Here is a 57,671-nt window from a genome sequence, read left to right as displayed (position 1 = left end):
ACTTCATTGAACGTCAGCCCATTTATCAACTCTACTATTTACTGAACAGATGCAACCTTTTCGGAGGTGATAACTTCATGATTGTGCAAAATATGGTAGATAAACTCTTATCTGAATAATGATGAGAAAATTTTATCGGCATCACATTTGAAAATAAAAATCATTATTGTTAGCTCTGGATGACATTTCTCTACAAAAATCAGGGTTAGCTTTTTGATTTTTAAGTTCAATCAAAATCAAGAGAAAAATTTATATATTAAAGATATATTTTCGCATTACCAACCCAATAATTTAAATAAGAAATAAGCTATCGCACCAATAATAATTGGAGATATATAAAGGGTAAAAATCTGGCTGAATAAAGAATGACGGGGAAATTTAATTTTAGCTTCCAACTCTTCCTTAGTTATTCCGCTTTCCTTAGCCTGTTCCAGAACCATTTGATCTTCAATATGTTCCTTGATGAATTTAAATTGACGATACATTCTCAAACCAGATGCACTCATCGCTAAGCCAACAAACATTAAAATATAAATAATGAGAAAACTAATATTTTCTCCTGTAATTCCAGCCATGCGCTCAGGAGTTGGAGAGTGCTTCCAAAAGAAATCCAAAAATGGTGTATTAAATTTAATCATTTCTGCCATCATCTTAAGAAAATCATTCAATACCGCACTAATACCATCACCTTTGGCACTATGCTGCCACGCCAGATTAATCACAGAAACTAAAGTTGATAAAAATGCGGGTACAAAAATAATCCAACCCAAGATCCGTTTAGCAATAGCAACATATCCAGCTTGTTGATAAGTCATTAACATTCCTCATTAACATAAATTATTTTATTTTTACTCAATGATAGCTGATAGCTCATAAGGAACCAACTTTAATCCTATTTGCAGATTAATACTCTTGTTTTTACCAGAAAAATTTTTTTCTTTGTTATCAATCTATAACAAGATTTAAACCACAGAGGTTGCTACAATCAAACCTTATCAATTATTATCATCACCGCGAGAAATATGAGATGTCATTTTGTTTATCTATAGATGCAGCTATTTTTGATATGGACGGCCTCCTCATTGATTCCGAGCCTTATTGGGAACAGGGGGAAAAAAGTGTATTCAGTGCATTGGGGCTGGATTTGACGTTAGCCGAAAAACTGCCTGATACGTTGGGATTACGAATTGATAAAGTTGTTGAATTATGGTATCAGGCATCCCCTTGGCAAGGCCCTTCCAAAAGGGAAGTTGAACAACGTATCATCAACGACGTAGTACAATCAGTTAAAGAAAACCGCCCTCTCCTACCCGGAGTAGAACATGCTTTAAGTCTCTGCCGCGAGCGTGGATTGAAAATTGGTCTGGCTTCGGCATCTCCCCATGAAATGCTTGAGCAAGTGCTCGAATTGTTCAACTTGCGACATTATTTTGATGTTGTTGTTTCTGCGGCTAACTTACCTCATAGCAAACCACACCCGGAAGTTTATTTGCAGGCTGCCAGCCAACTTGGCGTTGAACCAATTCATTGCGTCACATTAGAAGATTCATTTAACGGCATGATAGCAACCAAAGCCGCAAGAATGCGCTCTATTGTTGTTCCTGCTACTCATCATTTCGATGATCACCGATGGTCATTGGCAGATATCAAATTGAATTCACTAGCACAGTTAACAATAGAGAATATTACTTAATAGCTAAATAGCTGCTGCGCTGCTACTGTTCAATACTCACCTTTCTTACATCTGGCAGCGCAAATATCAAACACTTCTTATCCACTAAGATGCCTCAGATAAATAAAGATTTTTCTTATTTACCCCCTATCATCCTTATGCAAAACCCTCTATACTGCCAACTGTACGTATACACAGCAATCAGCATAAATAATTAGTATAAATCGTTATGACAGCAGAAGGGCACCTTCTTTTTTCCGTTGCCAGCCTTGTATTGGCTCACCAGCTAGAAATTACGCCAGAAATAGCACAGGGAGATTGGCTACATATGCTTCCTGGCGTACTTCTGGCTTCATTATTACCTGATATTGATCACCCAAGTTCAACTTTAGGTAGATTATTCCGTTTCATATCCATTCCAATTGCGCGCCTGTGCGGGCATCGTGGGTTTACACACAGTTTAGTCGCTCTCATTGCAGGTATTACTTTATTTCAGACTGAAATACCCTCTGACTGGCCTATTCCAACTGATTTTGTCCATGCCATGGTTGTGGGTTATATCAGCCATTTGATTGCTGATATGCTGACTCCTGCCGGTATTCCACTTTTATGGCCATTAAGAATACGTTTTTGTATTCCTATTGTTAGAGGTAAGGATAAGCAACGCAAGAAAACTGAACGCTTCATCGCTGTGTTGCTGGTAGTCATTGCCATTATTCTTCCACAGCATATTGAATCTTCGTTCACTGGCTATTTAGACAAATTTCAATTGGATAAATTACAGTTAGATAAGTTACAAATTGATAAATTACAGAATCTCTATAAGTAGCCACAATTAATTGTATTTTCACTAAATCAGCTCCCCATTTGAAAAAGTGGGGCGCCCTAAAACATAAAAATTTCTTTTGTATCCATTCTTATTCTTTTTTGAACAGCACTTATAACTCAAGAAAATATATCTTTTACCTGCCAAAATCGAAGAAAATAAAGCAACAATAGATTAGGGTATATAACCAATTAAGCTAGTTAGTGAAAAATAATTATATTAAATTCCATTTAATTATAAGAAACAAGATTCTTATGCTGATACCATTCTCTTATACACTTCATGGTATGTACCCGACAAATTTCAAGCAGCAAAAGCGACTGAAAAATAAAAAGTTATCTATTACCACATAACACGGTTACATATCATACATAAAAATCATATAAATATCGTTATACCCAATAGATTGCAAGTTACAACACAGCAACTTGGAAATAAAGGGTATAAAAGTTTTGGAGACTAGGGATGAATTTACCACTCATCATCAACATGCTCGTTTTTGTAGCACTACTTATTTTATTAGCAAAAGCGGGCTCAAATAACTGGAGTTTGTCCAAAAAGGTTCTTGTGGCTTTAGCCGTAGGTGTCTTTTTTGGACTGGCATTGAACATCATTTATGGCACAAACAATCCTACAGTGAAGGAATCAATTAAATGGTTCAATATTGTTGGTAATGGCTACGTGCAGTTATTACAAATGGTGATCATGCCATTGGTTTTCGCTTCTATCCTGAGCGCTGTTGCGCGTTTGCACAAAGCATCTTCTTTAGGAAAAATCAGTTTCCTGACTATTGGTACGTTGTTGTTCACTACCGCAATTTCCGCCTTAGTCGGCATCGTAATTGCCAATTTATTTGGACTAAGTGCAGCCGGTCTAATTCAAGGCACTCAAGAAACAGCTCGTTTATCAGCCATTGAAACCAACTATATCGGTAAAGTTGCTGATATGAGTGTGCCTCAGATCATTCTCTCTTTTATTCCTAAAAATCCCTTTGCTGACCTAACTGGAGCAAATCCTACTTCTATTATCAGTGTTGTGATTTTTGCAACATTTTTAGGCATCGCTGCATTACAAATGCTCAAAGATGATCGTGAGCGCGGTGAACGAGCTCTCATTGCCATTGATACAATGCAGTCATGGGCAATGAAACTGGTTAGATTAGTTATGCGCCTAACTCCATATGGTGTAATGGCTTTGATGACTAAAGTTGTAGCCAGCTCCAATATTCAAGATATTACACAATTAGGTAATTTTGTCGTTGCTTCCTATATTGCCCTCGGTTTGATGTTTGTCGTTCATGGCGGACTTCTGGCACTTATTGGTATTAATCCTCTGAAATTCTTTAAAAAAGCAGGACCTGTACTGACATTTGCATTTACCAGTCGTTCAAGCGCGGCGAGTATTCCTATGAATGTTGAAACACAAACTCGCCGTCTCGGTGTGCCTGAGTCTATTGCCAGTTTTTCCGCGTCTTTTGGTGCCACCATCGGCCAAAATGGTTGTGCGGGTATTTACCCGGCCATGCTTGCTGTCATGGTTGCTCCAACCGTAGGGATTGATCCGTTTGATCCTTTGTGGATTGCAACTCTTGTTGGCATTGTGACTATCAGCTCTGCTGGTGTTGCTGGCGTTGGTGGTGGGGCAACATTTGCAGCGCTCATTGTTTTACCTGCCATGGGCTTGCCTGTTACCTTGGTGGCACTGTTGATTTCTGTTGAGCCTCTTATTGATATGGGCCGTACAGCGTTAAATGTTAATGGTGCAATGGCCGCAGGTACAATTACCAGCCAATTAATGGGACAGACTGATAAAAAAATATTTGAACAAGATGAAAACGTGGTATTAAGCAAATCTTAAACCGCTTAAATAACACTTGGCCTCCTTTGGCTGTGAGTTCAAAGGAGGCATTTTTATAAGATCCCTGCCCTACTTCCTTCCTCTCAGATACATTCTAATGAAGATCCCCTCTCCCTGAGAATCAAATAAATTTTGCAATATATTCAAAAGCGCGATCAAAAAAGCCGGAGGTCACCATGACGCCCGGCCTTCTATCAGAAATAATTTAAGTGCTTACTCAAGCTTCTTACCAGAAGCCTATCGCATTATTTTATATACTCGCCACTACGCAGAGCTTCAATGCGCTTATCCAAAGGTGGATGCGATAAGAACAGTTCACTGAAACTCTTAGATTTACCATTAATACAGAATGCCATCATGCGACCTTCTTCTTGAGGTTCGTAGCTGGTCTTAAGACGTTGCAAAGCAGCAATCATCTTTTCACGACCAACCAATTTTGCTGATCCTGCATCCGCATGGAATTCACGGTAACGGGAGAACCACATGGTAATAATACTTGCCAAAATACCAAATACGATCTCCAACACCATGGAAATAACCATATAAACAATTGGGTTACCATTACTGTTACTTTCTTCACCTTCATCATCACTGCTTGAAAGGAAACTTGCAGCAGCCTGTGCAATGATGCGTGAGATGAAAATAACAAATGTATTTACAATACCCTGTAGTAACGTCATCGTTATCATATCACCATTTGCGATATGACTGATTTCATGCGCAATGACAGCTTCTGCTTCATCACGGCTCATATTGTTCAGCAGCCCGGTACTAACAGCAACCAGAGAAGCATTACGGCGTGCCCCTGTCGCAAATGCGTTAATATCAAGAGCATCATAGATAGCGACTTGTGGCATGGTAATTCCAACCTGATCCGATTGACGACGTACAGTTTCCATCAACCAGGCTTCAGTTTCGTTGGAAGGTTTTTCAATAACTTGACCACCAACAGAACGCAGAGCCATCCATTTCGACATGAATAAAGAAATGAAAGCACCACCAAAACCAAACAGACCAGCCATAATCATGAGGCCAGCAACACTACTCCGCTGAACTCCTGTAAGTGAAAGTATTATTCCAAACACTACCATGACAGCAAGGTTAGTGAGAAGAAACAAGGCTATTCTCATCATATAAATTTGCTTCCTTTAATTATCGAACAGTTCAACTAAAAGTTAGGCCATAAGATGGGGGCTGAGCCCATATTATTCAAGTTTTTTAAGATGTTAAGCGATATAATCAACATAACTTTACAATATGATAAAAAAAGGCCGACTTAATAGCCGGCCTTGCATCAATAACGAATTCTATAACTATTTCGTTATAGCCATTTCAGCAGGCTGATGCGCTAAATCTAACGCAATTTTTACCGATTCATCTAAGTATGGATCAGGCCCTTTATAATCTTTTGGTAAATCATCAAGTGACTTGAGCTGTTTTTTCCCTTCACGTTTAAAACGCTCATTAAGACGATTCAACTTGGTTGTTTCATATTGCTTATTCTCTTTCTCTCTTTGAATATAGTTTAGAGAGTAAACACCATTACGCTCCTTCATGGCCTTATAATAAGCAATATCCTCTTTGATATATTTAAACTCAGGGTCATTAGCAACGCGATTGTTATGCAATTTAGTCAATAGCGTCGCCAACTCTGAAATCACTTTCGAAGAAGTATAATCCGCAGGTTGGATACTGTCCCAAGGTAGCGCATTATCTTCCTGGCTTTCACCTATTTCATTAGGATCTTCACCTGTGAGCATAACTATATCAGGCGTTACACCTTTTAGCTGAGTGCTGCCGCCATTGACTCGGTAAAACTTCTGAATGGTATATTGCACAGAGCCGATTTTCGGCCAATCAGGCTCTAACATTTGATCATAAATCCGGTGCAGAAGACGGTGCATCTGAACTGTACCTTTACCAAAAGTAGGCTCACCCAAAATTAATCCACGCCCATAATCCTGCATAGCCGCAGCAAAAATTTCAGACGCCGAAGCGCTTCTATTATCAACTAAAACAACCAGAGGGCCTTTGTAATATATTGCTTCATCCGTATCCGATTCTTCTTTAACTTTACCAATATTGTCTCGGATCTGAACAATGGGACCAGTAGTAATAAACAAACCAGACAGAGAAACGGCTTCCGTTAATGCCCCACCACCATTACTACGCAAATCAATTACAATCGCGGAAACACCTTGTTTAGTCAGTTTTTGCAACTGAACTTTGACATCATTAGTCAAGCCAACATAGAAGCTCGGTATATCAAGAACCCCCACCTTTTCCTTGCCAACAGTCTTCACCGACATCTTGACAGCATTATCTTCAAGGCGGATATTTTCACGAGTTAAAGTGACAATATGATTTTTTGCCCCTTTCGTACTTGGAATAACTTCAAGACGGACTTTACTGCCTTTCGGCCCTTTGATCAGGGCAACAACGTCTTCTAAACGCCATCCGACAACATCCACAATAGGCTTGCCAACTTGCCCAACACCAATGATTTTATCCCCAACTTTCAGTAAATTACTTTTAGCTGCCGGGCCACCTGCAAGTAATGAACGGATAGAGATATATTCATCCTCATATTGTAAAACAGCACCAATACCTTCAAGAGAAAGGCTCATCTCTGAGTTAAATTGCTCTGTATCTTGAGGTGAGAGATAGCTGGTGTGAGGGTCTATTTCACGGGTAAAAGACATCATGATACTTTGAAAAACATCCTCACTTTTAGTCTGTGTGAGGCGCTTCATCAACATCCGATAACGTTTAATCAGTGTTTCTTTGATTTCTTTATCATTTTTGCCTGATAATTTGAGATTTATCCAATCAAATTTAATCTTGGCATCCCAAAACTTATCCAGTTCCTCAACACTCGTTGGCCAAGGCGCTTTAGTACGTTTTGTATCAATCGTATCATGCCCTTCTAAATCAACGGGCTGCTCCAAACGAGAGAGCACATATTGATAACGTTCAAAACGACGCTTTTGCATTAAATTAAACAGAGCATAAGGCAGCTTCAGATCGCCATTTTCAAGATCTTTTCCTAACATGCCCTTTTGAGCTGCAAACTGTGCAATATCCGATGCCAGAAAAACATTGTGCCCATAATCTAGCTGATTCAGGTAACGATCAAATATTTTCCCTGAAAAATCAGCATCTAAATAAAATTGGCGGTAATGAGAACGAAGCAAGCGTGAAACAATTCGCTTACTTACAGTAGAATGTTGTGGCTCCGGTTTTAAATCTGGCAACTGGCTCAGACTGATAACAGCGGCATTGTGATTATTAATAGTACTGTTGCTAGCAACATTGCCACTATTACCACCATTGGCGATATTGCCATTAGTGGTATCTGAATATCCTGTACTAGAAAATGATAGACCTAAAACGAAAGCCAAAGTAATGAGTTTGTTCATGCCCAAGTTGGCCTCCGTATCAGAACTTTAAGTGTTCTGCGCGTACAATCATTGCCAAACCAGTAGGTAACTGCACTCTTACACCATCTTTTGCGATTTCAAGCACAGAAGCATCCATTAAGCTTTTTCCTACGTTTACTTTGATCGTCTGACCGACTTTCAAAGAAGATACGTCTGTGACTGAGGTTAACTCAGATTGTACAGTTTTCTTTGTGGTTTTATCTGCAGGTTTACGCGGTTGTTGCAGACGGTTTTGCGAACGAGATGGACGTTTTTCACCATCACCTGATGTTTTTTGACGACGAGGAGCCGTCTTTTTACTTACAGGGCGTTCACTTTTCTTTTCAGATACGTTTTCAGTTTCACGTTTCTTGGCACGCTGTTCAGCTCGTTGAGCCTGTACACGCGCTTTTGCTTCTGCCAATTGCTGACGAGCATGTTCAATATGTTCGGCTTCCAACTCACCACATACATTCCCATCAAGGTCAACACGCTGGGCTCCCTCTTTAACGCCATAAAGATAACGCCAACTGGAAGTATACAAACGCAAAGCAGAACGGAGCTGTGTTTTACTTAAACACTCTTCACTCTGAATACGCTCAACGATATCCTGAAAGATCCCGATCTTCAAAGGACGTGCTTCACCTTCTGCTACGAAACAGAGCGGGAAACGCTCAGCCAAGAAAGCAATAACTTCTTTACTACTGTTCAACTTAGGTTGATTTTCCATGAAATTTCCTGATTACAACGGTTTTGCCAACCAGCGCAGGCATGAACAGGCGACATTATAATAGCGTTACTGATAAATGCCACGTCATACGTATGTTAAGTTACATTCTGTTGTAGATATTTTGACACAACACATTGTCCCAAGTGTTCACAAAGCCTGATCACCAGCGCTTCCAAGCCATTTTCATCATTCTCGTCAAACCGATCAAAAACCGTGCTATCGATATCCAAAACCCCAATAACTTGTCCATTGATTTCCAAAGGAAGAACAATTTCAGCATTACTAGCGGCATCACAGGCTATATGACCGGGGAAATCGTGCACGTCAGAAATACGCTGTATACATTTATTCGCAACAGCCGTTCCGCATACACCTTTTCCTACGGGGATGCGAACACAAGCGTTCTTACCCTGAAATGGCCCTAATACTAGGGTATCATCATCCACTAAATAAAAGCCAACCCAATTAACATTATCCAAACGTTCATATAACAATGCACTCGTGTTAGCAAGAGAAGCTATAAAGTCATATTCACCTGACAGCAGCGCGATCAGGCTGTCTGTTAGCTCTTTATAAAATTCGTTCTTATTCATAAGGCCCTATAAAACAGATAAAATTCTAACAAAATAAAAACAAAAATTTTACATGAAAATTTTTATCCTAGTTCAGCAGATATTTCTGAGAAAAATGTGCCATCAAAATATCAATTTCCCCAAAATATAAACTGTCTTTCTGAGTTTAAATTTTCTTTAATTCTTTTTACCAGTATTTACTGATAAAACTCAGGTAAATATCACAGCTTATATTAAAAATCACTCCAATTTGCAGCCAGGACCGTGTTCTTGTTCATATTCTTATCATAAAACACCAAACCAAGATCCCGAACGATTGTTTTCCTCTCACCTACTTATTATATATATAACAAAATGAGGTAATTTCTTGAAAAGAGAGTCAAAATACTCGCTCCTTATAATAGACAAAAAAAGGCCGAGTTCACTCCTATACTCGGCCCAGGGAAAATGGCTCTGTCAAAGAGCCTTGCGCAAAAGTTGCCATTGAGACGTAGAACAACTTACCACCTAAAGCGTAGTTGACATGGCATGATTTACCAAGTTTTACCCCTTATTAGGTATTCAAGGCACCATTAACATTAGAAATATTAACCAGTTTTTATTTTTTATCATTTGAATGATCACATAAAGCCGATGCCGCTTTCTGGAACGGCTCTACGCTCATTTTTTGATTGGGATTTTCTGGATTATCTAAGAGGATTGTATCTAATGATGTTGCAATAACTTTATTAGATTTCATCAATTTTGTTGCCAAGTCATTCAACGGATACTGCATTAGTGTACTAGGATTTATCACAAATAGCGCCCCATCTGAGCGACAATCAAGCATCACCTCTTCGCGGGTAAATGCCCATTGCTTACCAAACTGTAGCTTGCTGATGGTTTGTATTGGCGAACTTACTCCCTGAAAAGAGAGAAGCAAAAAAGGCAAAGCCCAATATATTCGTTTCATTATCATTCCTCTGAATACCCGTCGTCTTTCAAGTTGCCGCTTTGTTGGCTGCGTTCATTCACCCCAGTCACATAGTGAGCTATGCCCTTGGGGATTCATTCCCTTGCCGTTGCGCTGCATCTTGAAATCCATTAGGTTATAGATACATGGTCTGATTTTATCGTTAATTTTTCTGTTAATGTACCTGGAATTTTACCAATCACTCAAGAATCATGCCGGAGGCTGCGTTGCAAAAATTGCCACACATAATAATGCAGATGTTCCCAGGATAATCTCCAACCAGATATTGATGATCAACAGTTGATAACAACCTTTCTGCTTCAATTTGGGAACTAAAATATAACGGTTAATCAACGCCAAAAGCACCATGCCAGTGACCAAAACAATTTTTAGCCATAACATAGATTGGTATTCAGAAATAGCGCGATTAAAAACAGGCCAACCCGGAATTAAAATCACACTACTCACAATTCCCGTTACAATCACCAGAAAAACGGCAAAATGCCCATAGAGGGAAAACTTTCTCATTGCCGCCATACTTTCTGCATATAAACCAGCAGCAATATTTTTACTACTGTCTATACCCCCTGCATGTGTGCCATTAATTCCGTATGCACTATTAATTCCGTGTGTATTATTAATTAGGTATGTACTATCACGATATAAATTTGCTTCCGGTGCTTTCTTCAAACGCAAAAATTGCAGGCACAGCAAGAATGGCCATAATCCCCCAAACCAATAACCCACACTCAGCAAATGAACAACCTGATTGGCTTGCAGTAATAACCCTATGTTTCCTTCATACATAGCAGCGTGACCAATGAAAGCGTGACTGGATAATAAGATAACCGCACAACTGAGCAATAGAAGGTTTCTGACCTTGGTATTGGAAAGGAATAACCCACCAACAGCAAATATTGCAACCAATAACTGCCATTGCCACACTTGCCCAAAAGAGGTTCCTAATACAGCCAGCCAAATATCCGGGACATAGATATCTTGCCAGCCATCCCCCATTAACCCTGCCTGAGCAACAAACCAGACTAAGGAGGTTATTAAAGCCAGCACTGTGCTGATTAGAATTCCAACCCTTAACCGTTCTCCCATCAGCCTCGAAAAATGACCAGAAGTCAGCATCACTGTGAATAAACTCAAACCAAACATCAGCATGACGACGACAAAATGAGAAAAACGGCAGAATACGTATAGTGCCTCTAGAGAGATCATTATCTTACGGTAAAGCGATAAGCGCCTTTTGTTTTATGACCATCGACGGAAAGTACACTCCAGTCGACACTATATTCTCCCGCAGCGAGCTTCCCTTCAACTGGCAGGATAAGTTTGGTTTTAGTTTCTGGATCAAGTTCCAACTTACCGGTTTTGATCGCTGTTTTTTCCGGGCCAGTCAATTTTACTTTACTGAATCCAAGTTCAATACGCTCTGAAAAACTCAAAGTAATGGTCTGCGGAGCAGCTTCAACAGTCGTGTTTTCTGCCGGGATCTGATCTTTCAAATGCGCATGAGCTAAAGCCTGTTGGCAAGACATGCCGACAAAAAGAACAACAAGAGCAGATAATTTAGCCCAAGATGAACGGATGCTAAAAGTAGACATATAGATAACCCTTTAATATACAGGTGAATTTTTCATACTAAGACGGGAATTCTATATCAAAAGATCAGTTTAATCTGCGATATTCGAAGGGCAATGTCCTGACCTGTGAAGCACTACGCAAAAATGAGGGTAAAAACGAAAAAAACCGTAATTCCTGCCTCAAAAATAAACGAACAAGCGGGAACTACGGTGAAAAAAGCGGTTCAGGCGAATTTATTTGGGACTCTCTTAAGCGTGGTTTGGTGCCATAGACAGACCTTTCAGATCTTTATCCAGCAAGAACAGTGACTTACCACTTTCACCCACCATATCCAGTTTATCCAGAATGGATTTGAACAATTTTTCTTCTTCATGCTGTTCAGCAACATACCACTGCAAGAAGTTAAAAGTAGAATAATCCTGTGTCATCATCGCAACATGAGCAAGTTTGTTGATTTCTTCTGTAATTAATTTTTCATGCTCATAAGTCTGATTGAAGACATCAGAGATAGAATCAAACTCAACCGGAGGAGCCTGAATAGCACCTAGCACAGGCATTGAACCAGTGTCACCCAAATAATCAAACAAACGCTGCATATGCTGCATTTCTTCTTGTGAATGCGCTTTCAGAAATGCTGCTGCACCTTCATATCCTTTGTCACTGCACCATGCACTCATTTGCAGATATAAATTCGCAGAATAAAATTCCAGATTTAACTGCTCATTTAATTTCTTGATCATTTCTTGTTTTAACATCAGCCAATCCTCCTAATGATTTATTAAATTGGGCGTATTATGCCAATTAAAAACACATAAAACAAAAATAAAATAAAAATATATAACTCATTGATAATTAAAATTTTATACCATATAAATAATAAGAATAAATCTCATTAAATATAAGGAAACAAGAATCAATTTTATTTAATTTAATTATTTCCCTTAAAATAAAAACTTTAATAGAAATGAGAATTGGTATTATTTATATTTATTTGATGTTTTTTTAAGCCCTTTAAACCACTTGATAAACCCAAAAGAGTCGATTAATTTTCTTCCTAAGAGATAAATTTTCAGAGAGGCCATAATGGAGCGTAACTTAGCCAGATTATCTAAAGACGAGATGGATAAAGTCAATGTTGATTTAGCAGCATCCGGTGTTGCTTTTAAAGAGCGCTATAACATGCCTGTCATTCCCGATACTGTCGAGCAATCACAGCCATCCCATCTGCGAGAATATTTCCAGCAGCGTTTGCATCACTACCGCCAGCAATCAAGGTTTCTGTCGCGTTTGCCTTATGAACCCAAAAGCCGTTAAAGAGACGGCAAAAAAGGTAACCACCGCTGAATGGGTGGTTATCTCGGCTATTTTCCGACAAAACTATCAGTTGCCTTGATTAATTGGTGCAAAATGCCGGGTTCATCAAAAGAATGACCAGCACCTTCCACAATACACAATTCCGCTTCTGGCCATGCTTTAGCCAGATCCCATGCGTTCTGGATCTGACATGCCATATCATAGCGTCCATGTATAATGACGGCCGGAATATGTCTGATCGTATCAATATGATCCAATAACTGTTGGGTTTCATCCATAAAGCCGTTATTGATGAAGTAATGATTTTCAATGCGTGCAAATGCTAAAGCAAATTCATCTTCCGCAAATGAATCTGAATGCTCAGAAGGCAGCAACGTCACCGTTTCTCCTTCCCAAAGGCTCCATAAACGCGCCGCTTCCAACTGCACTTGCAGATCAGCGCTCGTCAACCGTTTGTGATAAGCTGCAATCACATCGTCACGCTCTTTTTCCGATAAGATAGATAACATACGTTCCCATTTTTCAGGGAAAAAACGAGAAGCACCTTCCTGATAATACCAACTCAATTCTTGGGGACGAAGCAGGAAAATTCCCCTTAATATCAATTCAGATACATGATTCGGGTGTTTTTCAGCATAGGCCAAAGACAACGTTGAACCCCACGAACCACCAAAAACCAACCACTTCTCAACGCCCATCAAATTACGCAACCGTTCAATATCATCAATCAAATGCCACGTTGTATTATTCTCCAGACTGGCATGAGGTTTGGAACGGCCACAACCACGCTGATCAAACAGCATAATATGATAACGCTCAGGATCGAATAACTGACGATGATAGCTTGCAATACCGCCTCCAGGGCCGCCATGAATAAATACCGCAGGCTTACCTTTCGGATTACCACACAATTCCCAATAAATTTGGTGCCCATCCCCGGTATCTAAATACCCTGTTTGATACGCATCATAAGCGGGATAGAATTTCCGTTGTTCCGTCATAAGGCCCTCTCTCTGTTCAAACAAAACGGGATACTTTCCCGGTATCCCGTCCATATTCAAAGATAGCATGACAAACTATTTAATTACTTTACTTCACTATAATTGATAGTTTCTTTTTGGCAATCAATTGTGACATTGTAACTTTTATCTTTTTTTGAACCACGGACAATAAGTGGAACCTGCAATGCGTTTTCATCACCAGTAATATCGTTGACATTTACCCATGCAATGGGTTTTGACGTTCCGAGTTGCTTTCTGTCCTCATTCCAGCGATTAATGCGGTTTTGTAAAAAATCTTGCTTAACCTGCGCTGCAACTTGATCTTTGGTTAAGTTTTTACAAGAAATAAACTTGGCTACGCGCTCATTCTCAGTGGCTGTCGCCGTAAATGACACAGAAAGCAGCACCCCTGCACTCAATAACCCAATTCGCTGAATAAACTGACTTGTCTTCATATTACCTCCTATTACCATCCAAATAATATGGATTAAAAGTTGCGATAAATTAACATGTAGCAGAAAGTAATTATGTGATTTTTGTTAAAAATACGTTGCGACTATTTTTCGTCGTCCTCAAACAGAACATGGATCTGTTCATTATTCTGATGTTTTTCACGCAATTCCTGAGCAACGATGGTAATAGCTTCTCCACTTCCCATTCCTTCTGAAATGAGCTGATGGATCCTTTCTACAGCAATTTGCTGCTCTTCATGGGATAATGCTGGCATACCTGAAAACATAGTTATAACCTCAAACCTGACATAACAATTAATGGCAACCGGAGATTATAATCTTTTTTATCTCAAGTCAGGAGTGAGATTCTGTGATAATCTCCGCGGGTTAATATGTTATTCATCGTGAATTGCCAACCGCCAACACTGATTCCATCATGAAAATTGCACTACAAAAACGACAACTACCTTATTCTCCCGATCTCGCTACCCACTATTTTGCACCTGTTTCTGCATCTCCCTGGGCAATGTTGCTACATTCAGGAGCCGCCGAACATCCACACAATCGATTTGATATTTTAGTCGCCGAGCCAGTGACAACATTTGTTACTCATGGAGAATCTACAGAAATAAATCATGATGGCGAAACGTCCTTTTCTCAGGAAGATCCTTTCTTTTTATTAAAAAAATCCCTTCAAGCCTGTCATATCACCCCTCAATTTGATCCTGACTTACCTTTTCAGGGAGGGGCATTAGGACTCTGGGGATACGATCTTGGACGACGGATTGAAAAATTGCCGACAATCGCTGCCAATGAGCTGGATTTTCCTGATATGGCTATTGGCATCTATGATTGGGCGTTAATTATCGACCACCAGCAACAAAAAGCGACTTTACTGAGTTATCGCGATATCGATAAGCGTTTGGCATGGTTAGAATCACAGAGGGAAAAAAAGAATAATCCTTTCTCCCTGACAAGTCATTGGCACGCCAATATGACAGAGCAGCAATACCACGAAAAAATCGCCCATATCCATCGTTATCTGCGGGATGGTGATTGCTATCAGGTCAATTTATCACAACGTTTCCATGCTGATTATCAGGGAGATGAATGGCAAGCATTCATCCAACTTAATGAAAGTAATCGGGCGCCTTTTTCTGCCTTTATCCGCTTACCTGAACACTGCATTATCAGCGTTTCACCTGAACGTTTTATTTTACTGGAAGATAAGCAAATCCAGACTCGCCCAATCAAAGGAACATTGCCACGATTGCAAGACCCCGCAGAAGATCAATTACAGGCTGAAAAATTAGCGAATTCACGAAAAGATCGCGCTGAAAACCTGATGATTGTAGATTTATTGAGAAATGACATTGGCCGGGTTGCCCGCCCCGGTTCGGTCAACGTTCCTGAATTATTTGTTGTCGAGCCTTTTCCGGCCGTACACCATCTGGTCAGTACCATTACAGCAAGGTTGCCTGATGAATATCATGCCACCGATTTACTTCGTGCCTGTTTTCCGGGGGGGTCTATTACCGGAGCGCCCAAAATACGCGCGATGGAAATCATTGAAGAATTGGAACCACACCGTAGGCATGGTTATTGCGGGGCTGTTGGCTATATTAGTTTCTGCGGTACAATGGACAGCAATATCACTATCCGAACCTTACTGACAGAAAAAGGAAAAATTTACTGTTGGGCTGGAGGTGGTATCGTCGCAGATAGCATTGCTGAAAAAGAATATCAGGAAACATTTGATAAACTCGGACGAATTTTACCTCAATTAGGAGCGCTTCACATACCATGACTTCGCTTTCTGACTTCATTCATCGGTTTCAATTGCAACTTCCTTCTCAATCTCTGCATTCAGCGGGGAATCAACGGAATGCTGCGGTATTACTTCCGATTATATGTAAGCCAGAACCAACGCTTTTATTGACTCAACGCTCCCAGAATCTTCGTTCTCATGCGGGCCAAATTGCTTTTCCAGGCGGAGCTGCTGACCCTGAGGATCATTCACTTATTGCCACCGCTTTGCGGGAAGCCGAAGAAGAAGTCAACCTCCCGCAAGATAAGGTACAGATCCTGGGGCAATTAGCCCCTTTAGATAGCAGCGGGGGTTATCGTGTTACTCCGGTCATTGGGCTAATCTCCACTCCGGTTTCTTTCCGAACCAATCCGGCAGAGGTGGCAAAAGTTTTTGAGGTTCCGCTGTTTGATGCACTTTCCCTATCTCACTACCGGTATCTGGACATAAAACGTCGCAATCAACACCACCGCGTCTACTTTTACTGGCACCAAGAGCAAATGATTTGGGGATTAACCGCAGCCATTATTTATCGGCTTGCACAACAAGTTCAAAAAACATTCTGAATAGAACATAAAATGCCATAAAACTGTGCATTACTTATCCATAATCATATCAATTGCTACTATAATTAAAAAAAAACTGTAAACTCCTTTATCAACACTACTAAATAACAGTAAAGTAGCGCGCTTTAATATAAATAACTATATCTCTTTCTTCTTAAAGGAGTCTGGCGTGATTAGCGTTTTCGACATGTTTAAGGTGGGTATTGGCCCATCCAGCTCTCATACTGTTGGTCCTATGAAAGCAGGAAAACAATTTGTCGATGATCTTGTAAACCAGGGGGTAATGTCCTCTATCACGCGTGTAGCTGTTGATGTATACGGCTCACTTTCATTAACCGGGAAAGGTCACCATACGGATATCGCTATCATCATGGGATTGGCAGGTAATATGCCAGCAACTGTTGATATTGATTCAATTCCGGGTTTTATACGTGATGTTGAGCAAACTCAACGTTTGCCACTGGCAAATGGTTTACATGAAGTCGATTTTCCTCGCGATGGCGGTATGAACTTCCGTAGCGATAATCTGTCACTGCACGAAAACGGTATGCAAATTCATGCCTTCGCTGGTGATGAAAAAGTCTACAGCAAAACCTACTACTCTATCGGTGGTGGTTTTATTGTTGATGAAGAGCATTTCGGCAAGCCACCTCAGGATACTAAACCTGTTTCTTACCCGTACAGTTCAGCAACAGAACTTCTGATGAACTGTAACAAAACAGGTTTGTCCGTTTCTGGCTTGATGATGAAAAACGAATTAGATTTGCACAGCAAAGAAGATATTGCTGAGTATTTCGCCGATGTATGGGCAACCATGCAAGCCTGTATTGATCGCGGCCTGAACACAGAAGGTGTATTACCTGGCCCATTGCGCGTCCCTCGTCGTGCAGCAGCATTGCACCGTATGCTGACATCATCTAACAAATTATCCAATGACCCAATGAATGTTGTTGATTTAATCAATATGTTTGCATTGGCCGTCAATGAAGAAAATGCCGCGGGGGGTCGTGTTGTTACCGCACCAACCAATGGTGCATGTGGTATCGTGCCAGCCGTTCTGGCCTATTACAACCACTGCATTGAACCAGTAACACCGGAACTGTACACCCGTTATTTCCTGGCTTCTGGTGCAATCGGCATTTTGTATAAAATGAATGCTTCTATTTCTGGCGCTGAAGTCGGCTGTCAGGGAGAAGTCGGTGTTGCCTGTTCAATGGCTGCTGCCGGTCTTGCTGAATTACTGGGTGCAAGCCCTGAGCAAGTGTGCATTGCAGCAGAAATTGGCATGGAGCATAACCTCGGCCTGACTTGTGACCCTGTTGCAGGACAAGTGCAGGTTCCATGTATTGAGCGTAACGCAATTGCTTCCGTCAAAGCGATTAACGCCGCTCGCATGGCACTTCGCCGTACCAGCGAACCCCGTGTTTCGCTCGATAAGGTTATCGAGACTATGTATGAAACAGGTAAAGATATGAACGCGAAATATCGTGAAACTTCACGTGGTGGTTTGGCGATAAAAGTTCAGTGTGATTAATATAAGACATCACTTATTCTTTTTGGGATAAGTGATATTGTTATCTATTTTTCACTATATTAACCTCAGCCCTGCCGAAATACTGAAACGGCGGGATGAGGTTATATAAAGTGGCCTGATTTTACGAGCTACTACTCAGCGACGGCGGCCTCGATATCAAAGTCTCCGGTAGGAAAACTTAATGATCTTTCGAGGTTTTCCCTGATTTTTGCCGTTGGTACAAACCGTAAGGACAGCTCCCTCTTCAAACAATGAAAGAAACGATCTTCCTGTTCAACTTCACTCAGCATTCTTGAAGCATTAACTAACATTTCCGCCCTTGGAAGACGCGTTTTTTCGTATTGACGCAGAGCAGAAATTGGATCTGACTGCTGCTTAAATACATACCCCAAAACCGCAGCATCTTCGATAGCCATCCCCGCTCCCTGCCCAAGGCTTGTCAGCATAGGATGCGCCGCATCTCCCAAAAGAGTGATTCGGCCTTTTCCCCAGAGAGGTGAAAAAGGTCTATCTTGTGCCGGAACGGCAATGATATCTTCGGGTGGCGTTTGCAGGATGATATCAGAAACAATAGCCGGCCATCCCTGATAATACGCCAGGATATCTTTATTATTTCCTTGCCAGTTATGGGCCTGTTCAGCACACATATTCGCAGTCCCCCACCAATAGACTTCACCACCCCCCACATCGATCAAACCGATTCGTTTCCCTGCCCCCCAATAATGGCCAACGTAACCCGGTGTGATCTGCGGATGTTGATAGCGAGTAATAGCTAACCAACAGATATAATCGGCTGAACGAACGGGTTTGTTCCCTTGAATATAGTCACGGACAAAAGAGTAGATCCCATCAGCACCAATGAGCAAATCTCCATCGGTTTCTCTGCCATCAGCAAAACGGACAGAAATGCCATCATCCCTTTCAGTGATCGCAGTGACCTTAGCGCCGACATGAATAATATTCTTATCAAGCTGCTGTAGCAGAGCTTCCTGCAATGCCTTACGAGATATACAAACACTATCAAATCCGTTAGAAGACGAGATTTCAGGTATTGGTAAGCTACGTATCAAACGATCTTTAACGTTCCTGATTTCAAAACGTTTAACCGGAGCACCAAAGTGCTCCAACTTCAGATTAATACCAATTGAGGATAAGGCAGCAACCGCATTGGACATCACAGATAAACCTGAGCCTACTGTACGTAAAGTGGGTGCTTGTTCATAAACTTCAACACAATAGCCAATCTTCCGTAACACGATAGCAGCAGTTAGCCCACCAATACCGGCTCCGACTATAATCACTTTTAATGGACGATTCATACTTTCTCCGAAACTAACAATACTTGTTCTTTAGAGAATTCACTCATTTCCCGAAGGATAACTTGTGCAACTTCTGCCACATACGGCTCTTCCATAATCTCTAAATGATCTCCGGGTACGTCAATGACATTGATATAACCCGCTGTTTTACCCTCCCAGCCATTTTTAGGATCACGATATTCACTTCTTATCGCATCATGCATAGAGCGTAGTACTTCGGGTAATGGGCGCGTTGCATGTAATAAAGTCATATTGATATCTGCCGTGTAAGCAGCATAATCCGCAGCGGCTTTCCAATTGGCCTTATACACATCAAATAATCTTTGTACGACAGCACGAGAACTGCCTTGTGGAATTGCGCCTGTGGCAATGGCATGTTCCGTAATATATTCAAATCGTTCCTGCAAAGAAGTCATCTGTTCCGGTACAATCTGCTCAGGAAGAGTCGCCCCTTCATTAACCCACAGTAATTCCCAGAAAAACCATCGTAATAGTGCATCCTCATTCACTTTTCCCTGAGAGCTCGTGTTAAGCGCAACCGTGTCTAAGACAAAAAGATCTGCCACTTCTTCCCCATGCTCTTTTAACTGACGTGCCATCTCAAATGCGACAAAGCCGCCATAAGACCAACCGCCGATTGAATACGGGCCATATGGCTGGATTTGACGTATGGCTTCCAAATAATTTGCCGCTTGTTCTTGCACACTAGCTAATGGCATAGATCCCGCATCCACTCCATGAGCCTGCAACGCATAGAAAGGTTGATCCTTGGGGAAATGCTTCACTAGCCGTAAATAGGACAAAACATTTCCCCCCATTGGATGGACAAAAAACAATGGCCGTTTATGACCGGTAGTACGCATGGGGACAAGAGGACTGAATTGGGGATGTCCGCCTTTTTCTCTGACATGTGTCGCTAACTGTGCGACAGTCGGGTTACTAACGAAAAGAGACAAAGGAATGCTGATACCGAAATATTTTTCTACCAGAACGACCATTCTCATGGCTGTCAATGAAGTACCACCGATATCAAACAAATTTTGATGAACAGATAAGCCGGGTATTTTCAGCAAGTCCGCAGCCAAATCACACAATACTTGTTCATAGTTGTCTCGCGGAGCAATATCCTCTACCGCATTATGTCCATGTATGATCCGCATACTGCGTAACGCCGCATCATCACGTTTCCCACTTGGGGTCTTAGGCAGTGAGCCCAACCACTCTATTTGAGAAGGGAGCATATGTTTAGGCAGCGTTTCAGCCAAATGTTGCTGTACACGCACAGTAAATACTTCGTTCTTTTCCCCGATCAGGAATGCGACCAAGAAACCATCACTTTCACCGTGCTGTTGAACGACGACTGCAACATCTTTCAATACTTCATCAGCACCGGGCGTACTCGATACGGCTAATTCTATTTCTGCCAATTCAATGCGATAACCACGGACTTTAACCTGCGTATCCTTGCGGCCTAAACAGAGAATATTGCCATCCTTAAGCTTCACGCCCAGATCACCCGTACGATACAGTGGCTCATCACTGTCTTTGAACATAATAAAGCGCTCTGCGGTTAATTCTGGTTGGCGGTAATAACCCAGTGCGACAGGTAAACCGCGAGCATAAATTTCACCTTGTTCACCAGAAGCCACTTCTTGTAATTGACTGTTCAGGAGCACGATATCTGAATTGTTGATACTTTTACCAATAGGTGGAAGCGCAGGGAAAGATGCCGGATCACCTTGCATTGTAAATGCGGTAATGACATGAGTTTCTGTGGGGCCATACTGATTCTCAAGGATACCGTTATTTATTTGTCCAATAAACAGACGAATATCTTCGGTAACCCGGAGTTGCTCACCGGATGAAATGACAACTTTCAGATTTTTCGGGTAAGTGCCTAATGCTACTGCTGTTTCGGCTAATTGCTGAAGTGCAACATAAGGCAGGTAGATCCTCTCTATTTGGTCTGTCTCGATAATACGCAGTAACTGCAAAGGATCACGCCGTTCATCTTCACTAATAAGGTGTAATTCTCCACCAGAAGTCAATGCAGAGAAAATTTCCTGAAATGAAACGTCAAAACTCAGAGGCGCATACTGCAAGGTAGAACGAATATTCTTACCAGTATGAGTTTCATTCTGCCAGGTAACCAAGTTTGACAGGCTACGATGCGGCATTGCCACGCCTTTGGGCTTGCCCGTTGAACCTGATGTAAACAGTAAATAAGCCAACTGCTCAGGGAGTATTTCTATATCGGGTACACGTTTATTTCCGTTTAGCAACGTGTCCGCTCTCATTGTCGGGATTGTCACTACGTTGAGTAACTTATCGGATGTACCATCAACAATAGCCAGTATCGGTTGAGCCTGTTCCACCATAGCTTCAATACGCTGAGCCGGATAACTCAGATCCAATGGTAAACAGGCTCCTCCCGCTCTCATCACACCAATCAGTGATGCAACAAGTGTCGGAGAACGCTCAAGAGCAATAGCGACAGGTGTATTCTGAACAACCCCCTCAGAAATCAGTGCGGAAGCAATTTTCCCAGACTCTGACCATAGTTTTTCATAACTCCATTGCAGGCCGTGATAACGAATCGCTATTGCATCAGGTTGCTCCTGTACATTTTTCGCAATCATAGCCAACGTTGATATGAATTCCTGAGATGGTATTTCCTTGCTTCTTGGTGTGAGCGGCTGGCTCAGAGTTGCCCTTTGATCACCACTACTGACCATTCTGTTCAATAGGGCCATATAGGTGTCTATGTAAGTATCCGCCTGCACTTGTGAGAAAACATTGCCATCAAAATCACATCGTAAATAATTTTGACCTGTGATGAAGTCAGTCATAACATTGAGTAATATCTCAAAGTTAGTTTCTTCCCACGGTTCAAATGCGATGAGAGACAAATCAGGGCCGCCAAATACTTCGGATAATACGTGGAAGTGAATGTAATTGAATGCGGAACTTATTCTTGCCCCTTCGCCTGCCACCTGCTGGATAGCATTAAGTGGATATTTACGGTATGGCGCATGACGCTGTTCAGCACTAAATACAGAATGAATACACTCTTTCCATGTTTTGTCAGCCAAAGAGAAACGCACAGGTAATGTATTAAGAAACAAGCCTAGCGTTTGCTCTGAATTCTGTGCATCGGGCCTGCCATGGGTAACCAATCCCGTCGCGATTTCATCCTGATTTGTAAACATAGCCACAGTTAAACAATGTGCAGCAAAGAAAACCGATTTAATTGACACATTTTCTTGCTGTACCAGAGTCTTCAGCTTGGTTTCAATTTCTTCTGGAATAATGGCCTTTTTTGTGAAAATCTGATTTTTCGGCAAACTTTCGTACAACCGGTATCCGGGGAATTGCGTTCGGGGAAGTCCATTAAATGTTTCTTTCCAGAACTCGCTGTATGCCTGATCTTGTAATGCGTGAAGCTCATCCTGTATGTATAACGCAGGTGATGGAAGTACATCCGTCTCAGAAAAATACATGCCATCATTCAGGTAACGAGAGAATAATTCACGCACCAAATTTGCCACACTACCGCCATCCAGAATGGCATGATGGAAACTAAATACCATCTCTATAGCCTCTGCGGTTCTGAACAAACAGATGTGATACAAAGGCGCACCATCAAAATGGTAGTCCTGACGACTTCTTTTTTTCATGCACTCTTTAATAAGTTGTTCAGACTCAATCAATGGCAATAAGCTAATATCTTGAATCACGACTGCATGGTTAAGATTGATACTGCGATTAATGACTTGCAAGGGTTCGCTGAAATCAGCCAGATTAAAGTGTGAACGAAGAGCAGGATGACGTTGGATAGTTGCTGCTGCACTTTTACGGAATATTTCAGGTTTCCACTCTCCTTTCAGCGTATAGCGGAAAACATCCTTATAAGTGCCTGAGCTTTTGCTCTGCTGGCTATGATATATCAGGCCAAGTTGGAGTTGGGTTGCAGGGAATGCGTCAGCATATTGAGAAAGTTTCGCACGCTCTTTTTCTTTGATCAGTGCAAGAGGCGGTAATTCTTTGGTTTTTTGAGCTTTATGGCCGATGTCAATTTGTTGGCTCAACTCAGCTATCGTCAAATGTTGTGACAACTCAGAAAGAGTCACATTCATGCCCGCCTTTTCAGCTTCAGAACGCACTTTCAACATTAAGATGGAATCACCTCCTAATGTGTAAAAATTATCCTGTACACTGAGTTGTTCAATCTTTAATATCCGTTTCCAAATTTCTGACAATTTATACTCAGTTTCAGTCTGAGCATCATCATGGCAACTCGAAGCTTCTGTTTTCACCAATGCACTAAGAGCGCCCCGGTCGACTTTACCGTTTGGGGTAAGAGGAATAGAGGGAACCTGAAAAAATTTCAGTGGAACCATGAAATCAGGTAAAAATTCCAGTAAAGTTTCACGTAATTTCTCAGATGTAAGGCTCTGGTTATTGGTGACACTTGGGTTATTGGTAACACCTGGGTTATTAATAACATAGTATGCACAAAGATAAGTATCACCATTATTATTCTTTTGTGGTAAAACTTCAGCTTGGGTAATTTCAGGAATGCGTTCGAGCGTGTTTTGCACTTCCCCCAATTCAATGCGGTTCCCTCTGATCTTCACCTGATTATCAATTCTTCCTAAATATTCGATACTACCGTCAGATAACCACCTTGCTAAATCTCCTGTGCGATACCAGCGCTGCTCTCCATCCCAAATGAATTTTTCGTCAGTTAATTCTGGCTTATTGTGATAACCACGGGCCAAACCAATACCGCTGATCTGCAACTCACCCGCAATGCCGATTGGCTGTCGGGTGTCATGCTGAGACATAATCCTCAGTGAAATATTGTTGATCGGAAAACCAATGGGGACGCGGTTGATAACATCGTTATGTTCAGGAAGAAACTCGAAATACGATACATCTACGGTGGCCTCTGTTGGGCCATACAGATTGATCAAAGCCGGTGCATTTAAACCAAAAGTGGAAAAGATTTTACGGAACTGATTAACCCGCGCAGGAGGAAGTGCTTCACCGCTGGTGAACACACGGCGCAGACTGGTTAATTTGACCACTAATTCAGGTTCAGCCTCCAAAATATCTAAGAAAGGCTGGAGCATAGAGGGAACAAAGTGCAATGTAGTCACATTATGCAGACTGATTGCTTTTATTATTTCCAATGGATCTTTGTGAGCACCGGGTGGCAATAAGTGGACAGCAGCCCCAGAAATAGACCACCAAAACAATTCCCAAACAGATACATCGAATGAAATCGGTGTTTTTTGTAGTATCACATCGGTACTATCCAGTGAATAACGTTCCTGCATCCACTCAATCCGATTTACCGCTGAATAATGATCGATCATAACTCCTTTAGGTTGCCCGGTGGAGCCGGATGTATAAATCATATATGCCAGAGAATCTGCTGTAGATAAATTGGGCTGTTTTACATTTTCTTGAGCGGAAATGTTATTACCATCAATGACAATATAAGATTTAGCGATTAAAGACTGATTAGTTTTGTCGGATATGATGACTCCGACACCACTATCATTCAGCATATAATCAATCCGCTCTTGCGGATAATTGGGATCGATAGGCAGATAAGCCGCGCCTGCTTTTAATACAGCAAAAATAGCTGTAAGCATATCCGTACTGCGATCCATTAAGATTGCAACGATATCTCCTTTCCGCACGTTCTCTTTCAGTAACACCGTAACCATATTGTCTATGCGTGTCTGGAACTGAGTATAAGTCAGCGTGGGTTGCTCACCAGAATCTGCGATAGCGACTGCGTTTCCATGCAATGAAACCTGAGCATCAAATAACCTTGATAAAGTCTCTTGTTTCGAGAATTCTGCAATGGGCCCTTGCTCAAAAAGAGCCAGTTGAGCTATTTCTTCCGCCGGAGAGAGATTCACTGCCGAGACAGTTTGTGTTGGTGATTCAATAAATTGTTCGATAATACGCTCTAAAGAAGCGGTAAGGGTTTCAAATGTATAATTTTCATCGAAAATATCGACAGCTCCGACGATGTCAATAGTGACATCATTATCGTTTCCATCGGTACAGATATAGATCGCTATCGCATCATTTTCATGAGCCGGTGCATAGTTACCTTCACTTTTATAGGTATAACAGGAAGCATCTACGGTGGGAAAGCGGTTATAAGATACAGTGACATCGAAACACCGACGTTTTGCTGTTCCCATAGACTTAAGCAGACGCCCGAGCGGAATATGCTCAAACGTTTTCAGTTTTGTGGTATCTGTTTTAATACGAGCCGCCAGATCAATAAGGGTATCATCTTCTTCTATCGCAATAGCAAGTGGCAGCGTATTAGCCCAATGACCAGCCATATCAAGTTGATTATTGCGACGGTTGAGTAAAGGAACGCCTATTGTTATCTGGGTACTATTGTGTAACCGTGACAATAAAATAGCTACCGCAGACATAATAACTTGGTAGGGATTAATTCCTTGAGATATCGCTTTTGTAACCTCAGACTTAGCCAATATATATCGGTGGCGCATGAAGCGAGAAAGATTACTTTTCTTTCCACGATTAAAAAAAACGGGCTCATTGCATTGTGTAAATTCAGCCAGCTCCGTTATTTGTTGTTCTATTTCCGGCTGTGACAAAGTTATTTCTTGTTCAATTACTGCTGAAATATACTTCTCGTAATTGCTATACAACATTCCTTGATTAAGATCATTGTTTTGGTAGAAATGTAGAATTTTTTCTGCTAATTGGTTTATTCCCCAACCATCACAAATAATATGGTGAACACGAATAAAAATAGCAGCGCCGTCATTTTGTAGATTTCGTAACAGAGCAATCTCAACGAGCGATTTGTCATTTAGATTAAAAACTCGTTCTGACCATTTACGGAAAAGTACACTAATATCTTCATTTTTGGCATCAATGACTTTCACTTGATTAACTGCCGTATCTTGTATTTGCTGACCCAACACTTCTGCGTGTTCAACGATACGCAATTGGCATGCAACATCTTGATTAATAAAGTCATTAACTGAATTAATAAATTTTTCAAAGTTAATATTTTCTTTTAATATCCTCGCTATGGATATAGTGAACTGACCGCTTTCTGGGTTACGTTGAGTTTCATAGTATATTTCTTTTTGGTACTGAGTAAGAGGTACAACTTGTAATCTGTTCATAACTATTCACATCACGATTAAGGCGTTTAATTTTATTCATTACATTTTCCTTGGCACAATAATTATACTTTTCTTGGAACAAGATTTGTTAATTTGCATTGCATTGCAACATTTATTAGCGTGCCTTAGTAATGAACAACATAAAATAATTTATTATTGGCAGTTCTGATTAATAAGTGCAATTTTTCAGAAGGGCAATCAGTCGCTATAGCAGGCATCTTTCCCACTAAAGTAAAATGCGCCATGATCTATAAACAACTGACTGAAACAGAAAGATACCAGATTTTCAATTTAAAAAAAGAAGGATTTTCACAATATGCCATTGCTGAATCACTTAATTGAAATTCATCGACCATTAGCAGGAAATTGAAGAGAAATAAGTAGGCTCAGGAATTTTATCCTGAAAAGGCTCAAATTAATGTATTAACTCACCATCATTTTTCTAAGAAAGTAGTGAAAATTACACCAGAGATATAAAACCCCCTCGCAGCCAATTTATCATACAGAGCCTGCAAGATATGGCCTTTATCTCCATAGATATGCCCCCGTGAATCCTTTTACCAACGATTTGGCGATCATCTGTATTTTTTACTACCAATTTTCGACGGTCATCCCCCCATAATTATTGATATACCAAATTCTAGTTGAAACAATACCCCTACCATTTGGTAGTGATATTTTTTGGCTGAAACGGATCACCAAAGCACATTATTTTGTATTTTACCGTAAAAACATCACAATTTTTTTATACAAAGTTTAATAAAATGTTACCGGAAACAGTTTAAAAAACCAAAAATATAATAAATATCAAAATAAAAATACGATATTTAAAATAAAAAAGTACAAAATCTCGTTTTTAACTATCAAAACAGCCTATCTTAATTTTTCTGACTGATAGCAATTTTCTTGAAGGTTTCAAATGATAATCTAACGACATATTTTCTTATGTAACGAAATATAAAACCGTAAGAAATGAAATATTGAGATAAATTCTCGATAAGGTTTCATGTTTGCAACTATCATGCTTATTGATAGGGGATTAAATACATTAGAAATATTGAGTGTGAGCTTACAGTAGGCCTGAGTTCAATTGTTACAGAAAGGGGAAAACAAGTGAGTATAGCCATTATGATTGGCACACATGGGGCTGCAGCAGAACAACTGCTTCATACTGCAGAGATGTTGATTGGAGAACAGGAGAATGTTTCTTATATCGACTTCGTACCCGGTGAAAATGCCGATACATTATTCGATAAGTACAACAAAAAACTGGAATCGCTTGATACAGAACAAGGGGTTTTGTTTTTTGTCGATACTTGGGGTGGTAGCCCATTCAATGCTGCAAACCGTATTGTCGTCGATAAAGACAACTACGAAATAATCACGGGCGTAAACGTCCCGATGTTGGTTGAAGCTTTCATGTGCCGTGACGACGATCCATCAATGGAAGAATTGGTTGCTGTTGCATTAGAAACAGGGAAAGAAGGCATCCGGGCCCTAAAAACCGAACAAACTGAAGAACCCGCAAAACCTGAACCAGTTAAACAGGCAGCCCCTGCCGTAACACCAATCTCAGCGCCTGCTGCGGGCGGCCATATGAAGATCGCTCTCGCACGTATCGACGATCGCCTTATTCACGGTCAGGTTGCTACCCGTTGGACGAAAGAAACCAACGTCAAGCGTATTATTGTTGTCAGTGATGAAGTTGCTCAAGATACCGTACGTTCTACTTTATTGAAACAAGTCGCCCCTCCGGGCGTCAGTGCACACGTCGTGGATGTTGCCAAGTGTGTTCGTGTTTACAACAACCCTAAATATGCGGGTGAGCGCGTCATGCTGCTATTCACCAACCCGACAGATGTCCTGCGCATTGTAGAAGGAGGCGTCACTCTCGAATCCGTAAATATCGGTGGTATGGCTTTCCGTCAGGGAAAAACCCAGATCAACAACGCGATTTCTGTTGATAATACTGACATTGAAGCCTTTAGAAAACTGAGTTCTCATGGCATCGAACTTGAAGCTCGTAAAGTCGCCAGTGATACCCGTTTAAATATGATGGATCTGCTGAAAAAAGTTTAAAAACAAAAACAGATGTCATTTTATTAACCATTACTCAATAACAAAATTCTTACCAAAGTACATTTGGTTACAGGAGAAAAACAATGGAAATTACCGTTGTTCAACTTGTGTTGATATTCATCGTTGCCTGTATCGCAGGCATGGGATCTATTCTTGATGAGTTTCAATTTCACCGTCCATTAATTGCCTGTACATTAGTCGGCTTAGTGCTTGGCGATATGAAAACCGGCATCATCATCGGCGGTACACTGGAAATGATCGCGCTTGGCTGGATGAATATCGGTGCGGCAGTTGCCCCTGATGCCGCTTTGGCCTCCATCATTTCAACCATTCTGGTCATTGCCGGCGGGCAAGATGTTGGCGCCGGTATCGCACTGGCGATCCCGCTGGCTGCGGCAGGACAGGTTCTGACCATTATCGTTCGTACTCTGACTGTTGGTTTCCAGCACGCAGCAGATAAGGCGGCAGAAAACGGTAATCTTCGTGCAATCAGCATCATTCATATTTCAGCCCTGATGTTACAGGCTATGCGCATTGCTATCCCTGCTCTGATTGTTGCGATATCCGTAGGAACCTCTGAAGTTCAGAACATGCTGAACTCCATCCCACAAGTCGTTACCAGTGGTCTGAATATCGCTGGTGGCATGATCGTGGTGGTTGGTTATGCAATGGTAATTAACATGATGCGTGCGGGTTATCTGATGCCATTCTTCTACCTTGGTTTTGTCACTGCCGCTTTCACTAATTTCAACCTGGTTGCATTAGGTGTCATTGGTATCGTTATGGCAATCCTGTATATCCAGCTTAGCCCTAAATACAACCAATCACAGGCAGCCGCTTCTGCTGGCAATACCTCAAACGACCTTGATAACGAATTAGATTAAGAGGATAAACAATATGTCAGAGACAAAAAATATGGGTCAGAAAAAACTGACGCAAAGCGATATCCGCGGTGTTTTCCTCCGTTCTAACCTCTTTCAGGGTTCATGGAACTTTGAACGCATGCAAGCGCTTGGTTTCTGCTTCTCAATGGTACCTGCCATTCGTCGCTTGTACCCAGAGAATACCGAAGAAAGGAAACAAGCTTTAAAGCGACATATGGAGTTCTTTAATACTCACCCTTATGTTGCAGCACCTATTCTTGGTGTCACCATGGCAATGGAAGAACAGCGTGCCAACGGAGCCGACATTGATGACGGCGCTATCAACGGTATCAAGGTTGGCTTGATGGGGCCTTTGGCGGGTGTAGGTGACCCCATTTTCTGGGGAACTGTACGCCCGGTATTCGCCGCCCTTGGTGCCGGTATTGCCATGAGTGGCAGCCTGTTGGGCCCTATTCTATTTTTCTTTCTGTTTAATTTGGTACGTTTGCTCACCCATTACTTCGGGATAGCTTATGGCTATAAGAAAGGCCTAGATATCGTTAAAGATATGGGTGGTGGCTTCTTGCAGAAAATGACGGAAGGAGCGTCAATTCTGGGCTTATTTGTTATGGGAGCCTTGGTCAATAAATGGACGAAAGTCAATATTCCGCTAGTGGTTTCAGAAGTCCCCGATCCACTCACTGGTGAAATGAAAGTGACTACCGTTCAAACAATCCTGGATCAATTAATGCCTGGCCTGATGCCATTATTGCTGACATTCGGCTGTATGTGGCTACTGCGGAAAAAAGTCAATCCTCTGTGGATAATCGTGGGCTTTTTCATTCTGGGTATCGTCGGTTTCCGTTTTGGTTTCCTTGGCTAAATTTGCTTTTTTGTACCATTTCAATATATGGGGAGGCAGAACCTCCCCATTCTTACAAAAAGGCTTCCATCCGCAATGAAAAATAGGGACTAAAAATGAGCTTGAATGATATCATCTTGATAATTTTGATTGTGTTAATGCTCGCTTTTGCAATTTATGATGAATTTATTATCAATCAGCTCAAAGGTAAGACGCTGTTAAATATAAAACTTAAAAGAAAACAGCGGATTGATGCCCTGATCTTCATCGTTTTGATCGGAGTTGTTATTTACAATAACGTCACATCTCATGGCAGCCAATTCACTACCTATTTATTATCATTTATCATCTTCGTAACGTTATATTTAGGTTATATTCGCTCACCGAAATTAATATTTAAAGAACAAGGCTTCTATCATGCTTATCGCTTTTTCCCTTATGAAAGTATTAAGGCAATGAATTTATCTGAAGATGGTATTCTCATGATGGAGTTAGAACATAATAAAATATATATATCTGTCACAAAACTAGATGATCTGGAAAAAATTTATCAATTCCTTATGAATAACAAATAATCTTTTCCCCTTACTTTAAATCCATATAGATTAAATAAGACCAAAGCGAATTATTGGTCTTATTTTTTACCTCAAAAAAGGTAATGATAACCATTATCAGTTCCATGTCAAAAATATAATGAAATTTTTTGCCTTTTATTCTGAATATGATATTGTCCGGCTCAGTCATTGGGGAGTAGCCTGTTCCAGACAGTTTCTGGAAAATTCGTATCAACATGCTCGTTTAAAATAAAACGTGGTGCGAATGCCTAAAGAGCCAAACAAGGAGGCTCTGAATGGTTGGCAAGACCATAGACACATAGCTGCACCATTGGTTGGGGGTGAAGTTGTGTGTATATGGAATTACCCAACCGAGGCTATTTTGATGAATTTCTATGCAACACTTATTCTCGCACTAGCACTTTCCATGGATGCTTTTGCCGCAGCAGTCGGAAAAGGAGCCTCTCTGCACCGTCCTCATTTTCGTGAAGCTATCCGCACGGGTATTATCTTTGGCCTGGTTGAAACCTGCACCCCTTTAATTGGTTGGGGATTGGGCCTGTATGCCAGCCAATATATTATGGAATGGGATCATTGGATCGCCTTTTCATTACTTTTCATTCTTGGCTGCCGAATGATTATTGAAAGCTTCAAACATGAATCTGAAACGCCTCGTAAAACCACACGTCAACGCCATAGTTCCGTGGCATTGGTTCTCACTGCTATTGCAACCAGTCTGGATGCCATGGCAATTGGTGTCGGTCTTGCCTTCTTGCAAGTTGATATTCTGCATACCGCCATGACAATCGGGCTTATGACCATGATTATGGCGACGTTGGGAATGTTAATAGGCCGTTATATTGGCCCTCTATTGGGTAAACGTGCTGAGTTAATTGGTGGATTGGTATTAATTTGCATTGGCTTCAATATATTATTCGAGCACCTTCAATTAGTTATGTATGCTGAATAATCTCTTCCCTGGAGTAAATAAGTTTTTATTTACTCCAGAAGACGAATATAAGATTATTGCTATCAAATACGCCGGTATACTTTCAATGTGAAATCGGCTTCACAATTAAAGCTATCTTTCGACAACAAATCAGCTTTAATTTCTTCCGAAGCCCGCCAGGCAAAAGGAGTCATTTGCAATAAATTATGGGCTTGTTCACCATCCAATGACATTGGATAAGCCAGCGTTTGCGTCGAAATTAAATCAAATCCTTCCCATTGCTCATGGTTTTCAGGATGCAAATGCACTTCCTGATAAATCAACTCTTTCAATTGATACAAATGACGTGGGCCTGGTGTCACCGTTAAAACAATACCATGTGGTTTCACTACGCGAGCTAATTCTGTTGCTTTACAGGGGGCATAAATCCGTAAAATGCCATCCATTGCACTGTCTGCAAATGGCAACCGATGACTGGATGCCACGCAGAAATTAACGTTGGAATAACGTTTTGCGCCATAACGAATCGCTACCTTCGCCACATCCAGTCCATATACTGTCAGGTTACGATAATGGCTTAACTGTTTCTGTACCGCAGCCGTGTAATAACCCTCACCACAACCAATATCCAGCAGTGTTTCCGCTTCCTCCGGCAAATATTCATTAAGCAGCTCAATTGCTTTTTGTTGCAATGCTCGATAATGCCCAGAATGCAAAAATGCCCTTCTTGCTTGCATCATCTCCACACTATCACCCGGTTCTTTTGAACGCTTATGCTGAACGGGCATCAAATTGACGTACCCTTCTTTTGCACAATCAAATTGGTGGTTGTTTTCACAGCGCCATTGATGATGAGCAAACAGTAATGGCAAGTGGCATAAAGGACATTGATAAGACATAACATTCCGGTGGGTAGGAAAAATTCAGGGGGAGCCTACTATACCATAGTTTTATATACCATGCTTTATCCCGTTATTTTACTGAATTGAAAAATTGAATTGACTATTTTTCACACTAAAATTAATGTCCTTGAAGAGCAGATTACAACATTTTTATTACAATTGGAGGCATTATGTCAATTGACGATCTAGAAACTGAACGGCTTCTATTAAAAAAATTAGCACATAATGATGCGCCTCAAATTCAGCAAAAATTCCCTCATTGGGATATCGTCAAATACTTAGATGGCAGTGCAGTTCCTTGGCCTTATCCTGCTGATGGAGCTGAATATTTTGTCAATAAAATCGCTCTGCCTGCCATGCAATCAGGAAAAGCATGGTTATGGTCTATCAGAACTAAAAAATACCCTGAAGAACTAATTGGTGTGATCGGATTATATGATAAGCAAGATAATAACCGGGGTTTCTGGCTGTCTTTAGACTATCAAGGTCAGGGATTGATGCGCGAAGCCTGTGAAAGAGTGACCGATTATTGGTTTCACACATTGGGGAAACCTGTTCTCAGAACGCAAAAAGCCAGTATTAATCAACGCTCAAAAAAGATCTCATCAGCACAAGGAGAAAGATTAATAAGAACGGAAAAAAAACAATATGTGTCAGGCATATATAATTGTGAGTTCTGGGAAATAACCAGAGAAGAGTGGTGCAATAGGCATTCCCTTTCTTAATACTGACTTTCAGGCAGTCAGTCGGCTTTATGCTCTCCCTTCCCTACGTGCCGGGGAAACTGAGCTTGTAAGAACGGGAGTAATAATAAACCTATCATTACTGCGCAGACAGAAATGGTAATAAATAACCCTGTCCAATGGTAATGCTCCAAAATGACGGCAAAAGGATAACCAGCAAGAGCGGCTCCTGTATAAGCAAAAAGCCCCACAAAACCCGTTGCAGCACCTGCGGAATCTTTGTGTGAACATTCAGCAGCAGCCATCCCGATCAACAATTGTGGGCCAAAGACAAAAAAACCAATGGCAAAAAAACCGATTGATTGAAAAACCAGACCCGTCATAGGCATCAGCCATAAAGCCGCCACTGACAAAAAAATCCCCATTGCAAATATCAGGTTCATCGGCCCACGATTACCACCAAACACTCTATCTGATCCCCAACCTGCCACCAGCGATCCTATAAATCCACCGATTTCAAACAGGGATAACACCGCATTTGCACTCACCAAATCATAATGGTGATATTCCGTCAAATAGAGGTTTCCCCAATCATTAATAACCGTGCGAACGATGTATACCAACACATAACTACACGAAAGCAACCAAATGTATTTATTGCGAAAAACATATGTTTTCAGTATTTCTCTGGTGGTTAATCCCTGCCCTTGGCTTTCCTGCATCTTTTCCAAATGATCGTTACGAAACTGACCGATAGTCGGCAACCCCATAGTTGTGGGCTTATCACGTAATCGCCAACATAAAAACAGGCCAGCTAAAATGCCCAAACAACCCGGCACAATAAACCCTTCCCGCCAGCTAAAATGCAATGTCAAAAAACTGACAAACAATGCCACCAATGCACTGCCTGCATGATGTGAAGTATTCCATAACGACCACCAGAATCCACGCTCTGAACGGGAGTACCAACTCGTAAGCAGCTTAGCGCATGACGGTGATCCCCATCCCTGAAACCACGCATTTAATATCCAAAGGAAGGTAAACATGACAATCGAGCTGGACAAGCCAAAAAAGATATTGATGATGCCTGTGGCAATTAGCCCTATTCCCATGAAATAACGCGGATTAGAACGGTCAGAGATAATGCCGGAAAGAAATTTGGAACAACCATATGTGATGTAAAACAGCGTGCCAATAAGGCCAATCTCACCTTTATCAAGGCCAAGATCGGCTATCATGGCAGGCATCGCATAGTTAAAATTTTTGCGGGTAAAATAAAACAGCGCATAGCCTATATAAAGGCTCAGCATGATATGCAAGCGCCAATAACGGTATTGCTCTCGAATTTCTCCATCAGACAAATGACGTTGATGGGCCGGCTTGGATTGAGAAAAAACGGTCATGACTGTATCTTAAAGTTTAGGAAAAATGATTGACAAATCTGTCCCCGAATGAGCCAGACCATCTTGTCGTTTTTCACTATAAATTGAGAACGTTCCACCCAGGGCCTGCACACGTTCCCGCATACCACGTAAACCAAATCCTTTCATATGGTCTTCGGCCTTACAGCCAATACCGTTATCTTTGATCAGCAACTTAATCTTTTCCCTGACAGAAAAATGCAGTTCAATATGATTGGCTTGAGAATATTTCAGGGCATTATTCAGTGCTTCCTGACAAAGACGATATAAGGTGATTTTGGTTGTATCACTCAGTTGCTCAATAGCCACCGCAGAATCCGCTTCCCAGTGAATTTCCACTAATATGTCATGGGATGCAAATTCCATATCCCGCAATAATTGTTCAATGGCTTCTTTCAAGCCAAGATCATCAAGGATTTTAGGACGCAACCGACTAAGCAATCCTTTAGTCGTATCATAAACATTGAGAGATAATGATTCGATAGTTTTAGCGCAGTTAAAACTAATTGGCGTGACTTCGACACGCTGAATGATATTGGCTTGTGTACGAATAGCGGTAATATTCTGACCAATTTCATCATGCAATTCACGGGCAATTTCTCGCCTCACTGATTCTTCTGCTTTTACCAATTGACGGGATAAGCTGTGATTACGATGCAGTTGACGCTTTAACTGCACATTAAGGTCACGCTGACGCTGAACCGCCATCCCCAACATAATACCCGTTAACGTTTGCACTAAAAGCGATAACAGCAGATCCGTGATCTCCATACTCGAAACGCCACTACGCGCAGCAATCAATGCAATACTGTTCAATAAAGTACCGAGTACAGCACCTTGCCAACCATAACGAAAAGCCAGAAAGATAATCAGGATGGCTAAACAAAATGGGGCAAAGTAGCGTAACTCATTCGGCAAACCCACCTGCAAGAAAATATTCAGTATAAATAACAAAATACACAGAGTAATGTGACTCGTGCGAAACTGAAGCCGATGTGATACCAGATTGGCAGTCAACGGAAACCAAACTTTTTGGAACAAATAGTGCCATACCAAATAACACAAAGGAATCAACATGACACCACCCGTTAAGCTCACCAAAAATGCAATAATCAAAGCAGAGCTATGATTACTTATTGCCACAACATTAATGAGAGAAGTTACCAGGATCACACTGATCATGACAGTGAATCGCTGCCATTGGCTACCGAAATAATAACGGCTGGCAAACCAAACAACCGGGAGACTGGCTATGCTGGCGGTTAATACTGTAAGCCATTGCAATTGCCCCATTAAGAGCGTCAAACAAACGGTCAGCACCCATTCTGCACTATAAACAGTCGGCCAATAATGCTTGGGAGTATGCAGTACGATACCGAGACGCAAAGAAAAAGGAAAAAATAAAATAGCCAGTTCTGAGTCATTGATAAAATAGTAGGCAATTACCCATAAACAGAACCACCAACAAGAAAACAGCAGCCAACCGCAGAGTGAGTTAATCAGATATCGATACATTAAAAATCACTAGTGGCAAAATAATTAGCTAAACCAACGTTATTCGTTACCCCTAACTTACTCATCGCATTAGCGCGATGGACATGCACTGTTTTATGGCTCAACCCCAATTCCGCCGCCACCGCCTTGACATCCATACCACGGGCCAACATTTCTCCTACTTGTCGTTCTCGTTTAGTCAGATGTTCCAATGAAGTTGGATTGCTTTTTGATGAGGTCAATTTGAGCACGATATCCGGTGTAAGATAACAACCATTATTTGCCGTAGTGCGTACTGCCTGAATTAATTCATCCGGGCTACAACGTTTGCTGAGATAACCACGTGCCCCCGCCTTCAAGGCATTTTCCACCATAGTGGCAGAATCATGGACACTCAACATAATACAGGCAATACCCGAAGGAAGATCTTGCAGCAGTGACAACCCACTTTCATCTTTCATCGAAATATCCAGAATACAGATTGTCGCTCCTGAGCCCGGCAACCCTTGTCTGGCTTCAGCGCAAGAACTGAATTCTCCCACCACCTCAATATCAGATTCGAGATTCAGTAATTGGGCAAAGCCTGAACGAACAACAACATGATCATCAACTAACGCTACTTTAATCATCATTATTTATTATCAAATTAAGAATCAAACTAAACTACCTTTCTTGGTATGGCTTAGCAATAGATGATACTTTGGTAAAAGGTGGTGAGAAGATGCTACTGTAGAAATACAGCAGCATCGACACATTTTTTCAGAATGGATTACTGCGCTTTCTTACTTTTTCGGATTTTTCTTTCTTCCGCAATTGCCACAAAAACAAGCAGGCTAAGGCAGACAAAGGCTGAAGCATCCAGGGCAACAAACGTTCCTTTCCAACCCGTCAATCCAAAGATCGGTACACCATCAGCAATCATACCCAAACCGAGTTTGGCAAAACTGTCACCAATCAAGTAAGCAAACGTTCCTTTAACACCATCAGCAACACTGATCGCTTTTTTCGGTACAAAACCAACAGCCGCCACACCTATCAACAATTGTGGACCAAATACCAGAAAACCGAGTACAAACAGAGAACCCAAATACATGAACTCACTGGTTGCATGTTGATAGAATTCAAGGCAGACAATAATTAAACCTAACGAGACGCAAGCAACCAGAGCACGACGACCATTTGCCAAATCGGAGAGATATCCCCACATGAGCGTACCGACCAACGCGCCTATTTCGAACATGGTGAAACCCGTGATGGCAGTTTCTTTTGATTGCCCCAATTCCTGATACGCATACACCGTTGACCATTGGTCAATACCAATACGCACGATATAAAGGAAGATATTGGCAAAACAGAGTAACCAAATCACCTTATTCTTTAGGACATATTCAACAAAGATCTCACGTTTGGTCATTTGGTTTTCTTCTGCCGCAATATCTTCTTCGCTAACAGTTTCACCAAATAGTTCTTCTACTTTACCCAAGCCGTAACTTTCTGGGGAATCGCTACCATAGCGCAATCCAATAAAGCCAATGATCAGTGCAATAATAGAAGGAAAAATAAACATCCCTATTACATGACCATTGAAAAAATAATTGGCACCAAAGAGTGCAACTCCAGCCGCCCCGGCCCCGCCTACGTTATGTGACATATTCCACAAACCAAGATAACTTCCGCGCTTATTGCGGGGAGTCCATTTTGTAATCGTGGAATAGCTGGCCGGTCCTCCGATGCTTTGGAAAAAACCACTCAACGCATAAAATGCCACCATCAGGAAAATGCTGACACCAGAATTACCCATGCTCATACTGAAACCCAACATGGCAAGGCCAGACAGAATCAGCATGAATGGCAAGAATTGTTTGGTGTTTTTACCGTCCGCATAGTAGGCAACAACAGTCTTGCCTATCCCATAGGTAATAGAAAACCCTAACCCGATTAACCCCAATTGCGTCATCGACAAACCATAAGTCGAGATCATATCATTTTGGGCAATGTTAAAGTTTTTACGCACCAGATACATGGCCATATAGCCAATAAAAACCACCAGATACGACTGCATAAAGGGCTTGAACCACATTTTGCGGCGTACTTCCACTGGAAGATCCAGTGTTGGCTTACGAATTTGTTCTAGAATTTTAAGCATTTGAAATCCTTGGATCACCACGAGAAGAAGAGCCTTTTTTGATGCAGGTGGAAATAAAAAAGGCAAATCGCAAGAAGCGAAAATTTTCGTTGGTATTGTTATTACTTGGCAGTTTAAGGAACTAGAAACAAATTGGCTTGAGCTGTGGTCTTAGTTGATTTAGGAATATTTCTTAGTTTTGTACTATTCGAACGTAAAGCGTGAAAAGAATCACACTCTTTTTACACTCAATTTTATCAGGCTAACGCCATGCGGGTTCATCCAGAATATCGATGCCTGTCGTATATATCTCAGCAAACTGTTTTTTTAAGTTGGATCGGTTGATCTTTTTGACTTCCAACGATATCTGGGCCAATAGAAACTGAACAGTATCATCAACAGCGTTAACGGAGAGCCACATAGAAAAATGAGACTATTAATAACCCGGATTAATGAAATGGACACCTCCCCAAAACGGCTTCAGTGAGCCATGCTGAATACATCAGCAAAAATATGAAGAGGTGTCCAATGGAACAAGTTATCGGAATTGATCTGGCAAAGCGAGTGTTTCAAGTACATATTGCGTCCCCGCTTGGCAAAGTGATTAAAAATACGGTGGTTTCACGCAATAAACTGATCGCTTTCATTACGCAACAGCCTCCTTCAAAAATTGTGATGGAGGCGTGTGGCAGTGCAAACCACTGGAGTCGCCAATTTAAACGCTTTGGTCACGAAGTGAAGCAAATCAGTCCCCAATATGTCGCCCCATTCAGAATGGGCAACAAAAATGATGCTATAGCTATTGTGGAAGCAGACAGTCGTCCGGGGATGCGTTATGTCCCGGAAAAAACACAGGCACAACAGGATATTCAGTGTTTGCATCGGGTTCGCCAGCGGTTAATGAAAAACAGAACGGCGCTGATTAATCAGATCCGGGGATTGGGCTTGGAATATGGCATTACCATCCCGGAAAGCGCTCATAAGGTGGAGCAATGTTTGCCTGAACATCTGGAAAACGCGGAAAATGACCTGACCCCAATGAGCCGCGAACTATTTCAGGAACTGCTGTTTGAACTCAAAGAACAGCAGCAGCGTCTGAAGGAACTGAAGCATTTGCAGTGCAACACGCCGGGCCGCGATGGCTGTTTTCCGGCAGACTTTCAGAACGCGAAGAGATTCAACCATACCGTCCCGCGTTTTAGGTGTGACGGTACGAATGAGTGAAAACGCCGCATGGGCTGCACATTCAGCATCAATCGTGTCACTTTTCCCCCGCTTTCTGCGTTCCATTCTATCGGGCGCAGTCACCTCAAGGGCTTCAATACCTTCCATTTGAAAATAGCGTAATAAACCCGCACCATATGACCCCGTACATTCAATACCTACCCGGATTAGTGTCCCAAATGACTTCATCCAGGATAACATTTGGCAATATCCCTTTCGGGTTGCCGGAAAAAATTCGCTCCCCACAACACCATTATGATGATCAACGACCGCTGCAACGTGCAGGTCTTTATGGGTATCAACATCACCGATGACGCCTTGTTGAATTTCAGCCATAGGATAAAGCCTCTGTCAGAAAATACGCGGGTTTCTCCTGACAGATACCCCGGACAGGACAGTAAAGAGACCAGCCGTCAGGCCCTTCTTGAGTCACGCGTACCGTGAGGAGAACCCTCTTATGGCGTATTCTTGTCACCGACAGATCAAAGGGAGGACACTATTTCGGTCATTAAAAAGGCAGGGTTAGACCTGCCTTTATTTTTTACCAACCAACAGCGAAACCCGCGCCAACGGCTGAGTTACTTTCGTTATCCCATGAAAAATTTAAACGCACATTTGTATTTGTGAACAGCTTGTATTGAAAGCCTGCCGCCATTGCATTACCGTTTTTATAATTACCAACTCCCATACCAAAAGAAAATCTATCTTCGGCAACATAAGGAATTGATGCAATCGCGGTAACGCCAGCTAATCCCGCATTGACTTTATTTTCTAAACGGTCGATACGTTTATCCACTTGTTTAAAGCGCGAGTCCGTTTTACCGTCTAACTGATTAAACCAATAATCGGTATAATCATTGCTTGATGAAATAGCTTCATTTTTCGCATTATCAATGTTTTTATTGATAATCACGTTATTGTCAGTAATCCGGCTATCTGTATAGCCGTTGCTTGTTGAGATGGCTTCTTTTTTTGAATTATCGATATTTTGATTTAATTCATTTTTGGTATCAGTGATTTTTAAATCAGTGTAATTATTACTGGTCGTAATCGCTTCATTTTTCGCGTTATCAATGTTTTTATTGATAATCACGTTATTGTCAGTAATCCGGCTATCTGTATAGCTGTTGCTTGTTGAAATGGCTTCTTTTTTTGAATTTTTAATATTTTGATTTAATTCACTCTTTGTATCTGTAATTTTAGAATTGGTATAAGCGTTAGCATTTTTTTCAGCTTGTTCTGCACGCTGAAAAGCGGTATCAGCTTTTGTAACTGCATTGCTTGCTGTTTTATTTGCTTGATTAGCAGTATTATTTGCCTGATTAGCTGTGTTTTTTGCTTCCGTTGCTTTTCGGTCTACAACATCCATTTGTCCTTTATTAACAGCATCATTTTTCTGTGTACCGTCTGCAACGTTAACAATTTGTTTTTGATTATTACTGTTACCAAAAGAAACTGTATTTTCTCTGTCAGCTACTGATCTATTACCAAATGCCATTGAATTACTGGCTTTGGCTTCAGCGTTAAATCCCATACTGATAGAGTCATCCCCAGTTGCATGAGCGTGATTACCTACCGCAGTAGATGCGCTCCCTGTTGCATTGGCTTTCTCGCCTAATGCTGTACTTTCCCAACCGGAAGCAACGCTATCAGCACCTAATGCAGTAGAAGCATTACCAGTTGCCGCAGCATTGTAGCCAATAGCCGTTGATTTATTTTGCTGCGCTCTAGCACCATCCCCGAAAATAGTATTATTACCGGCATATACATTTCCCGAACCTAAAACAGAAGAAATTAATACAACTAATACACTTAATTTCTTATTAGTTACCGATTTAATACCTTTATTCCGAGAGTACAGAATAGTTTTTTGTGCTACATTTTTAAGTGTTGATTCCATGATTGATACCTCTTTGAATTTAATATTAATTTTGTAATCAGCAGGTGCGGTGTGTTGCAGCACACTGCACCAACCAAACGCTAGTCAATCCACTTGCCGCCCTGATTGTTCCAACCAGAAACTGAATTTTTCTTGATCCATTCACTTGCACCCTGATAGTGCAAGGTGCTGTTTAAATCAGTCCATTCGTGGTTAATGTAGGAAACGCAATACTTTGGTAATACATTGTTAATACGGTAATATGTAACCCTGTTGCAATATTCTTCCTTGCCGCGGCTCTGGCACTCTAAGACTTCTTTAGTTTCATAAAACGTCTTATTCAGATAGTCTGCATCACAACGTCCTGCCAGGGCAAGATCACGAACGTTTTTAAATCAACTTAAAATTATTTGACCTGTAAATAACGTTATGATCTTATACTCCTTTTTCCGGGAGTGCCCTCATGAGTGTCGAGGCTTTTTCTCAATATTTTGGTGAGTTAACCGACCCACGGCAGTCTGCAAAAATCAGTTATCCCTTATTTGACGTTCTTTTCCTGACGATGTGTGCCATCCTTGCGGGCGCTGAAGGATGGGAAGATATCGAAGACTTTGGCGAAACACATCTGGATTGGCTTCAACAAAAGGCGTTGTTTCTTACCGGGCTGCCCGTTCATGATACCATTGCCCGTATTGTATCCCGCCTTGACCCATTCCAATTCCAACACTGTTTTATTCGTTGGATACAAGCTGTCAGTAAACGTACTTGGCGGGGGAGATCATTGCGATTGATAGAAAACGGTTGCGGGGCTCTTATGACCGAAAGGATCGACAGTCAGCCATTCATATGGTGAGTGCATTTGCCACCCAAAATGGCGTCGTTATGGGGCAATTAAAAACAGATAAAAAGTCCAATGAAATAAAGGCCATTCCCAAACTCATTGCGCTGCTGGATATCAAAGGTTGTCTCGTGACCATTGATGCAATGGGCTGTCAGACTAAAATTGCTGAGTGTATTGTCAAACAAGGCGGGGACTATCTTCTGGCGGTCAAAGGAAACCAGGCGGCGTTACACCGGGCAGTGAAAAATGCCTTATCAGAAAAGGTCTCTGCGGCCAGTCAAAGCAAAAATATTAAAATAGAACAAGGACATGGTCGGATAGAAATCGCCAAATGGAGATAGGCTGCTGTTTAGTCATAATTAATTCCTTTTTGCAACGCAATATTGCACTACCTATTTTATCAATTTAATGAAAAAGGCCACATCAATATAATTAACTTCACTTTCCTACTTCTCATAACCCTCTCTTAGACATAAACATAATTTTCTGACTCTTTTCTACACGTTGTTCTTTATTGTTAAAATGCAGCAAAAAAAATCACATACCAATATAATGCGAAGACACATTGTATTTTTTATTATAGAACCACTATCAGATAAAAATTCCATCATATTCTAAGAGTTAGTGATGAATGCCAAAATAATTAATTTATAGAAAAGGTTGTGAGGGTTTAAGCCGGGAGTTCCGGCTTATCAACGAGAATCAAAAAGTTCTTTTTACTATCTTTGGATTTACTATCTTTGAAAGCACAGCAACAGCCAGATCAGTATGAGTAAATAAGGTCTCTACGCACTTACCAACCACAAATTCTGCACCTTTCTCTTTCACTAACTGTAAAAGGATTTTCTTTTCAGTATCAGACAAGTTCGCAGCATTAATTATTGTTTCAATCTGTTCCAGTGTATTTTTATGGATATTGATGATAACCGTATTAATTTCATTACCTATTATGTCCGTATTAACGTAATCAACACCAGCAGAGGTAAGCGTCATTGCTTCTGGATTAAAATCATAACCACCATCAATATCAAAAAGGATTGCATCATGATTAACCAGCCCAATTTTTATTAAATAGTTTATGTCGTCAGCTAATTGATCCCATCCAAGCGTCTCTCCGAGGAACTGTAATTTCTCTTCACTAATAGGTTGCATTAAGCGATTTTGATCATTCATAGCTCGAATAATCATAAGCTGTCTCTCTTTCAGCATAGCCATGAAAGCTTCCTTATTTAGCATTGGTGGAGATTAAATTATAGATGACTTACTTACGTTAGCGAATGTAGGGAAATTGAGAAATACAGCAAAACTATTACGCCACTTCACCGTAATACCACCGCTCGCCAACGAATAGATCATCAGGATCTTCTGGCCATTTCGAATCATGGAACATACCAACTTCTTAGACACTATTTGACAGTATCAACATAAACACAAATGTACACGAATGCGGGAATTTGGTGAAACACAGAGACAAAAAAGCCCTGAAATCAGGGCATTAATTAGAACATCATGATAATTTGGTGAGGCTCGGGGGAGACGTTAAATCATTCCCATTCAATCGTCGCTGGTGGCTTACCGCTAATATCATAGACCACCCGCGAAATACCAGCGACTTCATTAATGATCCTGTTTGATACACGACCCAAGAAATCATATGGCAAATGTGCCCAATGGGCAGTCATAAAGTCAATGGTTTCTACCGCACGCAGGGAAACAACCCAATCGTATTTACGGCCATCACCCATAACGCCTACAGAACGGACTGGCAGGAATACGGTAAATGCCTGACTCACTTTATGGTACAGATCAGCTTTATGCAGTTCTTCAATAAAAATAGCATCAGCACGGCGCAGTAAGTCACAGTACTCTTTCTTCACTTCGCCTAATACGCGAACACCAAGGCCCGGGCCCGGGAATGGATGACGATATAACATCTCATATGGCAGTCCCAATTCCAGACCGATACGACGAACTTCGTCTTTGAACAGCTCTTTTAATGGTTCAACCAGACCCAGTTTCATATCTTCTGGCAAGCCACCCACGTTGTGGTGAGACTTAATCACATGGGCATTGCCCGTTGCTGATGCCGCAGATTCGATAACGTCCGGGTAAATCGTGCCCTGTGCCAGCCACTTAACTTGAGTTTGTTTCGAAGCTTCTTCATCAAACACATCAATAAAGACGTGACCAATGGTTTTACGTTTGGCTTCCGGATCATTAATTCCCGCCAACGCAGACAAGAAGCGATCTTCTGCTTTAACATGAACGATGTTCAGGTCAAATTTACCGGCGAACATATCCATCACTTGATCTGCTTCGTTCAAGCGCAGCAAGCCGTTGTCTACAAAAACACAAGTCAGGCGCTTACCAATTGCACGGTTCAGTAACAGTGCTGTGACAGAAGAATCCACACCGCCAGACAAGGCCAGAATAACCTGATCATCACCAATCTGCGCACGCAGACGCTCTACGATATCGTCAATAATGGAAGCCGGTGTCCACAGCGCTTCACATTGACAGATATCCAGAACGAAGCGTTTCAGGATATTCAAACCCTGATGAGTGTGAGTTACTTCTGGGTGGAATTGCACACCATAAAAACGTTTTTCATCATTAGCCATGATAGCAAACGGGCAAGTATCTGTGCTGGCAATGGTCGTGAAGTCAGCCGGAATAGCAGTCACTTTGTCGCCATGGCTCATCCATACATCCAGCAGAGGTTTACCGGCTTCACTCAGTGCATCTTGAATATCGCGGAATAGTTCACAATCCTGCTTAATTTCAACCTGAGCATAACCAAATTCACGCTCATCAGAGTTGGAAACCTGACCACCCAACTGCATGGACATCGTTTGCATGCCATAACAGATACCCAATACGGGTACACCTGCATTGAAAACATATTCCGGGGCACGTGGGCTATCGTGCTCAGTTGTACTCTCCGGTCCACCAGAAAGGATAATACCATTCGGGTTAAATTCGCGGATTTGCTCTTCAGTGACATTCCATGTCCAAAGTTCACAATAAACACCAATTTCACGAATGCGGCGTGCAATAAGCTGAGTGTATTGCGAGCCAAAATCAAGGATCAGAATACGATGCTGATGGATATTAGTTGTCATTTGAGGTGAATTCCAAAAACAAGTGGCAATTAAAAGTTTAAAAAGTCAGTGGCCCGATTACGGGCCACCCTAAATAGATTACAGACCTAAACGATAGTTTGGTGATTCTTTGGTAATCGTCACGTCATGAACATGGCTTTCCTGGATACCTGCACCACTGATACGAACAAATTCTGCTTTAGTTCTCAGTTCATTAATGGTTGCACAACCAGTCAGGCCCATACAGGAACGCAGGCCACCCATTTGTTGGTGCACGATACTTTTCAGCAGACCTTTATAAGCCACGCGGCCTTCGATACCTTCCGGCACAAGTTTGTCTGCTGCGTTATCAGTCTGGAAGTAACGGTCAGAAGAACCTTTGGACATCGCGCCCAAAGAACCCATACCACGGTAGGATTTGAATGAACGGCCTTGATAAAGTTCGATTTCACCCGGAGATTCTTCTGTACCAGCCAGCATTGAACCTACCATCACACACGATGCACCTGCCGCGATTGCTTTAGCGATGTCACCAGAGAAGCGGATACCACCGTCTGCAATAACAGGAATACCAGTACCTTCCAATGCTTCCACTGCATCTGCAATTGCAGTGATTTGAGGAACACCCACACCCGTTACGATACGGGTCGTACAAATAGAGCCAGGACCGATACCTACCTTAACCGCATTCACACCAGCTTCCACCAGCGCCTTAGCACCTTCTCCGGTTGCTACGTTACCGCCGATAATTTGTAGATCAGGGTATTTAGCGCGGGTTTCACGAATACGTTGTAAAACACCTTCCGAATGACCGTGAGAAGAGTCGATAAGCAGCACATCTACACCCGCCGCGACCAGCGCATCAACACGTTCTTCATTGCCGGCACCTGCGCCAACCGCAGCGCCAACACGCAAACGACCTTGTTCATCTTTACATGCGTTTGGCTTACGCTCTGCTTTCTGGAAATCTTTCACCGTAATCATGCCGAGCAGGTGGAAGTTATCATCAACAACCAACGCTTTCTCAACACGTTGCTCGTGCATTTTCTGCAAAACAACTTCACGGGCTTCGCCTTCTTTTACTGTCACCAGACGCGCTTTCGGCGTCATCACCGCAGTCACCGGCTGATCCAAATCGGTAACAAAACGGACATCACGACCAGTAATGATACCCACCAATTCATTCTCTTCGGTGACCACCGGATAACCGGCGAAACCATTACGCTCAGTCAATTCATGGACTTCACGCAGAGTCGTTTGTGGCGTTACAGTAACAGGATCGGTAACAACACCGCTTTCGTGTTTCTTCACGCGGCTGACTTCTTCAGCCTGACGCTCGATTGACATATTTTTATGAATGAAGCCAATGCCCCCTTCCTGTGCCAGTGCAATTGCCAGTGAAGATTCCGTCACGGTATCCATAGCAGCGGAAAGCATAGGAACGTTCAGGCGAATGGTAGAAGTTAATTGAGTGGACAGATCTGCTGTGTTTGGCAGGACTGTAGAATGGGCAGGAACCAACAAAACATCGTCAAAAGTTAATGCTTCTTTTTTAATTCGTAACATGGGCAATATCTCACCAGGCTATGGAGCAATAAGAGGGATAAAATATTGCCGCGGCATTATACAGGCCGAAATCGGTTGCCTCCAGCATTTTTTGAAAAAAATTCTTGATTAGTCAGGTAAGGAGATTAATATCACTTAATTAAGTCCTTGTTTTAAAATTTGATCTAGCTCACATGTCACTACCAACCAATACCGGAATTTTTTCTGTTAGCCGTCTGAATCAGACAGTTCGTCAGCTATTGGAGCTGGAAATGGGCAGAATTTGGCTAACTGCCGAAATATCCAATTTTTCTCAGCCATCGTCAGGACATTGGTATTTCACATTAAAAGATGAACGAGCACAAATCCGTGCCGCTATGTTTCGAAGCAGCAATCTAAGGGCAACATTTCGTCCACAAAATGGTCAGCAAGTGTTGGTACGGGCACAAATCACACTATACGAACCCCGGGGCGACTATCAACTGATTGTCGAGAGTATTCAGCCTGCCGGAGATGGGTTGCTACAACAACAGTTTGAAATGTTGAAGCAAAAGCTCACCGCAGAAGGCCTATTTGATCAAACCCATAAAAAAAACCTGCCCTCACCAGCAAAGCGACTCGGTGTCATCACCTCGGCAAGTGGCGCTGCATTGCACGATATTCTGAATATACTGAAACGGCGTGATCCTTCCTTGCCCATTGTTATTTATCCCACCGCAGTTCAGGGAGCCGAAGCGCCATTACAGATTATTCGCGCAATCGAACTGGCAAATGCGCGACAAGAATGTGATGTTCTGATTGTCGGACGGGGCGGAGGGTCACTGGAAGATTTATGGTGCTTCAATGATGAGCAAGTTGCACGTGCGATATTCCAAAGTCGTATTCCGATTGTTAGCGCTGTCGGGCACGAAACGGATGTGACAATTGCAGATTTTGTTGCTGATTTACGCGCCCCTACACCTTCTGCGGCAGCAGAACTGGTTAGCCGCAATCAGATAGAGTTACTGAGGCAGGTTCAATCCTTACAACAACGCCTTGAAATGGCGATGGATTATTTCTTTGCCCAAAAACAACGCGTGTTTAATATATTGTCCCATCGGCTTCAACAACAGCGCCCTGATTTGCGCCTGGCGCGGCAACAAAATCATTTGGCTGAATTGCGCCAAAAGCTGATTGATAGTTTATTACGTTGCCTGAAGCAAAATTCAATTTCATATGAGAAGTTGAACCAGAGACTGTTACAAACCAATCCCGAACGGAAAATCCGCCATTATAATCAATCGATCCAGCAACTTGATTTTCGTTTGCAACAGGCCATTGAGCGGCAGTTAGGACGTTGTCGGGAAAAGTTTGCCATTTCCTGTTCACGGATGGAAGCCGTAAGCCCATTGGCAACATTAAGCCGTGGTTACAGCATTAGTGAAACACCTGATGGAAAGTTGCTGAAACAGGTTAAGCAGGTAAAAACTGGTGATATGGTAAAAACACGATTGCAGGATGGTTGGGTTGAGAGTCAGGTGACGCAGGTTACAAAAGTAACTAAAACGCCTGATGTAGAACCTTTGAAACACGGATATTACGATCTAGGCGGTTATCATTACCCAGATGGAAATATTGATGAAAATGATCGGTAGTAACTACTTAGCAATTGGTGAAATTCCGCTTCCTCACTTTGGCTGTTCGTTCCTCGCTCCGCTGCGGTACCTCAGCCAAAGCCTGCGGCGAGCATTTTAGATTTGAGCTACTATAATCTATAACATCGTATGCTGTTTTTTCATGGGGGTATACAGTGTCCTGTTCTAATATTGTAGTAAATGCTTTGAAATATATACTTGAAAATGATGATTTGGAAATCTCAAGTATTGGCGTTTTTTTCTCAAAGGATTATTTTCAAGTAGTAAACGGTAAAAAAATATCCTTTAATGATTTCATTTCTCATATAAAGCTATTAAGAAAGTCTTTAACTGACTTAAACGTAACTATTTTATCTATTGCTGAACATGGTGAAAATGTTCATACACATCATATGATTAAGGCGAATAAAATGGATGGTTCCATTATTGAGTTCGAGGTTTTTTCCCGATTTTCAGTGAGCGAAAAAAAGATAAGGTGTTGTTATGAGCTAACAAGAAAAATTATGGGAAATGAAGATGATGATGACCTTGGATTTAGGAGTTAAAGATAACTATATTTTCTAATAGATAATATAGTGATAATATATGATGATAAACTCCAATAATAACATACTGACGTAATTATATGCCAGATTATTGTTTTTTTCATATAAAGATAAATTCTGAGAGGAAGTTATCTTTTAATAATAGTAACACCTATAAATTTTTATCTTAAAATCACCCCCTCTTCTTAATAAATTTAATTAGAAACAGTTCATTCAATAAAACTTGCATTCACATAATAAGCGCAACACCGTTATGAACGAAGTAAACGAGTGGATATTCCTTTAAATAACTCATTCGGTGTTTTGTAACCTCGTGTCTTCCTAGGACGTTTATTTAATCGATTGGCGACGAGATTTATCTCTCGCTCTGATACCTGATTAAAATCGGTCCCTTTTGGGAAGTAATCTCTGATTAATCCATTGGTGTTCTCATTTATTCCTCTTTCCCAAGGTGAATAAGGGTGGGCAAAATAAATCTTTGTCTCTAAATTTTTACTGATAAGTTCGTGTTCGGCAAATTCCAATCCGTTACCAACAGTGATAGTTTTAATCTTTTGTTTTATATGTGCTAAATTCCTTGTCGCCGCTTTTGCAACACCTTCCGCTGTTTTATCTTCAAGTTTAATAATGAGAATAAATAGCGATTTTCGTTCAACTAATGTTAATAATGCACTTTTATGATCTTTTCCAACGATAGTATCACCTTCCCAATCACCAATACGCTGTTTTTTATCAACAATTTTGGGACGATTATCAATACTGATTCTATTTTTTATTTTTCCTCTGCGCTCATCACTTCCATAGCGTTTTCGATACGGTTTTTTAGCCATCCTGAGATGCTGCCATAAATCACCACCATTAACTTTATCCTTATAAATCAATCTATAAACCGTTTCATGGTGTAAAGATATTATCTTTTCCCTAATGCCCTTGGCTACATTTATGCCAAAATAGGAAGCTTGGATTCTCCATTTGTTAGAGAATGGCACAAAATATAACACTGAAACTGGGTTTACCTACAATGCCTTTTTGCCCGAAATGTCAGGGTAAAATGGTATTGCGAGAGAGCAAGAAAGAGCGTTTTTGGAGCTGTCAGCGTTACCCTGAGTGTGAGTGTATTGGTATCGTTGCTTTGGATACGCCAAGTAAGGCGAAAGGTTATAAATTGCAATCAGATAGGGAGAAAAAAAGAAATGCATTTAAAGCTCTTTTTTCGTAACGTATATGTACAGTAACTGCACTAAAAAGCGCTCTGACCCCGATAGTTCAGAAAATTACTGCTTCGACACAGTAGATTTTCAAGGCATATCCAACTCCGTGAAAAACATGCCGGATTTGTTGAATGGCCTCGGAGTTTCATTCTAACCTCGCAGAATTGGCACAATTGCTCGAGGCGTTACCTTCGGTAACGCCTTTAATTTTATTATTTGTTTGGAGGTAAATTTTTTATTTTAGAAAAAATTATCATGAGAAATCATTATCTTTCTAAGAGTTGTTGCCAAATATCAATATATTTTTCACGGGCAAAAAAAGGACAATCAATTGAATAATCTGAATTTCTTAAGACTTGCTCAGGAATGTTAAGCTCAGGCGCATTTTGCATCCATGAAGGTAAATAAGTATTAGCTCCTTCTATTGCACTATCATATCCATGAAAAGCAGAATTTAGGGCTGCATTTTCAGGTTGCATAATGAAATTCAAAAATAATTTGGCGCTTTCATAGTTTTTTGATTTTTTGAGGATGACTAGATTATCACGAAAGATCAATGTTCCCTCACGAGGGAAACTAAACTGAATATGAGGGTTAATTTTACGTTGGCGCATTGCTGCACCATTCCAGTCTATACTCGCTTTAAACTTCCCTGAAGCCATCATATACACACTACCATAATCCATTGCTGCCCAATGTTTTTTTGCTTCAAGTAAAGTATTTCTAACTTTTTCTAATAATTCAGGGTGTGAATCACATATTTTCCCACCATGATAACGAATAGCTGCATAAATTAGTTCATTCATATCTGAACCTACATTAATAGTTCCAGATAGTTCTTTTGGAGGCTCTAATATAATTTTCCATGTATTGGCATCACCATTAAAAGTATCAGTATGTACGGCAATACCAACAATACCCCAAGACCAAGGAATACCATAGTTTCTCTTAATATCAGAAGAAGATCTTTGCCAAGAATGGGCGATATTTTTGAAATTACTCAATGAATTAACATTAATAGGTTTTAATAGACCCGCTGTTATCCAATGAGGTAAAAAATTATCAGAAACAACAACAATGTCTGCATCAAGTTTCCCATTTTGAATACCATCCAACGCTTCCTCATTTGATTTGTACTCCAGTAATAAAATATCTATATTATATTCTTTTTTAAACTTTTTAAGTAACTCTGGGCTAGTATAACTCTGCCAATTGTATAACGTTAATGAGTTTTCGGCTTTTGCTATACCTGAATAAACCAGCAAAAAGGAAAATAAAATGAGTATAGTAGATGCCATTCGCAGAAAAACTCCAATATACTTACGCAAGTATTTATTAGAATTAATTATATTTCCTAAAAATATCCATAATGATCCTATCGGTATTAAAATCATCAAAAAAATAATAATTGAAGATAAAAATACATTTACAGAGTTAAATGCGCTTATCGGAATAATGGTACTTACGAATAATATCGACTTAGGATTCAATAGCGTTGCTATTGTTATATCAACGAAGTTTGTGTTTTTTCCTGAAAGGGGCTTTACTAAGCTAGAGTCATGTGATGTTAAGTAATCCATTTTTAAACTTAGCATCCATAACTTAAAAGCTAACCACAATACATAAATAGAAGATAATAACTTAGCAATCTGATATATAGAAGGGAATATTTTTGCTAGAGATAACAAAAAAAAACCCCATATTGAAATAGCTAGTATATACCCTATTGCTTCTGCAAAAACAAAATGGAATGATTTATTTAATCCTCTCTGTAATCCGGCTGATAGTAACAATGTATTTGTTGGGCCTGGAGTAATTAAAATTAAAGCTATATAAAAGGCCATAATTAACCATTCATTGAGTGTTACCATAATTTTATCCGATAAGCATTTCGTTAACTATAAATTAAAAAGGAGAAAACGGGCGTGAAGGTGAATATATGGATATTTGTTTTTCTCCTTGAGCTACTTGACATAATCTTTCTATGCCAATTGCAAACCCAGAACTAGACGAAGATAATTTATTATCTTTTATCATTGAGCATATTACTGAATCTTCATCTCCAAACATATTAAGCTCTCTAGCCTGACTTTCAAAAAGCTCTACATTATCTTCGTCGGTATAACCATGAACAATCTCTATTCCATCTATCAAAATTTCAAAACGTTCCACAACTCCTGTTGTTTCTGTTCTTTTTTTTGCACGTATTTCAGTAAGTAAAGGGAAATCTGTTACTATCATGCAACATCGTTGAGATAATGGTTCAATATTTTCAACAATATAACGATCAACTAAAGTTAAAGGTGGGCTGACTGTATCACAGTATATTTTTCTTAAACAATTAATGAGTTTTGAGGAAGCTTTAGGGTCTTTATAAAAATCAATAGAAAATTGTTGATTAAGATGCTCTGCAAATGAAAATACACTAATCGTCCCTTTATAAAACATTTCTATTATTAATTTGGCAAGCTGAAGCATTTCATCAAGAGTGGAGTCTTTTTTATATAAATCAAGCATTATAAATTCTGGCAAATGTGTATTATCTACTACGTCGGGTCTAAAGCTAGGACCTATCTCGTAGATACTGTCATGGAATTGAATATTAAAACGAAGAGCAAACGCAGAAGATTCTCTTAACCAGCTTCCATTGTGAAGAGAGAGTCGTGGGCGGGAATCATCACCAGCGTAACGACGCATGACCGGCGTCATAATTTCAATAAAGTTTTTGGAATCAAGGAACGTACGTATGCGGCGAATTAACGCCGCTTTATACAAGATGGGTGAATTCAACATTTGATTGATTCTCTCTATTAAGGTTCGATGATTATCGACCACCAACGTGGACGGGATGATTTAAATGAATGAGCAGTAGGACGAAGATTTTTCTTGCTTTTGCTATCAAAATTACCAAGCAATAAGCCTATAGTAGGGCCATCGTCTATGGCCCCCAGAGAACTTCCACATTGTGAACAAAATGCGCGGCTAGAATAGTTAGAAGAGCGAAATAATGAGGGTACTCCTCCAGGTCCACTCCACTGCACTGAATCTTTAGGAAATTCAACCCAGCATAGGGTCAGCGAACCTGAATGTTGTTGGCACATGGTACAGGAACATGTGTGCGGATTACCAGCCTGACCTGTAGCTACAAATCGAATATGTCCGCAGAGACAACCACCAGAGTATTCATTTTTTTTCATTTCATTCACCTAGGAAAGTTACTGATTATTGAAGCGATTTGTTAAAATTAAATGATGAATTTCAACCCATTGATCAACGAAAGGAGTGAGCATCTGAAGAAAGCCATCCACAATTTGAGGTTGCTGAAAGTGGAATAAATTCGCATTCCTAATAAAGTTGGCAATCCCATCTTGGTGCCCACGTTCTACAGCAACATTGTTAGTTGCTGCACTATGTGTTTCATCCAAGTGCATCCGATAATAAAAGTCAAGTTTTGGTAACGAATTTCCTGTTCCTCGCCCCGTAATTTGTCCTAAGCGATTGGTGATATCTTGCAAAAGTAAAGTTTCTGAAATTGCAACAGCTTCAGTCGCATAATACATTCCTAGCAATGTTGAAGGGCAATGGGACCAAGTAAGTATGTCGATTAAAGAAATAAGAGTGCGTGTTGAAGGAACCCGTGGCATCCAACCATTAATTCGAAAATCTAAATCTGCCAGTAATGCTCCACTAAAAACAACGTAGTGTGCTGGCAGTTTTCCTCGTTCACCACCTTCCTCTAAAAAGTTACGTGTTAATTCTTGTGCTAGTTCGGGACAAAAACCGCGAACATTATCAGCTGCTCTTAAAAGCATTGTAGAATTGTAGCGAGCAAAAATAGAAAGCTCGCCTATATATAATTTTGCTTCATACTCATCAAGATTTAAAGGGTTTACTAGCTCCTTAATTTGATTGTAAAGAGTTAAAATCATAGGATCAAAGTGTTTATCGATGAGTTCACTTCCATCAATTTTTTCTTTTCCTTCACTAATAATGCAATTAAGTAACTTTCCAGTAGAAGTATTTTTTGTTAGGTAATCATCTACCAATGCAGGAAAATTTCTATACATATTTATTGATCCTCACAGTTAATTTAAGCTAGTCCACCAGTACAAGATAATTTTTCTAATATATTATGAGTTAATCCTGAGAGTACTGTAACCGTATGATAATTATTAAGGCTTGATAAAATATCTAAAACTTCTTTACTTGCAGGTAATATTACGCTTCTTGTTGCAATAAATACGCGAATTTCATTATTTTCACAATCTAATCCATGTTCATAACTAATAATAAATGGTGACTGTAGTGATATTTTAGAGTTAATTGGAATAGTTAATTTGTTTTTTTGGTCAGGTTCCTTTAATGGATTTTCGTTTATGCTAGAAGGTAATTCCCAGCCACCATTACTACGCAATCTGTGCCAATAATATTTCATATAGTGAGGTAAATCTTGCTGAGTCCATTTACTCATTGTTTCTGTTAAAAGGTTAGCAAGTGATTTGGTTATAAATTGATTATTATCGAATGGGGTTAATTCTGACATTCCTTCTTGATCAAACGATAATGATTGCTCGCTAAGAGTTGGAAGAATCTTTATAGCCATAAAGCGAGATAATGGATAAGTATAGAATGGCAACGCAATAGATACAGAATATTCATCTTGACGACCAACATGATAGACAGATGCTGGCAGATAAAGAACATCTCCTGGTTCAAGGACATAAAGAGTACCTTTCTCCATTAATTTATCATAAATTTCTGATTCGGAGAATGTTGGTTCACGTGAATTTGCTATTTCTAAATATAACTCTCTTGACCAACAGTAAAAGTATTTAATCCCTGGACCTAAATGGCACAAAAAGGCATGTTCAAAACCTTCATGTATTCCAAAGGCTGTCCCTGAATAATTACCACAAAATGCTGCTTGTTCAATTCCTCCAATAGGAAAACCTTTATATGCAAAGAAAGATTGCGCAAATAATCCGAAATCAGCAGCTAATTTTGAATTGGATTGTTCAAGGTTATTAATAACTAAGCTGAAACGTTCTTTCCCTGTTAAACGTTGCATAAAGTTTACAACTGTTTCATTGGGTAATATTGCTTCAGAAAATAATTGTTCTACAAGGTCATCACGACGTTTTTCACCATCATAAATACGTAAGCGACAATCAGTTTTTTGTAAATTTGATTTTATACGCAAATTATAAAATGCTTGTTGAACAGTTTCATGATTAGAAAATCCTTCATTCAAAGGTAATATTGATTTAAAGAGAAAAGGAGATTTCCCATAATTTGTTTTTTCTTCAAATCCTTTCCAAATTTTTTCGTGAAAATTAATTTTCATTGTTTTACCTTTAAAATTAAAATTTGAGAATAAGCCAGCATAATTGCTGGCTTACACTACTACTATTTTAAATATTTGAATCAGGGCGAACACCAGATTTCATTGCATCGGGGCGAACACCAGATTTCATTGCATCGGGACGAACACCAGATTTCATTGCATCGGGACGAACACCAGATTTCATTGCATCGGGACGAACACCAGATTTGATATAATTACTCATATAATCTCCAATATATCTATATTATTTTAAATAAGTATTGTCTATTCAGCGATAACATGTTCGCGAAAACTTTTTTACATATTCATTGAAAATAAGTCAAATTATCAACATATATATTCCAACCTGAAAATTACACATAAAGGAATAAATGCGTATGTAATTACTTTAAATTAATTTGATGACTTTTTTTTAACATATTGAAAAATATCAATAAGTGATTCTTTTTTGATCGAATTTTATCTGGGAAAACTTTTTATAAAGGAAAAATTTTTTTTGTTGATAAAAATTATCATACACCACAACTTAAGCAGTTAATGTGTATTTTTTTTATGAAATTTTTTTCATACTCAGATATTGATTTATATAAAATATATTAGATCAAATTTAAGATTAGTGATCTTATTTTATTTTCTTCTTTATTAGTTAAATGTTCTTTATTTTATCTGGATTAAATTATCTAATTATGAAAATTTCAAGATGTAGCACAAAGCCCAACGGTAAGGCTAGGGATTTTCAATTGCATAAATAATTTATGATTGTGAGGGAATATGAAAACCAGGTTGACGTTATTGTTAATTGGTTTAAGTATAAGAAAGATTTTATGTTGCACTATAACTTACCAATGCTTCAGCAGTCTGAAATAATCGCTTTCGGGTGACTATATTATCTGCCACACCTGAAAAGGCAGACAGTAAATACTCTGGGTAAATCCATTTACTCTTTGAAAATGGGGATCGCTAAGGCGATTAAGGAACTCTTCACATATTATATCGCGATATCAGGTCAGCCTGATGGCTGGCTTCCTAATGGGAAACAATTATCCCATTGGGATAATGTTTCTCATTTTTTACCTTATTTTCTAGGAGAAACATCACCCATATTTATCAAGCGCTAAAAAACTTCCATTCGCTCACAGCGAAGGAACATGTTTGGTCATTAGTGACCCGTAATTGCCACATTTGCTATGAACTATAACGCAGTTTTATTTAATACACACCTTTATACTGGGTATTACAAGCCAATTTAACTGCCTATAATACCTGCTTATAACTCTATAAAAGTTTGGAATCAAGATGGTAATTATGGAAAATTTCTCATAGATGTCGATGATAAAAAAATCGGATATTTCTGTTTGAACTTTATTTATTTTTAATAAGTTAATAAGATAAATTATCTGCATTACTGTTATAATCAATAACCCGATAACCCGATTTTCCACCTGTTCTTATGAAATAGAAGATAACACTTTCTGAGCCTGAACGAATTACATTGCAACAACTGGCCTTGAATCACCCACACCGGGACGTCCGTACGCGAGGAACGGGTTTGCTCATGCTTGCCAGAGGCGTCAAGCCGTCCCAGATCACCGCTGAGATAGGATG

General features: G+C 40.5%; 50 protein-coding genes and 3 pseudogenes (1 of these 53 running past the window's edge). 21 read left to right on the top strand and 32 right to left on the bottom strand.

Going from position 1 to position 57,671, the window contains the following annotated elements:
• A protein-coding gene (locus Xenpb_RS12060) for a fructosamine kinase family protein (RefSeq protein WP_187654547.1) crosses the window boundary here: on the top strand, positions 1–119 show its 3' end. The gene continues 745 nt to the left of window position 1, outside the view; only the last 119 of its 864 coding nucleotides appear in the window; the start codon falls outside the window, past its left edge; it ends in the stop codon at positions 117–119.
• A gap of 156 nt (positions 120–275) precedes the next feature.
• Here Xenpb_RS12060 and Xenpb_RS12055 read toward each other — a convergent pair whose 3' ends face one another.
• Complete coding sequence (locus Xenpb_RS12055; RefSeq protein WP_187654546.1) at positions 276–815, bottom strand: YniB family protein; 540 nt, start codon at positions 813–815, stop codon at positions 276–278.
• 212 nt (positions 816–1,027) lie between these two features.
• On the opposite strand from Xenpb_RS12055, the gene hxpB reads away from it, so the two are divergent.
• From hxpB to Xenpb_RS12040, 3 genes are all read left to right on the top strand, one after another.
• A complete protein-coding gene (gene hxpB / locus Xenpb_RS12050) occupies positions 1,028–1,693 on the top strand; it encodes a hexitol phosphatase HxpB (protein ID WP_187654545.1) in 666 nt (221 codons plus the stop codon).
• A 208-nt stretch (positions 1,694–1,901) separates the two neighbouring features.
• Positions 1,902–2,501 (top strand): metal-dependent hydrolase, encoded by a 600-nt coding sequence (locus Xenpb_RS12045; RefSeq protein WP_187654544.1) that lies wholly within the window; start codon positions 1,902–1,904, stop codon positions 2,499–2,501.
• A gap of 462 nt (positions 2,502–2,963) precedes the next feature.
• Entirely contained in the window at positions 2,964–4,355 is a 1,392-nt protein-coding gene (locus Xenpb_RS12040) for an L-cystine transporter (protein WP_187654543.1), read from the top strand.
• Positions 4,356–4,600: 245 nt separating this feature from the next.
• Here the strand turns inward: Xenpb_RS12040 and htpX are convergent, their stop codons facing one another.
• The 8 genes from htpX to ftnA form a co-directional block, all read right to left on the bottom strand.
• The gene (gene htpX, locus Xenpb_RS12035; protein WP_187654542.1) at positions 4,601–5,488 is read right to left on the bottom strand and encodes a protease HtpX; all 888 of its coding nucleotides are present in this window, start codon (positions 5,486–5,488) and stop codon (positions 4,601–4,603) included.
• A 180-nt stretch (positions 5,489–5,668) separates the two neighbouring features.
• Positions 5,669–7,774 carry a carboxy terminal-processing peptidase gene (gene prc / locus Xenpb_RS12030; RefSeq protein ID WP_187654596.1) on the bottom strand — a complete coding sequence of 702 codons (2,106 nt, stop codon included), beginning with the start codon at positions 7,772–7,774 and terminating at the stop codon, positions 5,669–5,671.
• A gap of 19 nt (positions 7,775–7,793) precedes the next feature.
• Positions 7,794–8,504 (bottom strand): RNA chaperone ProQ, encoded by a 711-nt coding sequence (gene proQ, locus Xenpb_RS12025; RefSeq protein ID WP_187654541.1) that lies wholly within the window; start codon positions 8,502–8,504, stop codon positions 7,794–7,796.
• 95 nt (positions 8,505–8,599) lie between these two features.
• Positions 8,600–9,097, bottom strand: coding sequence for a GAF domain-containing protein (locus Xenpb_RS12020; protein WP_187654540.1), 498 nt, complete (start codon positions 9,095–9,097; stop codon positions 8,600–8,602).
• 577 nt (positions 9,098–9,674) lie between these two features.
• A complete protein-coding gene (locus Xenpb_RS12015; protein WP_187654539.1) occupies positions 9,675–10,028 on the bottom strand; it encodes a YebY family protein in 354 nt (117 codons plus the stop codon).
• A 210-nt stretch (positions 10,029–10,238) separates the two neighbouring features.
• Positions 10,239–11,255, bottom strand: a complete 1,017-nt coding sequence (locus Xenpb_RS12010) for a CopD family protein (RefSeq protein WP_187654538.1) — start codon at positions 11,253–11,255, stop codon at positions 10,239–10,241.
• Entirely contained in the window at positions 11,255–11,641 is a 387-nt protein-coding gene (gene yobA, locus Xenpb_RS12005) for a CopC domain-containing protein YobA (RefSeq protein ID WP_187654537.1), read from the bottom strand. Before yobA ends, Xenpb_RS12010 begins: the two co-directional genes overlap by 1 nt.
• A 228-nt stretch (positions 11,642–11,869) precedes the next feature.
• Positions 11,870–12,376: a non-heme ferritin gene (ftnA, locus tag Xenpb_RS12000; protein ID WP_187654536.1), complete on the bottom strand. Its 507-nt coding sequence runs from the start codon at positions 12,374–12,376 to the stop codon at positions 11,870–11,872.
• 328 nt (positions 12,377–12,704) lie between these two features.
• Here ftnA and Xenpb_RS11995 point away from each other — a divergent pair, with 328 nt between their 5' ends.
• Positions 12,705–12,935, top strand: coding sequence for a DNA polymerase III subunit theta (locus tag Xenpb_RS11995; protein WP_187654535.1), 231 nt, complete (start codon positions 12,705–12,707; stop codon positions 12,933–12,935).
• 47 nt (positions 12,936–12,982) lie between these two features.
• On the opposite strand, the gene pip is transcribed toward Xenpb_RS11995, so the two are convergent.
• From pip to Xenpb_RS11980, 3 genes are all read right to left on the bottom strand, one after another.
• On the bottom strand, positions 12,983–13,936 hold the full coding sequence (gene pip, locus Xenpb_RS11990) for a prolyl aminopeptidase (protein ID WP_187654534.1): 954 nt from the start codon (positions 13,934–13,936) through the stop codon (positions 12,983–12,985).
• Positions 13,937–14,019: 83 nt separating this feature from the next.
• A complete protein-coding gene (gene yebF, locus Xenpb_RS11985) occupies positions 14,020–14,391 on the bottom strand; it encodes a protein YebF (protein ID WP_187654533.1) in 372 nt (123 codons plus the stop codon).
• 101 nt (positions 14,392–14,492) lie between these two features.
• Positions 14,493–14,675: a YoaH family protein gene (locus Xenpb_RS11980; RefSeq protein ID WP_187654532.1), complete on the bottom strand. Its 183-nt coding sequence runs from the start codon at positions 14,673–14,675 to the stop codon at positions 14,493–14,495.
• Positions 14,676–14,824: 149 nt separating this feature from the next.
• On the opposite strand from Xenpb_RS11980, the gene pabB reads away from it, so the two are divergent.
• The 3 genes from pabB (at position 14,825) to Xenpb_RS11965 (ending at position 18,295) form a co-directional block, all read left to right on the top strand.
• On the top strand, positions 14,825–16,195 hold the full coding sequence (gene pabB / locus Xenpb_RS11975) for an aminodeoxychorismate synthase component 1 (protein WP_187654531.1): 1,371 nt from the start codon (positions 14,825–14,827) through the stop codon (positions 16,193–16,195).
• Entirely contained in the window at positions 16,192–16,761 is a 570-nt protein-coding gene (locus Xenpb_RS11970) for a CoA pyrophosphatase (RefSeq protein ID WP_187654530.1), read from the top strand. Before pabB ends, Xenpb_RS11970 begins: the two co-directional genes overlap by 4 nt.
• Positions 16,762–16,930: 169 nt before the next feature.
• The gene (locus Xenpb_RS11965; protein ID WP_187654529.1) at positions 16,931–18,295 is read left to right on the top strand and encodes an L-serine ammonia-lyase; all 1,365 of its coding nucleotides are present in this window, start codon (positions 16,931–16,933) and stop codon (positions 18,293–18,295) included.
• Positions 18,296–18,426: 131 nt separating this feature from the next.
• Here the strand turns inward: Xenpb_RS11965 and Xenpb_RS11960 are convergent, their stop codons facing one another.
• Positions 18,427–19,614 carry an FAD-dependent monooxygenase gene (locus Xenpb_RS11960; protein WP_187654528.1) on the bottom strand — a complete coding sequence of 396 codons (1,188 nt, stop codon included), beginning with the start codon at positions 19,612–19,614 and terminating at the stop codon, positions 18,427–18,429.
• Entirely contained in the window at positions 19,611–26,810 is a 7,200-nt protein-coding gene (locus tag Xenpb_RS11955) for a non-ribosomal peptide synthetase (RefSeq protein ID WP_187654527.1), read from the bottom strand. The genes Xenpb_RS11960 and Xenpb_RS11955 overlap by 4 nt, the downstream gene beginning before the upstream one ends.
• 243 nt (positions 26,811–27,053) lie before the next feature.
• Between Xenpb_RS11955 and Xenpb_RS11950 the strand changes: the two genes are divergently transcribed.
• The 6 genes from Xenpb_RS11950 to mntP all read left to right on the top strand — a co-directional run bounded on the left by Xenpb_RS11950 (position 27,054) and on the right by mntP (position 32,138).
• The gene (locus Xenpb_RS11950; protein ID WP_255523127.1) at positions 27,054–27,152 is read left to right on the top strand and encodes a helix-turn-helix domain-containing protein; all 99 of its coding nucleotides are present in this window, start codon (positions 27,054–27,056) and stop codon (positions 27,150–27,152) included.
• Positions 27,153–27,923: 771 nt separating this feature from the next.
• Positions 27,924–28,889, top strand: a complete 966-nt coding sequence (gene manX / locus Xenpb_RS11945) for a PTS mannose transporter subunit IIAB (protein WP_187654526.1) — start codon at positions 27,924–27,926, stop codon at positions 28,887–28,889.
• Positions 28,890–28,972: 83 nt separating this feature from the next.
• A complete protein-coding gene (locus Xenpb_RS11940; protein WP_187654525.1) occupies positions 28,973–29,773 on the top strand; it encodes a PTS mannose/fructose/sorbose transporter subunit IIC in 801 nt (266 codons plus the stop codon).
• A gap of 13 nt (positions 29,774–29,786) precedes the next feature.
• Positions 29,787–30,635 (top strand): PTS mannose transporter subunit IID, encoded by an 849-nt coding sequence (locus Xenpb_RS11935; RefSeq protein ID WP_187654524.1) that lies wholly within the window; start codon positions 29,787–29,789, stop codon positions 30,633–30,635.
• A 95-nt stretch (positions 30,636–30,730) separates the two neighbouring features.
• Entirely contained in the window at positions 30,731–31,189 is a 459-nt protein-coding gene (locus Xenpb_RS11930; RefSeq protein WP_187654523.1) for a DUF986 family protein, read from the top strand.
• A 364-nt stretch (positions 31,190–31,553) separates the two neighbouring features.
• Entirely contained in the window at positions 31,554–32,138 is a 585-nt protein-coding gene (gene mntP, locus Xenpb_RS11925) for a manganese efflux pump MntP (RefSeq protein ID WP_187654595.1), read from the top strand.
• Between the two features lie 62 nt (positions 32,139–32,200).
• Here the strand turns inward: mntP and rlmA are convergent, their stop codons facing one another.
• Complete coding sequence (gene rlmA, locus Xenpb_RS11920; RefSeq protein ID WP_187654522.1) at positions 32,201–33,016, bottom strand: 23S rRNA (guanine(745)-N(1))-methyltransferase; 816 nt, start codon at positions 33,014–33,016, stop codon at positions 32,201–32,203.
• A 173-nt stretch (positions 33,017–33,189) separates the two neighbouring features.
• Between rlmA and Xenpb_RS11915 the strand changes: the two genes are divergently transcribed.
• Positions 33,190–33,744: a GNAT family N-acetyltransferase gene (locus tag Xenpb_RS11915; RefSeq protein ID WP_187654521.1), complete on the top strand. Its 555-nt coding sequence runs from the start codon at positions 33,190–33,192 to the stop codon at positions 33,742–33,744.
• A gap of 17 nt (positions 33,745–33,761) precedes the next feature.
• Here Xenpb_RS11915 and Xenpb_RS11910 read toward each other — a convergent pair whose 3' ends face one another.
• From Xenpb_RS11910 to uhpT, 4 genes are all read right to left on the bottom strand, one after another.
• Complete coding sequence (locus tag Xenpb_RS11910) at positions 33,762–35,105, bottom strand: MFS transporter (RefSeq protein ID WP_187654520.1); 1,344 nt, start codon at positions 35,103–35,105, stop codon at positions 33,762–33,764.
• A gap of 9 nt (positions 35,106–35,114) precedes the next feature.
• Positions 35,115–36,638 carry a signal transduction histidine-protein kinase/phosphatase UhpB gene (gene uhpB, locus Xenpb_RS11905; RefSeq protein WP_187654519.1) on the bottom strand — a complete coding sequence of 508 codons (1,524 nt, stop codon included), beginning with the start codon at positions 36,636–36,638 and terminating at the stop codon, positions 35,115–35,117.
• Entirely contained in the window at positions 36,638–37,246 is a 609-nt protein-coding gene (gene uhpA, locus Xenpb_RS11900; protein ID WP_187654594.1) for a transcriptional regulator UhpA, read from the bottom strand. The genes uhpB and uhpA overlap by 1 nt, the downstream gene beginning before the upstream one ends.
• A 140-nt stretch (positions 37,247–37,386) precedes the next feature.
• Positions 37,387–38,763 carry a hexose-6-phosphate:phosphate antiporter gene (gene uhpT, locus Xenpb_RS11895; RefSeq protein WP_187654518.1) on the bottom strand — a complete coding sequence of 459 codons (1,377 nt, stop codon included), beginning with the start codon at positions 38,761–38,763 and terminating at the stop codon, positions 37,387–37,389.
• Positions 38,764–39,255: 492 nt separating this feature from the next.
• Between uhpT and Xenpb_RS11890 the strand changes: the two genes are divergently transcribed.
• Positions 39,256–39,966 (top strand): IS110 family transposase, encoded by a 711-nt coding sequence (locus tag Xenpb_RS11890; protein WP_368666821.1) that lies wholly within the window; start codon positions 39,256–39,258, stop codon positions 39,964–39,966.
• Here the strand turns inward: Xenpb_RS11890 and Xenpb_RS11885 are convergent.
• Positions 39,850–40,302, bottom strand: a pseudogene (locus tag Xenpb_RS11885) (transposase); the annotation flags it as partial. The gene Xenpb_RS11890 and the pseudogene Xenpb_RS11885 overlap by 117 nt on opposite strands.
• Between Xenpb_RS11885 and Xenpb_RS11880 the strand changes: the two are divergent.
• Positions 40,258–40,410 carry a hypothetical protein gene (locus Xenpb_RS11880; RefSeq protein ID WP_187654600.1) on the top strand — a complete coding sequence of 51 codons (153 nt, stop codon included), beginning with the start codon at positions 40,258–40,260 and terminating at the stop codon, positions 40,408–40,410. The pseudogene Xenpb_RS11885 and the gene Xenpb_RS11880 sit on opposite strands and share 45 nt — an antisense overlap.
• 97 nt (positions 40,411–40,507) lie before the next feature.
• Here Xenpb_RS11880 and Xenpb_RS11875 read toward each other — a convergent pair whose 3' ends face one another.
• Both Xenpb_RS11875 and Xenpb_RS11870 read right to left on the bottom strand, forming a co-directional pair.
• A complete protein-coding gene (locus tag Xenpb_RS11875; RefSeq protein WP_187654517.1) occupies positions 40,508–41,866 on the bottom strand; it encodes a YadA-like family protein in 1,359 nt (452 codons plus the stop codon).
• 80 nt (positions 41,867–41,946) lie between these two features.
• On the bottom strand, positions 41,947–42,216 hold the full coding sequence (locus Xenpb_RS11870) for a TrbM/KikA/MpfK family conjugal transfer protein (RefSeq protein ID WP_187654593.1): 270 nt from the start codon (positions 42,214–42,216) through the stop codon (positions 41,947–41,949).
• Positions 42,217–42,308: 92 nt separating this feature from the next.
• On the opposite strand from Xenpb_RS11870, the pseudogene Xenpb_RS11865 reads away from it, so the two are divergent.
• Positions 42,309–43,009 (top strand): annotated as a pseudogene (locus Xenpb_RS11865) (ISAs1 family transposase); the annotation flags it as partial.
• 379 nt (positions 43,010–43,388) lie between these two features.
• Here the strand turns inward: Xenpb_RS11865 and Xenpb_RS11860 are convergent.
• The 3 genes from Xenpb_RS11860 to guaB form a co-directional block, all read right to left on the bottom strand.
• Positions 43,389–43,901: a hypothetical protein gene (locus tag Xenpb_RS11860; protein WP_187654516.1), complete on the bottom strand. Its 513-nt coding sequence runs from the start codon at positions 43,899–43,901 to the stop codon at positions 43,389–43,391.
• A gap of 329 nt (positions 43,902–44,230) precedes the next feature.
• Positions 44,231–45,808 carry a glutamine-hydrolyzing GMP synthase gene (gene guaA / locus Xenpb_RS11855; RefSeq protein ID WP_187654515.1) on the bottom strand — a complete coding sequence of 526 codons (1,578 nt, stop codon included), beginning with the start codon at positions 45,806–45,808 and terminating at the stop codon, positions 44,231–44,233.
• A gap of 78 nt (positions 45,809–45,886) precedes the next feature.
• Positions 45,887–47,353 carry an IMP dehydrogenase gene (gene guaB / locus Xenpb_RS11850; RefSeq protein ID WP_187654514.1) on the bottom strand — a complete coding sequence of 489 codons (1,467 nt, stop codon included), beginning with the start codon at positions 47,351–47,353 and terminating at the stop codon, positions 45,887–45,889.
• Positions 47,354–47,526: 173 nt separating this feature from the next.
• On the opposite strand from guaB, the gene xseA reads away from it, so the two are divergent.
• Both xseA and Xenpb_RS11840 read left to right on the top strand, forming a co-directional pair.
• Positions 47,527–48,966 carry an exodeoxyribonuclease VII large subunit gene (xseA, locus tag Xenpb_RS11845; protein WP_187654513.1) on the top strand — a complete coding sequence of 480 codons (1,440 nt, stop codon included), beginning with the start codon at positions 47,527–47,529 and terminating at the stop codon, positions 48,964–48,966.
• A 155-nt stretch (positions 48,967–49,121) separates the two neighbouring features.
• A complete protein-coding gene (locus Xenpb_RS11840; protein ID WP_187654512.1) occupies positions 49,122–49,511 on the top strand; it encodes a nuclear transport factor 2 family protein in 390 nt (129 codons plus the stop codon).
• Positions 49,512–49,762: 251 nt separating this feature from the next.
• Here the strand turns inward: Xenpb_RS11840 and Xenpb_RS11835 are convergent.
• A pseudogene (locus Xenpb_RS11835) lies at positions 49,763–50,449 on the bottom strand (IS30 family transposase); the annotation flags it as partial.
• Between the two features lie 44 nt (positions 50,450–50,493).
• On the opposite strand from Xenpb_RS11835, the gene Xenpb_RS11830 reads away from it, so the two are divergent.
• Complete coding sequence (locus tag Xenpb_RS11830) at positions 50,494–50,730, top strand: topoisomerase DNA-binding C4 zinc finger domain-containing protein (RefSeq protein ID WP_255523125.1); 237 nt, start codon at positions 50,494–50,496, stop codon at positions 50,728–50,730.
• Positions 50,731–50,988: 258 nt separating this feature from the next.
• Here the strand turns inward: Xenpb_RS11830 and Xenpb_RS11825 are convergent, their stop codons facing one another.
• From Xenpb_RS11825 to Xenpb_RS11800, 6 genes are all read right to left on the bottom strand, one after another.
• The gene (locus Xenpb_RS11825) at positions 50,989–52,593 is read right to left on the bottom strand and encodes an extracellular solute-binding protein (RefSeq protein ID WP_187654511.1); all 1,605 of its coding nucleotides are present in this window, start codon (positions 52,591–52,593) and stop codon (positions 50,989–50,991) included.
• 34 nt (positions 52,594–52,627) lie between these two features.
• Positions 52,628–53,515: an amino acid--tRNA ligase-related protein gene (locus tag Xenpb_RS11820; protein ID WP_187654510.1), complete on the bottom strand. Its 888-nt coding sequence runs from the start codon at positions 53,513–53,515 to the stop codon at positions 52,628–52,630.
• 17 nt (positions 53,516–53,532) lie between these two features.
• Complete coding sequence (locus Xenpb_RS11815) at positions 53,533–53,919, bottom strand: GFA family protein (RefSeq protein WP_187654509.1); 387 nt, start codon at positions 53,917–53,919, stop codon at positions 53,533–53,535.
• 18 nt (positions 53,920–53,937) lie between these two features.
• Entirely contained in the window at positions 53,938–54,789 is an 852-nt protein-coding gene (locus Xenpb_RS11810) for a DUF3865 domain-containing protein (protein ID WP_187654508.1), read from the bottom strand.
• Positions 54,790–54,812: 23 nt separating this feature from the next.
• The gene (locus tag Xenpb_RS11805) at positions 54,813–56,066 is read right to left on the bottom strand and encodes a cupin domain-containing protein (protein WP_187654507.1); all 1,254 of its coding nucleotides are present in this window, start codon (positions 56,064–56,066) and stop codon (positions 54,813–54,815) included.
• Between the two features lie 67 nt (positions 56,067–56,133).
• Positions 56,134–56,289 carry a hypothetical protein gene (locus Xenpb_RS11800; protein ID WP_187654506.1) on the bottom strand — a complete coding sequence of 52 codons (156 nt, stop codon included), beginning with the start codon at positions 56,287–56,289 and terminating at the stop codon, positions 56,134–56,136.
• Positions 56,290–57,671: the final 1,382 nt, after the last annotated feature.

It is taken from the genome of Xenorhabdus sp. PB62.4 (assembly GCF_014467285.1).
Taxonomy (GTDB): Bacteria; Pseudomonadota; Gammaproteobacteria; order Enterobacterales; family Enterobacteriaceae; genus Xenorhabdus.
This window is presented reverse-complemented; position numbering and strand designations above follow the sequence as displayed.

Coding starts and splice junctions, on each gene's coding strand:
- Xenpb_RS12055 (WP_187654546.1), bottom strand. CDS start 815: ATGACTTATCAACAAGCTGGATATGTTGCTATTGCTAAACGGATCTTG.
- hxpB (WP_187654545.1), top strand. CDS start 1,028: ATGTCATTTTGTTTATCTATAGATGCAGCTATTTTTGATATGGACGGC.
- Xenpb_RS12045 (WP_187654544.1), top strand. CDS start 1,902: ATGACAGCAGAAGGGCACCTTCTTTTTTCCGTTGCCAGCCTTGTATTG.
- Xenpb_RS12040 (WP_187654543.1), top strand. CDS start 2,964: ATGAATTTACCACTCATCATCAACATGCTCGTTTTTGTAGCACTACTT.
- htpX (WP_187654542.1), bottom strand. CDS start 5,488: ATGATGAGAATAGCCTTGTTTCTTCTCACTAACCTTGCTGTCATGGTA.
- prc (WP_187654596.1), bottom strand. CDS start 7,774: ATGAACAAACTCATTACTTTGGCTTTCGTTTTAGGTCTATCATTTTCT.
- proQ (WP_187654541.1), bottom strand. CDS start 8,504: ATGGAAAATCAACCTAAGTTGAACAGTAGTAAAGAAGTTATTGCTTTC.
- Xenpb_RS12020 (WP_187654540.1), bottom strand. CDS start 9,097: ATGAATAAGAACGAATTTTATAAAGAGCTAACAGACAGCCTGATCGCG.
- Xenpb_RS12015 (WP_187654539.1), bottom strand. CDS start 10,028: ATGAAACGAATATATTGGGCTTTGCCTTTTTTGCTTCTCTCTTTTCAG.
- Xenpb_RS12010 (WP_187654538.1), bottom strand. CDS start 11,255: ATGATCTCTCTAGAGGCACTATACGTATTCTGCCGTTTTTCTCATTTT.
- yobA (WP_187654537.1), bottom strand. CDS start 11,641: ATGTCTACTTTTAGCATCCGTTCATCTTGGGCTAAATTATCTGCTCTT.
- ftnA (WP_187654536.1), bottom strand. CDS start 12,376: ATGTTAAAACAAGAAATGATCAAGAAATTAAATGAGCAGTTAAATCTG.
- Xenpb_RS11995 (WP_187654535.1), top strand. CDS start 12,705: ATGGAGCGTAACTTAGCCAGATTATCTAAAGACGAGATGGATAAAGTC.
- pip (WP_187654534.1), bottom strand. CDS start 13,936: ATGACGGAACAACGGAAATTCTATCCCGCTTATGATGCGTATCAAACA.
- yebF (WP_187654533.1), bottom strand. CDS start 14,391: ATGAAGACAAGTCAGTTTATTCAGCGAATTGGGTTATTGAGTGCAGGG.
- Xenpb_RS11980 (WP_187654532.1), bottom strand. CDS start 14,675: ATGTTTTCAGGTATGCCAGCATTATCCCATGAAGAGCAGCAAATTGCT.
- pabB (WP_187654531.1), top strand. CDS start 14,825: ATGAAAATTGCACTACAAAAACGACAACTACCTTATTCTCCCGATCTC.
- Xenpb_RS11970 (WP_187654530.1), top strand. CDS start 16,192: ATGACTTCGCTTTCTGACTTCATTCATCGGTTTCAATTGCAACTTCCT.
- Xenpb_RS11960 (WP_187654528.1), bottom strand. CDS start 19,614: ATGAATCGTCCATTAAAAGTGATTATAGTCGGAGCCGGTATTGGTGGG.
- Xenpb_RS11955 (WP_187654527.1), bottom strand. CDS start 26,810: ATGAACAGATTACAAGTTGTACCTCTTACTCAGTACCAAAAAGAAATA.
- Xenpb_RS11950 (WP_255523127.1), top strand. CDS start 27,054: ATGATCTATAAACAACTGACTGAAACAGAAAGATACCAGATTTTCAAT.
- Xenpb_RS11940 (WP_187654525.1), top strand. CDS start 28,973: ATGGAAATTACCGTTGTTCAACTTGTGTTGATATTCATCGTTGCCTGT.
- Xenpb_RS11935 (WP_187654524.1), top strand. CDS start 29,787: ATGTCAGAGACAAAAAATATGGGTCAGAAAAAACTGACGCAAAGCGAT.
- Xenpb_RS11930 (WP_187654523.1), top strand. CDS start 30,731: ATGAGCTTGAATGATATCATCTTGATAATTTTGATTGTGTTAATGCTC.
- mntP (WP_187654595.1), top strand. CDS start 31,554: ATGAATTTCTATGCAACACTTATTCTCGCACTAGCACTTTCCATGGAT.
- rlmA (WP_187654522.1), bottom strand. CDS start 33,016: ATGTCTTATCAATGTCCTTTATGCCACTTGCCATTACTGTTTGCTCAT.
- Xenpb_RS11915 (WP_187654521.1), top strand. CDS start 33,190: ATGTCAATTGACGATCTAGAAACTGAACGGCTTCTATTAAAAAAATTA.
- Xenpb_RS11910 (WP_187654520.1), bottom strand. CDS start 35,105: ATGACCGTTTTTTCTCAATCCAAGCCGGCCCATCAACGTCATTTGTCT.
- uhpB (WP_187654519.1), bottom strand. CDS start 36,638: ATGTATCGATATCTGATTAACTCACTCTGCGGTTGGCTGCTGTTTTCT.
- uhpA (WP_187654594.1), bottom strand. CDS start 37,246: ATGATTAAAGTAGCGTTAGTTGATGATCATGTTGTTGTTCGTTCAGGC.
- uhpT (WP_187654518.1), bottom strand. CDS start 38,763: ATGCTTAAAATTCTAGAACAAATTCGTAAGCCAACACTGGATCTTCCA.
- Xenpb_RS11890 (WP_368666821.1), top strand. CDS start 39,256: ATGAAGAGGTGTCCAATGGAACAAGTTATCGGAATTGATCTGGCAAAG.
- Xenpb_RS11880 (WP_187654600.1), top strand. CDS start 40,258: ATGGGTATCAACATCACCGATGACGCCTTGTTGAATTTCAGCCATAGG.
- Xenpb_RS11875 (WP_187654517.1), bottom strand. CDS start 41,866: ATGGAATCAACACTTAAAAATGTAGCACAAAAAACTATTCTGTACTCT.
- Xenpb_RS11860 (WP_187654516.1), bottom strand. CDS start 43,901: ATGGCTATGCTGAAAGAGAGACAGCTTATGATTATTCGAGCTATGAAT.
- guaA (WP_187654515.1), bottom strand. CDS start 45,808: ATGACAACTAATATCCATCAGCATCGTATTCTGATCCTTGATTTTGGC.
- guaB (WP_187654514.1), bottom strand. CDS start 47,353: ATGTTACGAATTAAAAAAGAAGCATTAACTTTTGACGATGTTTTGTTG.
- xseA (WP_187654513.1), top strand. CDS start 47,527: ATGTCACTACCAACCAATACCGGAATTTTTTCTGTTAGCCGTCTGAAT.
- Xenpb_RS11830 (WP_255523125.1), top strand. CDS start 50,494: ATGGCACAAAATATAACACTGAAACTGGGTTTACCTACAATGCCTTTT.
- Xenpb_RS11825 (WP_187654511.1), bottom strand. CDS start 52,593: ATGGTAACACTCAATGAATGGTTAATTATGGCCTTTTATATAGCTTTA.
- Xenpb_RS11820 (WP_187654510.1), bottom strand. CDS start 53,515: ATGTTGAATTCACCCATCTTGTATAAAGCGGCGTTAATTCGCCGCATA.
- Xenpb_RS11815 (WP_187654509.1), bottom strand. CDS start 53,919: ATGAAAAAAAATGAATACTCTGGTGGTTGTCTCTGCGGACATATTCGA.
- Xenpb_RS11810 (WP_187654508.1), bottom strand. CDS start 54,789: ATGTATAGAAATTTTCCTGCATTGGTAGATGATTACCTAACAAAAAAT.
- Xenpb_RS11805 (WP_187654507.1), bottom strand. CDS start 56,066: ATGAAAATTAATTTTCACGAAAAAATTTGGAAAGGATTTGAAGAAAAA.
- Xenpb_RS11800 (WP_187654506.1), bottom strand. CDS start 56,289: ATGAGTAATTATATCAAATCTGGTGTTCGTCCCGATGCAATGAAATCT.